At 70.9% G+C, this 57195-nt stretch carries 52 protein-coding genes and 3 tRNA genes (2 of these 55 only partly in view); 25 read left to right on the plus strand and 30 right to left on the minus strand.

The genetic code is table 11. The features are described from left to right. The 4 genes from ettA to ABD882_RS06870 form a co-directional block, all read right to left on the minus strand. Window positions 1-469, minus strand: partial view of an energy-dependent translational throttle protein EttA gene (gene ettA / locus ABD882_RS06855; protein ID WP_345185526.1) — the 5' end (the start) only. It extends 1211 nt beyond the left edge of the window; the window shows 469 of its 1680 coding nt (coding positions 1-469); it begins with the start codon at window positions 467-469; its stop codon lies off the left edge, out of view. Between the two features lie 98 nt (window positions 470-567). Next, entirely contained in the window at window positions 568-1098 is a 531-nt protein-coding gene (locus ABD882_RS06860; protein ID WP_345185862.1) for a DUF6993 domain-containing protein, read from the minus strand. A 38-nt stretch (window positions 1099-1136) separates the two neighbouring features. Next, the gene (locus ABD882_RS06865; protein ID WP_345185527.1) at window positions 1137-1637 is read right to left on the minus strand and encodes a single-stranded DNA-binding protein; all 501 of its coding nucleotides are present in this window, start codon (window positions 1635-1637) and stop codon (window positions 1137-1139) included. 133 nt (window positions 1638-1770) lie between these two features. Then, entirely contained in the window at window positions 1771-2397 is a 627-nt protein-coding gene (locus ABD882_RS06870; protein WP_345185530.1) for a LysE family transporter, read from the minus strand. An 83-nt stretch (window positions 2398-2480) separates the two neighbouring features. Between ABD882_RS06870 and ABD882_RS06875 the strand changes: the two genes are divergently transcribed. Together ABD882_RS06875 and ABD882_RS06880 are read left to right on the plus strand one after the other, a co-directional pair. Next, window positions 2481-2744 (plus strand): hypothetical protein, encoded by a 264-nt coding sequence (locus tag ABD882_RS06875; RefSeq protein ID WP_345185532.1) that lies wholly within the window; start codon window positions 2481-2483, stop codon window positions 2742-2744. 149 nt (window positions 2745-2893) lie between these two features. Next, the gene (locus tag ABD882_RS06880; protein WP_345185533.1) at window positions 2894-3592 is read left to right on the plus strand and encodes a phosphatase PAP2 family protein; all 699 of its coding nucleotides are present in this window, start codon (window positions 2894-2896) and stop codon (window positions 3590-3592) included. Window positions 3593-3602: 10 nt separating this feature from the next. On the opposite strand, the gene ABD882_RS06885 is transcribed toward ABD882_RS06880, so the two are convergent. Continuing rightward, window positions 3603-3674, minus strand: a tRNA-Arg gene (locus ABD882_RS06885). A gap of 58 nt (window positions 3675-3732) precedes the next feature. On the opposite strand from ABD882_RS06885, the gene orn reads away from it, so the two are divergent. From orn to ABD882_RS06915, 5 genes are all read left to right on the plus strand, one after another. Further along, a complete protein-coding gene (gene orn / locus ABD882_RS06890) occupies window positions 3733-4359 on the plus strand; it encodes an oligoribonuclease (RefSeq protein WP_345185534.1) in 627 nt (208 codons plus the stop codon). 36 nt (window positions 4360-4395) lie between these two features. Then, a tRNA-His gene (locus ABD882_RS06895) sits at window positions 4396-4471 on the plus strand. A gap of 83 nt (window positions 4472-4554) precedes the next feature. Then, entirely contained in the window at window positions 4555-5211 is a 657-nt protein-coding gene (locus ABD882_RS19095; RefSeq protein WP_425563338.1) for a GNAT family N-acetyltransferase, read from the plus strand. After that, a complete protein-coding gene (gene clpS / locus ABD882_RS06910) occupies window positions 5202-5519 on the plus strand; it encodes an ATP-dependent Clp protease adapter ClpS (RefSeq protein ID WP_425563341.1) in 318 nt (105 codons plus the stop codon). The genes ABD882_RS19095 and clpS overlap by 10 nt, the downstream gene beginning before the upstream one ends. Before the next feature lie 10 nt (window positions 5520-5529). Continuing rightward, window positions 5530-6009 (plus strand): DUF2017 family protein, encoded by a 480-nt coding sequence (locus ABD882_RS06915; protein ID WP_345185535.1) that lies wholly within the window; start codon window positions 5530-5532, stop codon window positions 6007-6009. A 31-nt stretch (window positions 6010-6040) separates the two neighbouring features. Here ABD882_RS06915 and ABD882_RS06920 read toward each other — a convergent pair whose 3' ends face one another. The 3 genes from ABD882_RS06920 to dinB are packed head-to-tail and all read right to left on the minus strand — an operon-like array spanning window position 6041 to window position 8245. Further along, entirely contained in the window at window positions 6041-6622 is a 582-nt protein-coding gene (locus ABD882_RS06920) for a nucleoside/nucleotide kinase family protein (protein ID WP_345185536.1), read from the minus strand. Next, window positions 6606-6938, minus strand: a complete 333-nt coding sequence (locus ABD882_RS06925; RefSeq protein WP_345185538.1) for a hypothetical protein — start codon at window positions 6936-6938, stop codon at window positions 6606-6608. Before ABD882_RS06925 ends, ABD882_RS06920 begins: the two co-directional genes overlap by 17 nt. Window positions 6939-6988: 50 nt before the next feature. Continuing rightward, on the minus strand, window positions 6989-8245 hold the full coding sequence (gene dinB, locus ABD882_RS06930; RefSeq protein ID WP_345185539.1) for a DNA polymerase IV: 1257 nt from the start codon (window positions 8243-8245) through the stop codon (window positions 6989-6991). A 127-nt stretch (window positions 8246-8372) separates the two neighbouring features. Between dinB and ABD882_RS06935 the strand changes: the two genes are divergently transcribed. Further along, window positions 8373-8747 carry an SPW repeat protein gene (locus ABD882_RS06935; protein ID WP_345185540.1) on the plus strand — a complete coding sequence of 125 codons (375 nt, stop codon included), beginning with the start codon at window positions 8373-8375 and terminating at the stop codon, window positions 8745-8747. Window positions 8748-8813: 66 nt separating this feature from the next. Next, a complete protein-coding gene (locus tag ABD882_RS06940; protein WP_345185541.1) occupies window positions 8814-9431 on the plus strand; it encodes a TetR/AcrR family transcriptional regulator in 618 nt (205 codons plus the stop codon). Window positions 9432-9458: 27 nt separating this feature from the next. Here the strand turns inward: ABD882_RS06940 and gatB are convergent, their stop codons facing one another. Genes gatB through ABD882_RS06965 form a run of 5 tightly spaced genes read right to left on the minus strand, consistent with a single transcriptional unit; the run spans window position 9459 to window position 14463 of the window. Then, window positions 9459-10988 carry an Asp-tRNA(Asn)/Glu-tRNA(Gln) amidotransferase subunit GatB gene (gatB, locus tag ABD882_RS06945; protein WP_345185542.1) on the minus strand — a complete coding sequence of 510 codons (1530 nt, stop codon included), beginning with the start codon at window positions 10986-10988 and terminating at the stop codon, window positions 9459-9461. Continuing rightward, entirely contained in the window at window positions 10988-12502 is a 1515-nt protein-coding gene (gene gatA / locus ABD882_RS06950) for an Asp-tRNA(Asn)/Glu-tRNA(Gln) amidotransferase subunit GatA (RefSeq protein ID WP_345185544.1), read from the minus strand. The genes gatB and gatA overlap by 1 nt, the downstream gene beginning before the upstream one ends. Continuing rightward, window positions 12499-12798: an Asp-tRNA(Asn)/Glu-tRNA(Gln) amidotransferase subunit GatC gene (gene gatC, locus ABD882_RS06955; RefSeq protein ID WP_345185545.1), complete on the minus strand. Its 300-nt coding sequence runs from the start codon at window positions 12796-12798 to the stop codon at window positions 12499-12501. The genes gatA and gatC overlap by 4 nt, the downstream gene beginning before the upstream one ends. A gap of 59 nt (window positions 12799-12857) precedes the next feature. Continuing rightward, window positions 12858-13658 (minus strand): cache domain-containing protein, encoded by an 801-nt coding sequence (locus tag ABD882_RS06960; protein ID WP_345185547.1) that lies wholly within the window; start codon window positions 13656-13658, stop codon window positions 12858-12860. A gap of 19 nt (window positions 13659-13677) precedes the next feature. Then, window positions 13678-14463, minus strand: coding sequence for a FadR/GntR family transcriptional regulator (locus ABD882_RS06965; RefSeq protein WP_345185548.1), 786 nt, complete (start codon window positions 14461-14463; stop codon window positions 13678-13680). A gap of 121 nt (window positions 14464-14584) precedes the next feature. Between ABD882_RS06965 and ABD882_RS06970 the strand changes: the two genes are divergently transcribed. The 6 genes from ABD882_RS06970 (at window position 14585) to ABD882_RS06995 (ending at window position 22396) form a co-directional block, all read left to right on the plus strand. Further along, window positions 14585-15667, plus strand: coding sequence for an ABC transporter ATP-binding protein (locus ABD882_RS06970; RefSeq protein WP_345185549.1), 1083 nt, complete (start codon window positions 14585-14587; stop codon window positions 15665-15667). Window positions 15668-15726: 59 nt separating this feature from the next. Further along, window positions 15727-16908, plus strand: a complete 1182-nt coding sequence (locus tag ABD882_RS06975) for an ABC transporter substrate-binding protein (protein WP_345185551.1) — start codon at window positions 15727-15729, stop codon at window positions 16906-16908. A 74-nt stretch (window positions 16909-16982) separates the two neighbouring features. Beyond that, window positions 16983-17909 (plus strand): ABC transporter permease, encoded by a 927-nt coding sequence (locus tag ABD882_RS06980; protein ID WP_345185552.1) that lies wholly within the window; start codon window positions 16983-16985, stop codon window positions 17907-17909. Between the two features lie 8 nt (window positions 17910-17917). Next, window positions 17918-18715: an ABC transporter permease gene (locus ABD882_RS06985; RefSeq protein WP_345185554.1), complete on the plus strand. Its 798-nt coding sequence runs from the start codon at window positions 17918-17920 to the stop codon at window positions 18713-18715. A 45-nt stretch (window positions 18716-18760) separates the two neighbouring features. Then, on the plus strand, window positions 18761-20461 hold the full coding sequence (locus ABD882_RS06990) for a long-chain-fatty-acid--CoA ligase (RefSeq protein ID WP_345185555.1): 1701 nt from the start codon (window positions 18761-18763) through the stop codon (window positions 20459-20461). 84 nt (window positions 20462-20545) lie between these two features. Continuing rightward, window positions 20546-22396, plus strand: coding sequence for a DEAD/DEAH box helicase (locus ABD882_RS06995; RefSeq protein ID WP_345185557.1), 1851 nt, complete (start codon window positions 20546-20548; stop codon window positions 22394-22396). Window positions 22397-22403: 7 nt separating this feature from the next. Here the strand turns inward: ABD882_RS06995 and ABD882_RS07000 are convergent, their stop codons facing one another. The 6 genes from ABD882_RS07000 to ABD882_RS07025 form a co-directional block, all read right to left on the minus strand. After that, window positions 22404-23156 (minus strand): ABC transporter permease, encoded by a 753-nt coding sequence (locus ABD882_RS07000; protein ID WP_345185866.1) that lies wholly within the window; start codon window positions 23154-23156, stop codon window positions 22404-22406. Window positions 23157-23356: 200 nt separating this feature from the next. Continuing rightward, complete coding sequence (gene ligA, locus ABD882_RS07005; protein ID WP_345185558.1) at window positions 23357-25675, minus strand: NAD-dependent DNA ligase LigA; 2319 nt, start codon at window positions 25673-25675, stop codon at window positions 23357-23359. A 50-nt stretch (window positions 25676-25725) separates the two neighbouring features. Then, complete coding sequence (locus ABD882_RS07010) at window positions 25726-26313, minus strand: hypothetical protein (RefSeq protein WP_345185560.1); 588 nt, start codon at window positions 26311-26313, stop codon at window positions 25726-25728. Further along, complete coding sequence (locus ABD882_RS07015) at window positions 26310-27335, minus strand: OmpA family protein (protein WP_345185561.1); 1026 nt, start codon at window positions 27333-27335, stop codon at window positions 26310-26312. Before ABD882_RS07015 ends, ABD882_RS07010 begins: the two co-directional genes overlap by 4 nt. Window positions 27336-27565: 230 nt before the next feature. Beyond that, window positions 27566-28663, minus strand: a complete 1098-nt coding sequence (gene mnmA, locus ABD882_RS07020) for a tRNA 2-thiouridine(34) synthase MnmA (protein WP_345185562.1) — start codon at window positions 28661-28663, stop codon at window positions 27566-27568. Window positions 28664-28717: 54 nt separating this feature from the next. Further along, complete coding sequence (locus tag ABD882_RS07025; protein ID WP_345185564.1) at window positions 28718-29893, minus strand: cysteine desulfurase family protein; 1176 nt, start codon at window positions 29891-29893, stop codon at window positions 28718-28720. 144 nt (window positions 29894-30037) lie between these two features. Here ABD882_RS07025 and glgX point away from each other — a divergent pair, with 144 nt between their 5' ends. The 6 genes from glgX to ABD882_RS07055 all read left to right on the plus strand — a co-directional run bounded on the left by glgX (window position 30038) and on the right by ABD882_RS07055 (window position 39531). Next, window positions 30038-32101: a glycogen debranching protein GlgX gene (glgX, locus tag ABD882_RS07030; RefSeq protein ID WP_345185867.1), complete on the plus strand. Its 2064-nt coding sequence runs from the start codon at window positions 30038-30040 to the stop codon at window positions 32099-32101. A 46-nt stretch (window positions 32102-32147) separates the two neighbouring features. Then, window positions 32148-34229 carry an alpha-1,4-glucan--maltose-1-phosphate maltosyltransferase gene (locus ABD882_RS07035; RefSeq protein WP_345185565.1) on the plus strand — a complete coding sequence of 694 codons (2082 nt, stop codon included), beginning with the start codon at window positions 32148-32150 and terminating at the stop codon, window positions 34227-34229. Continuing rightward, window positions 34226-36424 (plus strand): 1,4-alpha-glucan branching protein GlgB, encoded by a 2199-nt coding sequence (gene glgB / locus ABD882_RS07040; protein ID WP_345185567.1) that lies wholly within the window; start codon window positions 34226-34228, stop codon window positions 36422-36424. Before ABD882_RS07035 ends, glgB begins: the two co-directional genes overlap by 4 nt. A gap of 76 nt (window positions 36425-36500) precedes the next feature. After that, window positions 36501-37061, plus strand: coding sequence for an RNA polymerase sigma factor (locus ABD882_RS07045; protein ID WP_345185569.1), 561 nt, complete (start codon window positions 36501-36503; stop codon window positions 37059-37061). Then, the gene (locus ABD882_RS07050; protein WP_345185570.1) at window positions 37058-38149 is read left to right on the plus strand and encodes a DUF4349 domain-containing protein; all 1092 of its coding nucleotides are present in this window, start codon (window positions 37058-37060) and stop codon (window positions 38147-38149) included. The genes ABD882_RS07045 and ABD882_RS07050 overlap by 4 nt, the downstream gene beginning before the upstream one ends. A gap of 62 nt (window positions 38150-38211) precedes the next feature. Then, window positions 38212-39531, plus strand: a complete 1320-nt coding sequence (locus ABD882_RS07055) for an acyltransferase family protein (RefSeq protein ID WP_345185571.1) — start codon at window positions 38212-38214, stop codon at window positions 39529-39531. A 56-nt stretch (window positions 39532-39587) separates the two neighbouring features. Here ABD882_RS07055 and ABD882_RS07060 read toward each other — a convergent pair. Continuing rightward, a tRNA-Glu gene (locus tag ABD882_RS07060) sits at window positions 39588-39660 on the minus strand. A 127-nt stretch (window positions 39661-39787) separates the two neighbouring features. On the opposite strand from ABD882_RS07060, the gene ABD882_RS07065 reads away from it, so the two are divergent. Together ABD882_RS07065 and ABD882_RS07070 are read left to right on the plus strand one after the other, a co-directional pair. Continuing rightward, window positions 39788-40426, plus strand: coding sequence for an MBL fold metallo-hydrolase (locus ABD882_RS07065; protein WP_345185573.1), 639 nt, complete (start codon window positions 39788-39790; stop codon window positions 40424-40426). A 266-nt stretch (window positions 40427-40692) separates the two neighbouring features. After that, on the plus strand, window positions 40693-41328 hold the full coding sequence (locus ABD882_RS07070) for a phosphotransferase (protein WP_345185574.1): 636 nt from the start codon (window positions 40693-40695) through the stop codon (window positions 41326-41328). An 8-nt stretch (window positions 41329-41336) separates the two neighbouring features. Here ABD882_RS07070 and ABD882_RS07075 read toward each other — a convergent pair whose 3' ends face one another. Continuing rightward, window positions 41337-42482: a cation:proton antiporter gene (locus ABD882_RS07075; protein WP_345185577.1), complete on the minus strand. Its 1146-nt coding sequence runs from the start codon at window positions 42480-42482 to the stop codon at window positions 41337-41339. A gap of 9 nt (window positions 42483-42491) precedes the next feature. Next, on the minus strand, window positions 42492-44987 hold the full coding sequence (pepN, locus tag ABD882_RS07080; protein WP_345185578.1) for an aminopeptidase N: 2496 nt from the start codon (window positions 44985-44987) through the stop codon (window positions 42492-42494). Window positions 44988-45050: 63 nt separating this feature from the next. Between pepN and ABD882_RS07085 the strand changes: the two genes are divergently transcribed. After that, entirely contained in the window at window positions 45051-45581 is a 531-nt protein-coding gene (locus ABD882_RS07085) for a YbaK/EbsC family protein (RefSeq protein WP_345185580.1), read from the plus strand. A 58-nt stretch (window positions 45582-45639) separates the two neighbouring features. Then, window positions 45640-46794 (plus strand): acyltransferase family protein, encoded by a 1155-nt coding sequence (locus ABD882_RS07090; protein ID WP_345185581.1) that lies wholly within the window; start codon window positions 45640-45642, stop codon window positions 46792-46794. Between the two features lie 4 nt (window positions 46795-46798). On the opposite strand, the gene ABD882_RS07095 is transcribed toward ABD882_RS07090, so the two are convergent. The 8 genes from ABD882_RS07095 to ABD882_RS07130 all read right to left on the minus strand — a co-directional run. After that, window positions 46799-49225: an HAD-IC family P-type ATPase gene (locus tag ABD882_RS07095; RefSeq protein WP_345185582.1), complete on the minus strand. Its 2427-nt coding sequence runs from the start codon at window positions 49223-49225 to the stop codon at window positions 46799-46801. A 3-nt stretch (window positions 49226-49228) separates the two neighbouring features. Next, window positions 49229-50080 carry an SDR family NAD(P)-dependent oxidoreductase gene (locus tag ABD882_RS07100; RefSeq protein WP_345185584.1) on the minus strand — a complete coding sequence of 284 codons (852 nt, stop codon included), beginning with the start codon at window positions 50078-50080 and terminating at the stop codon, window positions 49229-49231. A 4-nt stretch (window positions 50081-50084) separates the two neighbouring features. After that, entirely contained in the window at window positions 50085-51371 is a 1287-nt protein-coding gene (locus ABD882_RS07105; RefSeq protein WP_345185585.1) for an MFS transporter, read from the minus strand. Beyond that, window positions 51368-51955 carry an ArsR/SmtB family transcription factor gene (locus tag ABD882_RS07110; protein WP_345185587.1) on the minus strand — a complete coding sequence of 196 codons (588 nt, stop codon included), beginning with the start codon at window positions 51953-51955 and terminating at the stop codon, window positions 51368-51370. The genes ABD882_RS07105 and ABD882_RS07110 overlap by 4 nt, the downstream gene beginning before the upstream one ends. A 96-nt stretch (window positions 51956-52051) precedes the next feature. Next, entirely contained in the window at window positions 52052-52756 is a 705-nt protein-coding gene (locus tag ABD882_RS07115; RefSeq protein ID WP_345185588.1) for an ABC transporter ATP-binding protein, read from the minus strand. Further along, window positions 52753-53688: an ABC transporter ATP-binding protein gene (locus tag ABD882_RS07120; RefSeq protein WP_345185590.1), complete on the minus strand. Its 936-nt coding sequence runs from the start codon at window positions 53686-53688 to the stop codon at window positions 52753-52755. The genes ABD882_RS07115 and ABD882_RS07120 overlap by 4 nt, the downstream gene beginning before the upstream one ends. A 33-nt stretch (window positions 53689-53721) precedes the next feature. Next, complete coding sequence (locus ABD882_RS07125) at window positions 53722-56409, minus strand: FtsX-like permease family protein (RefSeq protein ID WP_345185591.1); 2688 nt, start codon at window positions 56407-56409, stop codon at window positions 53722-53724. Continuing rightward, window positions 56406-57195, minus strand: the 3' end of a protein-coding gene (locus ABD882_RS07130; RefSeq protein ID WP_345185593.1) for a hypothetical protein. 1580 nt of this gene lie beyond the right edge of the window; the window shows 790 of its 2370 coding nt (coding positions 1581-2370); the start codon falls outside the window, past its right edge — the gene reads right to left on this strand; it ends in the stop codon at window positions 56406-56408. The genes ABD882_RS07125 and ABD882_RS07130 overlap by 4 nt, the downstream gene beginning before the upstream one ends.

The following is a 57195-nucleotide window of genomic DNA, read 5'->3' on the forward strand; positions in this document are numbered from 1 at the left end:
TGGCGTCGCCGGGAGGGGTCCGCAAGGCGTCCATCGCCTGCTCCAGCTGGGAGTCGAGGTCCCAGCCGTCTGCCGCGTCGATCTCCTCCTGCAGCACGCCCATCTCGGCCAGCAGCGCGTCGAAGTCGGCGTCCGGGTCGGCCATCAGCGCCGAGATCTCGTTGAAGCGGTCGAGCTTGGCCTTGATGGCCACGCCCTCCTCGATGTTCTCCAGCACGGTCTTGGACTCGTCCAGTTCCGGTTCCTGCATGAGGATGCCCACGCTGAATCCGGGGCTGAGCTTGGCCTCGCCGTTGGAGGGCGTGTCGAGGCCCGCCATGATCTTCAGGATCGTCGACTTTCCGGCGCCGTTCGGGCCGACCATGCCGATCTTCGCGCCGGGCAGGAAGGCCATCGTGACGTCATCGAGGATCAGCTTCTCGCCGACCGCCTTTCGGGCGCGGACCATGGAGTAGATGTATTCGGCCACGGGGGCGCTCCTTCTGTCGTGCAGGCGACGGTTGCGAAAGCAGTGGGTCGTCCTCGGCCTCGGGCCGCAGGATCGACTCTTCAGCCTACCTGCGCCCGCTACCCGCCGACGGGCGGGGTGTCGCCGATCAGGCACCGACCGCCGGCAAGCTGCGGCAGCACCGCCGTGACGGGATCACCCGTGGACGGCCCGACCTGCCCGACGAGGCACTCGGTCGCCCCCCAGCGCACCGAGAACTGGAAGCTCTCCGCCGGATTTCCGACCGTCGTGGTGTCGGCCGTCATCTGCATGTCGGCCCGCGCAAAGCCCCCGGCGCTCAGGGCGTCGATGTACGCGCGATCGGATCCGCGAGCGTCGGACGCCCAGACCCGGGCGACGATCGTCGTGAAGTACGGCAGGTTGTCCTTCGCGGATCCGGCCGGATTCAGGGCGGGCGCGGCCGTCTCCGGCGTGGCGCCCGGCCCGGCCGACGTGGATGCCGACGCAGCCGCGGCGGGGCCGGTGCTCGCCTGCGATGGGCCGACGGTGCACCCGCTCAGCACGAGCGCCGCGGAGCCGAGGGCGAGAGCCGCCAGCAGACGAGAACCGAGCAGGCGCGCGCCGTGAGAACGCCGCTTTCCCGTCCTCATTCCGCGCACCCCCCGAGTCTAGGGGCCGTGTGCCCAGGTCAGTACGGCGTCTCCGCCTCACTCGCCAGCGCCCAGCCGTCCGGGGCCGGCTGATCCGCTGCCCCCACGGGAACGGACTCGGATCCGGTCGGCTCCTGCGCCGTCGAGGCCCCGAATGACGACGGCTCCGGCACGGCCTGCCGCGACACCCGCTGGAAGGTGCTGCGGCCCCAGCGGAGATCCGCTCCGATGCTCTCAGCCTCGATCTCCACCGCCATGCCGCGCTTGCCTTCTTTGGACTCCCACTCCCGCAGCTTCAGCCGGCCGGTGACGATGACGCTGTCGCCCTTGCTCAGCGACGCCAGCGCGTTCTCGGCGAGCCATCGGTACGCGTGCACCGTGAACCAGTTGGTACCCGCATCGATCCAGCCTCCGGTCTTCGGGTCGGGCCGCCGGTTGTTCGACGCCAGCCGGAAGGTCAGCGTCTCGATGCCGGTCGGCGTACGTCCGGACTCGGGCGAAGACGCGATGTTCCCCACGACGGTGATGTTGTCGGCCATGATCTGCTCCTCTGCATTCGTCGGAGCCTGCGACGGCTCCGTTCCTGCTGAGAGCGTGGCGCAGTCGGCGGTGCCACGGAGCTCGTCTGCCGCACTCGGTGCAGAACGCCTCGGCGCACGAGATTGTGCGGGATCAATGCACGAACAGCAGCAGCACGGCCACGGCGATGAAGAGCGCGCCGAACACCAGGTTGAGGTTGCGCTGTCCGCTCCGGCTCGCGGTGAGGCGTCGGAACGTGCGGGCGGTGGCCGCGAACACGAACCACATGACGATGACGTCGATGACGATCACCGTCGAGATCAGCAGCAGATACTGCGGCCACGGATCCAGGTCGAGCCGGATGAACTGCGGCACGAACGCGAGGAAGAAGACGATCGCCTTCGGGTTCAGCAGATTCACCCAGAACCCGCGTCGCAGCATCGGCCAGCGCCCCTCCGCCGGGCGCAGGTCGTCGCCCTCCGTCACGGCGACGGGCACGCGGGCCACGATCAGCCGCACCCCGAGGAAGACGAGGTAGGCCGCACCGAGGTAGCGGATCGTCTCGAACAGCCACGGCACCCGGGCGACCAGCAGCCCGACACCTGCCGCGACGATCGCCACGTGCACGACGAGCGCCAGCTGCTGTCCGACGATCCCCCAGATCGAACGCCGCCATCCCTCGTTGAGCGAATTCGTCATCGTGTTGATGGCACCGGCGCCCGGCGTGAGGCTGATCACGAGGCACGCGACGACGAGGGAGAGCCAGACGGTCGCAGTCACCAGCACAGTGTAGGGACTTCGCGCGGCAGCTCGCAGCCGAATGTCGGTGGTCGTCCGTATGTTCGAAGGCAGAAGGAGGAACCATGACCATCCACATCTCCCCTGCACCCACGATCCGGTGGGCGGCGCCCGTGCTGCGCAGCCCTGCGGAGACCCTCCAGCCCGCCGGCGAGCGCCTCTGGCGAGTGGTCGACACCCGCGGCGCGATCCGCGGGCATCTGCGCGTCATGCCGCACGATCTGGGTCTGCGCTATCGCGCGGAGCGGCTGCATCTCGCATCCGGTGCGTTCCGGATCGTCGGCGAATTCTGGAGCCCCGACGACGCCGTCGCGGCACTCCGGCTGTGAGACGCCCGAGCTTCCGGTCCCGACACGACCCTTTCTTGGCGAATCCTTAGCCGTCTCGCGGGAACATGGACCTGGCGCGCCGCGGGACGTGGCGACGCCGCCTCCGGTGCCGCCACTGCGAGGAAGGCGACGGATGAGGATCCACTGATATGACCGAACTTCGACGCACGCGCGGCCGCGCGCTCACCGGCATCGACCACCAGACCCGGCGCCCGCTGATCGCCGTGATCGTCGCGGTGGTCGGCGCGATCGCCGTGGTCGTGCTCGGTTTCCTGATGAGATCCGGTCAGGCGGATCAGGGCGCCGTCGTCGCGCTCAACAAGCTGCACACCGGCGTGTGGGGCGCGTTCTCCAGCGCGGTCTACCGCGCGATCGAGCCGGTTCCCGCGGTCGCGATCACGCTGGTGATCGCCGCGATCGTCTGGGCCGTCTCGAAGTCGCTGCGCACGGCGATCCTGTTCGGGCTGACCGTCGCGCTCACCTGGCTACCGGTCGCCGCCGTGAAGATCCTGGTGGATCGCCCGCGCCCCGACGCGGCGCTGCTCAGCCATCCGTTCTCCCCCCTGCAGACCGACGGCTCGTTCCCCAGCGGCCACACGGCCTATGTCGTGGCGCTGGCGTTCGGCTTCTGGTTCCTGCTCCGCGACACCCGGTACGCATGGACGCCGATCGTGTTCGGCGTGATCGTCACCGCCGCCGTCGGACTGGCCGTGGTGAGTGATGGTCTGCACTTCCCGACCGATGTGCTGGGTTCCATCCTCTGGGCTCTGACCACAGCCGCCGCGGTGCGCTGGGTGATCGTGGATCTGGTCGCGGCGCGCGTCGCGCCGAAGCGCGCACGGCGCTGACGCTCGAAAGTGCCCCCGGCAGGATTCGAACCTGCGACCGGCGGATTAGAAGGCCGCTGCTCTTCCTCTGAGCTACGGAGGCGCACTGCGTCCAAGGATATCGCCCGCGGCGTGTCGGCACCCGTCATTAGGATGGCCCCATGGTTTCTTCGTCCGAGAACGATCGACTGGTGTGGATCGACTGCGAGATGACGGGGCTCGACCTCGGCGTCGATGAACTCGTCGAGATCGCGGTCGTGATCACCGATTTCGAACTGCGCCCCCTGGATCCCGGTTTCCAGGTGGTGATCCGTGCCAGCGATGCCGCACTCGCGCAGATGAACGACTTCGTCACGAACATGCACCGGACCTCCGGGCTGTACGAGGAGATCCCCGGAGGCGTGTCGTTGGAAGAGGCGCAGCAGCAGACGCTCGCCTACATCCGCCGATTCGTGCCGCAGGAGCGCAAGGCGCCGCTCGCCGGGAACACGATCGGAACCGACCGCATGTTCCTCGCGAAATACATGCCGGAGGTCGACAAGTATCTGCACTACCGCAACGTTGACGTCTCCAGCATCAAGGAGCTGTCGCGACGGTGGTACCCGCGCGTGTTCTTCCACGCACCGGGCAAAGACGGCGGGCATCGCGCCCTCGCGGACATCCTGGAATCGATCCGCGAACTCTGGTATTACCGTCGCGCGGTGTTCGTCGCGGAGCCCGGCCCGAGCAGCGAGGACGCGCAGTCGATCACCGACGCCGTCGTGTCGGAGTTCGCTCCCAACGTGTAATACACTTGTCAGGTTGCCCGCTCCGGTGGGCACATGGTGGGTATAGCTCAGTTGGTAGAGCGCTGGCTTGTGGTGCCGGATGTCGCGGGTTCGAGTCCCGTTACTCACCCCACCCCGAACGGGGCCCGGATCCTGAGATCCTGGCCCCGTTCCTCATTCCGCCGGGCGACCGCCGCCGCCGGATAGCATCGAGTCATGGCTTCCTTCGTGCGCACCGCGACCGATGCCGATCTCACCGTTCTCGCGCGCATCGAGGACGCGGCGGCTTCCGACCGTGCGGCGCAGGGCGGTTTCTTCCTTGTCGTCGCGGAGGATGAGGACACCGCGCCCGTGGGCTTCGTGCGCGTGCTCGAGGAGGAGGAGGGCGTCGCGCATGTGGAGCAGTTGTCCGTGCTTCCCGGGCACGCGGGTCGCGGACATGGGCGAGCGCTCGTCGACGCCGCGCTCGATGAGGCCACCGCACGGGGACTCCGTCTGCGCATTCCCACCGACCTGCCGATCGGGATGGCGATGGGCGCGGAGACGTTCGAGGAGCTCGTCTCGGACGAACTCGATCGGCTGCCGGACGACATGGTCGAAGGCCTCGAGAATCTCGTCTTCGTCGTCGAGGACCGCCCGGAGGACGGCTCGCTCGATCTGCTCGGCCTCTACGACGGCCTGGCGATCACCGAGCGCGGGAACTACGGCATGGGCGAACTGCCGGACCGGATCATCGTGTATCGCGAGCCGCATCTGGCGCAGTGCGATGACGAGCAGGAGCTGCGCGACGAGGTGCACACCACGCTCGTGCACGAGATCGCGCACTACTACGGACTCGACGATGCGCAGCTGCACGAGCTGGGCTGGGCGTGAGTGCCGCCGTGCTCGGCGCCCCGCTGCTCGCACCGGACGTCGACGAGCAGCTCGACCTGCAGGCAGCGCCCGCGGTGCCCTGGGAGCTCGTGGTCTGGGACGATCCGGTCAACCTGATGAGCTACGTGGTGCGGGTGTTCCGCACCTACTTCGGATACCCGAGGGACCGCGCCACGCGGCTCATGATGGCCGTGCACAACGAGGGCCACGCGGTCGTGGCGACCGGTCCGCGCGAGACCATGGAGGTGCACGCGCAGGCGATGCACGACTACGGGCTGTGGGCGACCGTGCGCCGGGCCGGCGAGTGAGAGCGCGCAGATGACGACCGGATCCGCGATTCCGATGCCGCTCGCCCTGATCGAGGTGCGGCAGCTCGTCGCCCTGATCGATCAGTTCCTCGAGCTGCTGCAGGACTCGGAGATCGGTCAGGACAGTGCTCTGGATCGTCTGACGCCGTCGGCGTATCCTGCGGATCCCGAAGCCTCCGCCGAGTTCGCGGAGGCGACCGCGGCGGACCTCCTCGATCGGCGCGCGGCCGACGCCCGGGTCATGCGCGCCGGCCTGCAGCCGTTCCTGGAAGGGCACGAGAACGAGCGACGGGACCTGCTGGTGCCCGCGTCCGAGATCGACGCCTGGATGCGCACGCTGACCGCGCTGCGGCTGATCCTCGCGACGCGGCTCGGTGTCGTGCGGGGAGACGAGCACGAGCCGGAGGATCCGCGCTTCGGCGTGTACGACTGGCTGGGGTATCGGCTCGACCTGCTCATCGAGACCGCCGACGCGCTGGACGGGCCGTAGGCACGACGGGCCGCTGTCCCGGCGAGGACGGCTACGGCACCGTCACGATCAGCGTCGCGAGCTCGATCGGCTTGTCTCGCCGGAGGTGACGCACCTCCTGCGCCGCCCACCGATCCCAGTGCGGCCGGAACAGTTCGCCGTCACGGTCCAGGGCCCGGCGCTTGCGACTCGGCTCCGGTGACTCCATCCACACCCGGACGTCGGCGATCCGCGCACCGCGAGGTGTGAGCACCCCGCAGCCCTCCAGGATCACCCCGCGGGACGGGTCCACGGCGTGGTTCTCGGCGTATTTCCCCGCCACCCAGTCGTAGCGCTGCCAGGTGCCGACCAGGTCGCGCCCGTGCGGACGCAGGATCTGGTCATAGGCGCGTTCGACGCCGTCATCCATGCCATCCCAGCCGGGATAGATCTCATCGAGCGCGATCAGCTGCGGCGCGGCCCGCAACGGCCATCGTTCGGCGAGCAGACGCGCGAGAGTGGACTTTCCGGCTCCGCTGCGACCGTCGATCAGGACGACCGGGTTCGATGCCTGCACGGCGCGGACAGCCGCCGCGACCCGCACGACCGCCTCTTCGAGCGCTCGCGCGAGCGGGTCATCACTTCTTGAGGGCACGGATGATGCGAGCGAGGGCGCGACCGGCGACCCAGACAAACGGGACGGCCACGGCCAGCAGCGAGACCAGGTTCGGCTCGAACCGGAGACCCTCCTCGCGGCGCACGTACACACCGAGCGGGATCGCGATTCCGCCGCCACCACCGCCCTCGCCCTCCGTGGCGCCCTCGGCTCCCCCGGATCCTCCGCCGAAACCGGAGAAGGTGAGGGCGACAGGCGTGAACTGCGCGCCGTCGACCTCCTGGGTCTCGCCGTAGGCGCTCTTGACACCGAAGGACGCGGAGTTCTTGCCCAGCTCGAGTGCGATGTGCGGCATGACTCCACGGTAGTCCACGTCGAGAGCCCCGGCCACCGAGCCGGGAGGAACTATCCCTCCAGCCCGTGCGCCTTCGGATGCGGTGCCGAACCCCGTCCGCGATCGGCGCCGAGATGGCGCGCGCGCGTGATCATTCCCGAGCCGAACCTCTCCTGGGCACTGTCGAGGGCGCCTTCCACCCGTCGCCAGTCGGCGTCGTCGTCCCACAGGCCGAGTGCTCCCCCGGCATCGGAGAGCCGTTCCGCGCGCACGCCCACCAGCCGCACCGGGTCCTTGCGGTCGATCCCGTCGAACAGGGTGCGGGCGACGTCTCCGATGCGCTGGCCGACCGAGGTCGGCTCCGGAAGGGTCTGCGAGCGGCTGACCGTGGTGAAGTCGGCGAAGCGGATCTTGATCGCGACAGTCATCGTCTCCCAGCCGGCCCGCCGGAGCCTGCCGGCCACGCGATCGGCGAGGCGCAGGATCTCGGAGCGCAGCGCCTCGGGATCGGAGATGTCGACGTCGAAGGTCTCCTCGTGCCCGACGCTCTTCTCCACCCTGCTGGTGTCGACACCGCGAGGATCCCGTCCCTCCGCGAGTTCGCGGAGCCGTACGGCGAGCGCGGGTCCGACGGCGCGTTCGAGGGCGGAGGCGGGAGTCGCCCGGATGTCGCGGATGAGCCGGATCCCGCGGGACTCCAGGGATTCGGCGGTCTTCGGCCCGACCCCCCACATCGCGCGCACCGGCTTGGCGGCGAGGAAGTCGAGCGTGTCCGCCTCGGCGACGATGAGCAGTCCGTCGGGCTTGGCCATGGTCGATGCCATCTTCGCGACGTGCTTGGTCGCGGCGATTCCGACGCTGCAGGTGATCCCGACCTCCCGCTGCACGCGCTCGCGGATCATCGCGCCGATCCGCCCCGGACTCCCCCACAGCCGGCGCACCCCGCGCACGTCGAGGAACGCCTCGTCGATCGAGAGCGGCTCGACGAGCGGCGTGACCTGCTCGAAGATCTCCATCACCTGCCGGGAGACGTCGCGGTACTTCGTGAAGTCCGGGGGCACGATGCGCGCGGTCGGGCACAGGCGGAGCGCCTGCGACACCGGCATCGCCGAGCGCACGCCGTAGCGTCGCGCCTCGTAGGACGCGCTGGAAACCACGGAGCGACCGTCCGGCGCGCCGATGATCAGCGGCAGCCCGCGCAGCGACGGATCGTGCAGCACCTCGACGGCCGCGTAGAACGCATCCATGTCGACGTGCAGGATCCCTGCGCCGCTGTCGTCGGCGCCATCGGCTGAGACGATCCGCCCCGATCCGTCGCCTCGTCCCATGCCTCCATTCTCGCGGAGGCCGCCGACATCGGATCCGGCGAATCCTGACCGGTCGGTCAATCAAGGGCGTAAAATCGGAGGCGACCCCCGATGCGGGAGCCTTCTGAGTGCAAGGAGGATGAGTTCGATGAAGAAGTGGACACGCTGGCAGGACTGGGTGGCCGTCGCCGCCGGTCTGGTCGCGGCCGTGGCGGGCATCATGATGACGCCCGGCATGGGCATGTCGATGATGATGATGATCGTGCTGGGCGTCCTGATGATCGCTGCCGGGGCGTGGAGCCTGGCAGCTCCCGGTCTCGTGTCGATGGAGTGGATCCTCGCCGCGATCGGCGCGCTGCTGTTCATCTCCCCGTGGATCGGCTCCTACGCCGGGGACGCGGGCCCCGCCTGGACCTCGTGGATCTGCGGAGCCGTCTGCGCGGTCGCGGGGCTCTGGGCGCTCGCGCCCGCCGAGAAGGCGCACCGTGCCTCGCACGGCGGCCCGACGGCGGCACATGCCTGATCAGCCCGATCGCAACGATGCGGGACGGTGGGCCACCACCGCCCCGCATCCCTCTGCGGAGGCGCGATGACCGAGAACACGGATCAGGCCCGCACGCGCACGCGGATCCTGGACGCGGCAGAGACCCTCTTCGCCCGTCTCGGCTTCGACGGCACCTCCACCGCGCGGATCGCGCACGCCGCCGCCGTGCCGAAGGGGCTGCTGTTCTACTACTTCCCCGCCAAGCCCGACATCCTGACGGCGCTGATCGACGAGCGGCTGGGAACAGATTCGCTCGATCCCGGGGCGCTCAGCGTACGCGGAGACCCGGTGCAGACCCTGATGAACGTGAGCGAACGGGTCCTCCGGGACCGGGCGACGTCGGGTGTGCTGCGCGAGATCATCTGGCACGAGTCGCACGTGCGCCCCGAAGCGGCCGCAGCCCTGTCGAGATACCGGCGGGCGCTGCACGACGCGGTGGAACGCACGCTGACCGCGTGCCTTCCTGCCGGCACGGATCGCAACGCGGTGCGGGCCGCCGCCGACGCGTGGTCGGCGACGATCACCGCACGCCCGCTCGCGCCCGGTGCGAATGAGCCCGCAGACGAACGCAGCATCCTGCACGAACCCGCGAGCCTGCGCGCGATCGCCCGGCTGCTGGGTGCAGGCCTGCAAGTGGCCGCACTCAGGGGCGCGACGCGCTGAGCGTCGCACCCCTGAGCGAGCGCGGTGTCACTGGGCGGCGCGCTCCAGGATGAGTTCGCGCACGCGGGCCGCGTCGGCCTGCCCCTTCATGGCCTTCATCACGGCGCCGATCACGGCGCCGGCGGCCTGCACCTTGCCGTCCTTGATCTTCGCCATCACGTCGGGCTGTGCCGCGAGTGCCTCGTCGATCGCCGCGATGAGCGCACCGTCGTCCGAGACGACCGCGAGACCGCGCGCGTCGACCACCTGCTGCGGCGTGCCCTCCCCCGCGATGACGCCTTCGAGCACCTGGCGGGCCAGCTTGTCGGTGAGTGTTCCGGCGTCGACGAGCAGCTGCAGGGCTGCGACGTTCTGCGGGCTGATCAGCTCGGCGGGCTCGCGCTCCTCGGCGTTCGCGATACGGCTGATCTCGCTCATCCACCACTTGCGCGCGGCGACCGGCGTCGCGCCCGCGGCGATGGTCGCCTCGACCTCGTCGAGCAGACCGGCGTTCACGACGCCCTGGAACTCGATGTCGGCGAAGCCCCAGTCGGACTTGAGCCGGCGACGACGCGCGACCGGCTGCTCGGGCAGCGCCGCACGCAGCTCCTCGACGAGCTCACGGGGCGGTCGCACGGGCAGCAGGTCGGGCTCCGGGAAGTAGCGGTAGTCGTCGGCATCCGACTTCGGACGACCCGGAGACGTGCTGCCGGTGTCCTCGTGCCAGTGCCGGGTCTCCTGCGTGATCGTGCCGCCGTCGGCGAGGATCGCGGCCTGGCGCTGGATCTCGTAGCGCACGGCGCGCTCGACCGAACGCATCGAGTTCACGTTCTTCGTCTCCGTGCGCGTGCCGAGCGGGGCGACGGACGCGCCATCCGCGGCGCGCGGACGCAGCGACACGTTCGCATCGCAGCGCAGGTTTCCGCGCTCCAGGCGCGCCTCCGAGATGCCGAGTCCGCGCACGATGTCACGGATCGTGGCGACGTACGCCTTCGCGATCTCCGGGGCCCGATGCTCTGCGCCGAAGATCGTCTTGGTGACGATCTCGACGAGTGGGACGCCGGCGCGGTTGTAGTCGACGAGCGAGTACTCCGCCCCCTGGATGCGTCCGGTGGCGCCGCCCATGTGCGTGAGCTTGCCCGCGTCCTCCTCCATGTGCGCGCGCTCGATCGGGATCGTCACGAGCGTGCCGTCCTCGAGTTCGACCTCGACGGATCCCTCGTACGCGATCGGCTCGTCGTACTGCGAGATCTGGTAGTTCTTGCCGAGATCGGGGTAGAAGTAGTTCTTCCGCGCGAACCGGCAGGACTCGGCGATCGAGCAGCCGAGCGCGAGGCCCAGGCTGATCGAGGAGCGGATCGCCGTCGCGTTCACGACGGGGAGCGATCCGGGAAGGCCCAGATCCACCGGGGCGATCAGCGTGTTCGGCGCGGCGTCGTGATGCTTCTCGTTCGCTGGGTTCGGCGCATCCGAGAACATCTTGGTCTCGGTGTTCAGCTCGACGTGCACCTCGAAGCCGAGCACCGGCTCGAACAGCTCGAGCGCCTTGTCATAGTCCATGAGCTTCACGGCGGACATCAGCGGGTTCCTCCCAGCAGCGGTGCGCGGTCGAGCAGCGGCCCGCCCCACGCGTCGACGAGCAGCGCCTCGAGTGCGGCGCCGACCCGGTACAGGCGGGCGTCCTCCCGGGCGGGGGCGAGGAACTGGATGCCCACGGGCAGTCCGTCCTCCGCTGCCAGCCCCGACGGGATCGAGATCCCCGGGACGCCGGCGAGGTTCGCCGGGATCGTGGTCAGGTCGTTCAGGTACATCTGCAGGGGATCGTCGATCTTCTCGCCGAGCTTGAACGCCGTCGTGGGTGCGGTCGGGGTCGCGATCACGTCGACCTGGGCGAACGCCGCGTCGAAGTCCTGCTGGATGAGCGTGCGGACCTTCTGCGCGCTGCCGTAGTAGGCGTCGTAGTAGCCGGCCGAGAGGGCGTAGGTGCCGAGGATGATGCGGCGTTTGACCTCGGGGCCGAAGCCGACCTCGCGGGTGAGCGACATGACGTCCTCGACCGTGCCACCGCCGTCGGGCGTGACGCGCAGACCGAACCGCACCGAGTCGAATTTGGCCAGGTTGCTCGAGGCCTCGGCGGGCAGGATCAGGTAGTAGGCGGCGACGCCGTATTCGAAGTGCGGGGCCGAGATCTCCACGAGCTCCGCCCCCTGCTCCTGCATCCGGGCGAGCGCGGCGTGGAACGAATCCGCCACCCCGGCCTGGAAGCCCGAATCGGGCAGTTCGCGGATCACGCCGACCTTGAGGCCCTTCAGCACCTGCCCGGTCGCGCCCTCGCGTGCCGCGGCGGCGAACGACGGCCAGGCGTCGGTGAGCGACGTGGAGTCCTTGGGGTCGTGTCCGCCGATCAGGTCGTGCAGCAGGCCCGCATCGAGCACCGTACGGGCGACCGGGCCGACCTGGTCCAGGCTCGAGGCCAGGGCGATCGCGCCGTACCGGCTCACCCCGCCGTAGGTGGGCTTGATGCCGACGGTGCCGGTGACGTGCGCGGGCTGGCGGATGGATCCGCCGGTGTCGGAGCCGAGCGCGAGCGGCGCCTCGAAGGCGGCGACGGCGGCCGCCGAGCCCCCGCCGGATCCGCCCGGGATCCGGTCCAGGTCCCACGGGTTGTGGGTCGGGCCGTAGGCGGAGTGCTCCGTGGAGGAACCCATCGCGAACTCGTCCATGTTGGTCTTGCCGATGCCGATGAGGCCCGCGGCGCGAGAGCGGCCGACGACGGTCGCGTCGAACGGCGAACGGTAGCCCTCGAGGATCCTCGAGCCGCTCGTGGACGGCTGGTCCGTGGTGACGAGCACGTCCTTGATCGCGAGCGGCACCCCGGCGAGATCGCCGAGGCTCTCGCCGGCCGCGCGGCGGCGGTCGATGTCGGCTGCGGCGTCGAGGGCGTGCTCGTTCACGTGCAGGAAGGCGTGCACTTCGCCGTCGACGGACGCGATCCGGTCGAGGTGGGCCTGCGTCGCCTCGACGCTCGACACCTCGCCGCTCGCGAGCTTGGCGCCGAGTTCGGCGGCGGTCCAGCGGATGATCTCGCTCACTGCTCCTCCCCCAGGATCGCGGTGACGCGGAAGCGGTCACCATCGGCGTCCGGCGCGTTCTGCAGCGCCTGCGCGGTGGTCAGCGTCTGCCCTGGAACGTCTTCCCGGAACACGTTGTGCAGCGGGATCGGGTGGCTGGTGGGCGCGACGGACGGCGTCGCAACCTCGGACACCTTCGCGATGTTGTCGACGATGGCGTCGAGCTGACCGGTCAGCTGCGTCACCTCGTCATCGGAGAGCTGGATGCGCGCGAGCACGCCGAGATGGCGCACGAGATCAGGGGTGATTTCAGACACCCGCCCAGTCTAGCCAGCGGGCGCGCATCGCCCGTCCGGGCCGGGACGAGCTGGTCCGCTCAGCCCTGGAACACCAGGATCAGCGAGGTGTCGCCGCACCGCGCCGCTCTCGTCTCCCCCACCGCCGCCGAGGCGGATCCCTGCTCCTGCAGCGCGGTGAGCGCGAGCTGCACATCGTCACCGCGCAACAGCGTCCCCGTCACCCGGTGCGAGTCGTTCGACGCGACCACGCGCCTGGAGTGGTTCACCACCGTGCAGGTCCCGGGGACATCCCGCAGGAGCGGCAGGATGGTGCGCTCCAACCGCGAGACATGCACGTCGATGCCGACCACGCCGACCATGCGCCCGTCATGCGCGACCGGCGCGGTGACCGTGATGGTGTAGTCGTCGGTGCACAGGTAGTCGACGTAGGGCCCCGTGACATGGCGCTGCCCGGTGCGCTCCGGCACCTTCCACCACTCCAGTTCCCGGTAGTCCCGGAACTGGTCCGAGTCCGGATCATCCACGGTGTCGAGGCGACGCACGCCGCCGCGGTCGCCGCGGTCCAGTCCGGAGATCTCGCGCAGCCACCAGGCCAGATGCCACGGCGCGTCGGCGAGGACGCCGGGGGTCGCGACGAATCCGGCACCGGTCATGAGGCCGCCGGGCTCCTCGAGCGCGGGCAGGGCGAGCGCCGCCATGAACGGGTCCAGCACCGCGGCGGACGCGGCCCGTCCGTGTGCGGCGAAGCGTCCGAACTGCTCCTGGACTGCGCTGCGCCAGCTGTCCACCCGGGCGAAGACGGGCGCGAACGTGCCCTCGATGCGTTCAGCGATGCGTTCAGCGATGCGTTCATCATGCTCGGCCACGGTGCCGTTCATCTCGCGCTCCTCATGTCGGTCAGGGCAGCGACGGCACGGTCTGCACCGCCGATTCCGCCGCCACCTCCAGTCGTGTCTTCTCGTCCAGCAACCACTCCACGCCGTCGGCGATGCGGAGCACCGCGATACGGCGCGCCGCCGCGATGTCGGCGTCCCGGATCGCGTCGATCTCTGCGCGACGCGCCTCGGCGCTGCGGATCCGCTGATCCTCTGCACGCATCCCCATCCAGATCAGCGAGCCGATCTCGGCCTGCAGCCGCAGCTCCTCGCGCACCAGCCGCGGCGACTGGCTGAGCGCCGCGACCTCGAGCTGGAAGCGGGCGACCGCCCGGCGCGCCCCGCCCTCGGTCGACAGGTCGGCCTGATCCTCGAGCTCGCGCAGTCCCTGCACGTCTTCTTCACCCGCACGGTCGGCAGCGAGCTCGGCGGCCATGCCCGCGATCGCGGAGTAGTGCGTGGATGCGTCGCGCAGCTCCACGCTGCTGATCGAGCGGATGCGCTCGTTCGTGAACCGCAGCGCGGTCTCGGGATCGAAGGTGACGAAGCTTCCGCCGTCACGCCCCCGGCGGGTCTGGATCAGCCCGGCATCGCGCAGCGCCTCCAGCGCCTCCCGCGCGGTGACCACGGCGACGCCGAGACGGCGCCCGAGCTGGGACTCGCTGGGCAGCCGCTCCCCGTCGTGCAGCACGCCGGAGGTGATCGCATCCTGCAGTCGGCGCTCCACCAGCTCGGCCCGGCCGAGGTCGGAAAGCGGCGCGAACACGGCCGAACGCGCGGGGTCCGCGCCTGCCGTCACCTGCGCCACGTCGCGCTCCTCTCGAGTCGTGACATGACGGTAGCACGCAACGCTTGACAAATTCCTCTGTTCCCATATGATTCCAAACATCTACTAACAGAGGATTAGTCCTCGCATCGAAGGAGATGTGATGGCCGACAAGCCCGTCGCGATCAGACTCACTGGACTCACCCGTACATTCGGATCCGTCACCGCCGTCGACCACGTCGATCTCGAGATCGCCGAAGGGGAGTTCTTCTCCATGCTCGGCCCGTCCGGATCCGGCAAGACCACGGTGCTGCGCCTGATCGCCGGCTTCGAGCAGCCGACATCGGGGACGGTCAGCCTGTTCGGTGAGGACGTGACCCGGAAGGCGCCGTTCGACCGCCCGGTCAACACCGTCTTCCAGGACTACGCGCTGTTCCCGCACATGACGGTGCTGGACAACGTCGCATACGGACTGCGCGTGCGCGGGATCGCCAGGAAGGAGCGCCGCGAGCGTGCGATGAAAGCCCTTGCGAGCGTCCGCCTCGACCATCTCGCCGACCGCCGGCCCACGCAGCTCTCGGGCGGACAGCGCCAGCGCGTGGCCCTCGCGAGAGCCACGGTCGTCGAACCGAAGGTGCTGCTGCTGGACGAGCCGCTCGGCGCCCTGGATCTGAAGCTGCGCGAGCAGATGCAGGTGGAGCTGAAACAGATCCAGCGCGAGCTCGGCATCACCTTCATCTTCGTCACGCACGACCAGGAGGAGGCGCTGACGCTGTCGGATCGGATCGCGGTGTTCAGCGCGGGGCGGATCGAGCAGCTGGGCACCCCGTTCGAGCTGTACGAGAGGCCCGTGTCCCGGTTCGTGGCCGACTTCGTGGGCACCTCGAACCTCTTCGACGACATCGCCAGCGAACTCGTCCTGGGACGCACCGGCCACCACTCGCTGCGCCCCGAGAAGCTCGTCGTCTCGCCGAGGCCGTCCACCGAACCGGGATTCCGGTCCGCCCCCGGGGTCGTCGCCGAGGCGATCTACCTCGGATCCGGCGTGCGGCTCGTCATCGACCTCGACCGGGGACCGCGCATCACGGCCCTGGAGCAGAGCGTCGGCGGGCACGCGCACGGCGATCACGGCGATCGGGTGTTCGTCTCGTGGCGGGACGCGGATGTCGTCCCTCTCGGCGACGCGCCCATCGGCCCGCAGAACGACACGCCCTCGAAGACCATCCGCACGGTCGTCGCCCGCTGAGCGGCGATCGTCCTCCCACCCACACCGCACGTCCTCGCATCAGAACGAAGGAGTATCCCATGCGACGCAACACCCTCAAGGCCCTCGCGGCGATCGGCCTCTCGGCCGCCGTGGTCGCCGCGCTCACCGGATGCGGCACCGCCGGGTCCGGTGGATCCGGCGGATCCAGCAGCGGGCCGCTGCAGAAGCTCGGCACCATGGAGGGGACGGTCTCGATCCTCGCCTGGCCCGGCTATGTGGAGAACGGATCCAACGACCCGAAGGTCGACTGGGTGTCCGCCTTCACCAAGGAGACCGGCTGCAAGGTCGAAGCGAAGACGTTCGGCACCTCGGACGAAGCGCTCAACCTGATGAAGACCGGCGGATACGACGTGATCTCCGCGTCGGGTGACGCGTCGCTGCGGCTCATCGCCTCCGGCGACGTCACCGAGGTCAACACCTCGCTGCTGAAGAACTACGACGGCATCTACACCTTCCTCAAGGATCGCGCGTGGAACACCGTCGACGGCAAGCACTACGGCGTCCCGCACGGCTACGGCGCCAACCTGCTCATGTACAACACCGAGGCGTTCCCGACCGCGCCGACCTCCTGGGACGTCGTGTTCGACAAGGCCTCCGAGCACGCTGGCAAGGTGACCGCCTACGACTCGCCGATCTACATCGCCGACGCCGCGGTCTATCTGATGGCGCACAAGCCGGAGCTGAAGATCACCAACCCGTACTCGCTCGACCAGAAGCAGTTCGACGCCGCGGTGTCCCTGCTGAAGGATCAGCGCAAGAACGTCAGCGAGTACTGGGGCGACTATCTCAAGGAGGTGCAGTCATTCCAGTCCGGCGACAGCGTGGTCGGCACCACCTGGCAGGTGATCCAGAACACCCTCGCCGGCGAGGGCGGCAAGACCGACGTCGTGCTCCCCAGCGAGGGCGCGACCGGGTGGAGCGACACGTGGATGATCTCGTCCGCCTCGAAGCACCCGAACTGCTCCTACGCATGGCTGGACTACATCTCCAGCCCGAAGGCGAACGCGCAGGCGACGGAGTTCTTCGGCGAAGCGCCGTCCAGCGCCGAGGCCTGCAACTACCGCACCGACTGCGGGTCCTACCACGCCGGCGACGCCGACTACGCGAGCAAGATCTGGTACTGGACCACGCCGATCGCCAAGTGCCTGGACGGGCGCACCAACGTGAAGTGCGTCGACTACTCCGCCTGGACCACCGCCTGGCAACAGGTTCGGAACTGACCGTCTCCTGACCCGCTCCGGTCGCCGGGGCGCACCGCCCCGGCGACCGGCACCAGGATTCGAAAGGACCCCTCATGACCACCATCGCTCCGTCGAAGCCCCCGACGCACGCGCCGATCCCGTCCCCGCGCCGCACCCCGGCGCGCAGCGGATCCGCGTATCTCTCCGCCCACCCGCGGGCCCGACTCGCCCTGCTGCTGTCGGCGCCGCTGTTCTGGCTCGGCGCCGTGTACGTCGTCGCGCTCGTGCTCCTGCTCGTCGCGGCGTTCTGGACCACCGACACCTACACCGGGCAGATCCGTACCGACTTCACGCTCGACAACGTGATCACGGTCGTCACCGACGCCTTCTACCAGGGCATCACCCTGCGCACGGTCGGCGTCGCCCTCGCCGTCACGGCGATCGATGTGGCCCTCGCGCTGCCGATCGCGTACTTCATGGCGATGGTCGCCTCCCCCGCGGTGCAGCGTGCACTCGTCGTGCTCGTGCTCACCCCGCTGTGGGCCTCGTATCTGGTGAAGGCGTTCGCCTGGCGCTCGGTGCTCTCCAGCGACGGGATCCTGGAGTGGCTGCTGCGCCCGCTCGGCGGGCACACCCCCGGCTATGGCATCCCGGCGACGATCATCACGCTGTCCTACCTCTGGCTTCCGTACGTGATCCTGCCGATCTACGCCGGGCTGGAGCGCGTGCCGAGCTCGCTGCTGGAGGCGTCCGGCGATCTCGGCGGACGCAGCTGGACCACGCTGCGCCTGGTGGTCTGGCCGCTCGCCCTGCCCGCCATCATCGCCGGCACGATCTTCAGCTTCTCGCTGTCGCTCGGCGACTACATCACCATCGGGATCGTCGGCGGCGGCAGCCAGATGCTCGGCACGCTCGTCTACCAGGACATCGGCGCGGCGAACAACCTCCCGCTCGCCTCCGCGATCGCCCTGATCCCGATCGTCATCATCTTCGGCTACCTGTTCCTCGTGCGCCGCACAGGTGCCCTGGACAACCTGTAGGAGGCCTCATGCGCATCTCTCTCGGAACCCGCGTCGTACTCGGCATCATCACGGCCGTGATCCTCGTGATCGTGTACGTGCCGCTGCTGGTCGTGCTGATCAACTCGTTCTCCACCTCGGCATCGCTCACCTGGCCGCCGCCGGGCTTCACCCTGGAGTGGTGGGGCAGGGCGTTCCGCAGCGATGGCGCGCTCGAGGCCGTGGGGACGAGCGCTCTGGTCGCCGTGATCTCCTCAGTCCTCGCGCTCATCCTCGGCACGATGCTGTCGTTCGCGCTGCAGCGGTTCTCGTTCTTCGGCCGCAACACCGTGAACCTGCTCGTGATCCTGCCGATCGCTCTTCCCGGCATCATCACCGGCATCGCGCTGAACAACCTGTTCCGCACGATCATGGGCGTTCCGCTGTCGATCTGGACGGTGATCGTCGCGCACACCACGTTCTGCATCGTCACCGTGTTCAACAACGCGGTCGCCCGGCTGCGGCGCATGGGCACGTCCTTCGAGGAGGCATCGGCGGACCTCGGAGCGGGGATCTGGACGACGTTCCGCCTGGTGACATTCCCGCAGCTGCGCTCGGCGCTGCTGGCAGGCGGTCTCCTCGCCTTCGCGCTCTCCTTCGACGAGATCGTAGTGACCACCTTCACCGCCGGGTCGGGGGTGAAGACGCTGCCGATGTTCATCATCGACAACGTCGCACGGCCCAACCAGGCGCCGATCGTCTCGGTGATCGCGATCGTGCTGGTGGTCGTCTCGATCGCCCCGATCGCGCTCGCGCAGAAGTTCTCCGGCAGCGAGCAGCGCCGCTGAGTCCGGGTCCCGGCGCCGGGAGGCGTCGGGACATAGGCTGAGCCCGTGACGACGTTCGTTCCTCCCCGCCCCTGGACCGCCAGCTACGCCGACGGCGTTCCGGAGGATCTCCCCGAGGTCTCCGGATCCCTGGTCGACATCGTCGAGGCCTCGGCCCGCGACGACCCGGATGCGCCTGCGCTGCAGTTCTTCGGCCGCACCACCTCGTACCGCGAGCTGCAGTCCGCCATCGAGCGGGCCGCGGCCGGGCTCGCCGCGCTCGGCGTGCGCGCAGGGGATCCCGTCGCGATCGTGCTGCCGAACTGCCCGCAGCACATCGTCGCGTTCTACGCCGTGCTGCGCCTGGGCGCCGTGGTCGTCGAGCACAACCCGCTGTACACGCCGCGCGAGCTGCGCAAGCAGTTCGAGGACCACGGCGCGAAGCACGCCATCGTGTGGAACAAGGTCGTCGCCAGCGTGCAGGCGTTCCCTGCCGATCTCGCCGTGACGAGCCTCATCTCCGTGGACGTCACCAAGGCGATGCCCGCCCTGACCCGGTTCGCGCTGCGTCTCCCGGTCGCGAAGGCGCGCGAATCGCGAGAGGCGCTCACGACGAGAGTGCGCGGCACCGTGACCTGGGAGTCGGTGGTGGGCTACGCCCCGCTGCCGGCCTCGCACCCGCGTCCGGCGACCGACGACCTCGCGATCATCCAGTACACGTCGGGCACCACCGGCACCCCCAAGGGCGCCTCGCTCAGCCACCGCAACCTGCTCGCCAACGCGGCGCAGGCGCAGGCCTGGGTGCCATCGATCACGCGCGGCGACGGCTGCGTCGTGTACGCGGTGCTGCCGATGTTCCACGCCTACGGACTCACCCTCTGCCTCACCTTCGCGATGTCGATGGGCGCGCGGCTGGTGCTGTTCCCGAAGTTCGATCCGGATCTGGTGCTCGAGGTCACGAAGAAGCACCCGGCGACCTTCCTGCCGCTGGTGCCGCCGATCGCCGACCGGCTGCTGTCCGCGGCGACCGCGAAGGGCGTGTCGCTCGCAGGCACCGAGATCGCGATCTCCGGGGCGATGGCGCTCCCCCACGAACTCGTCGTGCCGTTCGAGGCGGCGACGGGCGGGTACCTCGTCGAGGGGTACGGGCTGAGCGAGTGCTCCCCCGTGCTGATGGCCAATCCGGTCGCAGGCAATCGCGTGCCGGGCACCGTCGGACTGCCGCTGCCCGGCACCGAGTGCCGCGTCGTGGATCCTGACGAACCGACGAAGGACGTCGATCCCGGGGAGCGAGGCGAACTGGTCGTGCGCGGACCGCAGGTGTTCTCCGGCTACTACGGCAAGCCGGAGGAGACCGAGGCGGTGTTCGTGGACGGCTGGTTCCGCACCGGCGACATCGTCACGATCGATGAGAGCGGGTTCATCCGGATCGTCGACCGGATCAAGGAGCTCATCATCACCGGCGGGTTCAACGTCGCCCCCACCGAGGTCGAGGGCGCCCTGCGCCAGCATCCGGACGTGCTCGACGCCGCGGTCGTGGGCCTGCCCAGCGAGCATTCCGGCGAGGAGGTCGTCGCCGCGATCGTCGTCGACGGCGGGAGAGATGTCGACGTCGAGGCGATCCGCGAGTTCGCCCGCGGGATCCTCACGCCGTACAAGGTGCCGCGGCGGATCTTCGTCGTCGACGAGCTGCCGACCTCGCTGATCGGCAAGGTGCTGCGCCGCCAGGTCAGGGAGCGGCTGCTGGCGCTGACGAGCGGCAGCTGAACGGGGTCCGGTCCGGTCGATTCCTCCCCGTTTCTCCGGGCTTTCCCGCAGACTCCGCGGGGCCCGAGGCGCTACGGTTGGGAAGTGACCGATGACGCCGTGACGCCTGCAGACGCCCCCGAAGACCTCCCCACCCCCGGATTCGAGGAACTCGGCATCACGGGTCCCGTGCTCGCGGCGATCAAGGCCCTCGGCTACGAGACGCCGTCGGCGATCCAGCGCGAGACCATCCCGCTGCTGCTCGGCGGCCGTGACGTGCTCGGCACGGCGCAGACCGGAACCGGCAAGACCGCGGCGTTCGCCCTGCCGATCCTGGAGAACCTGGATCTGCAGCAGCGCAAGCCGCAGGCGCTCGTACTGGCGCCGACCCGCGAACTGGCGCTGCAGGTCGCCGAGGCGTTCGAGTCCTATGCCGCGCAGATCCCCGGCGTGCACCTGCTGCCCGTCTATGGCGGCCAGGGCTACGGCGTGCAGCTGTCCGCGCTGCGCCGCGGCGTGCACATCGTCGTCGGCACGCCCGGCCGCATCATGGACCACCTGGCGAAGGGCACGCTCGACCTGTCCGAGCTGAAGAACCTCGTGCTCGATGAGGCCGACGAGATGCTCAAGATGGGCTTCGCGGAAGACGTCGAGCAGATCCTCGCGCAGACCCCCGAAACCAAGCAGGTCGCCCTGTTCTCGGCGACCATGCCCGCCACGATCCGCCGACTCGCACAGCAGTACCTGCACGACCCCGCGGAGATCTCGGTCAAGGGCAAGACGACCACTGCGGCGAACATCACGCAGCGCTATCTCGTCGTCTCGTACGCGCAGAAGGTGGACGCGCTCACCCGGATCCTCGAGGTGGAGAACTTCGAGGGCATGATCGTCTTCGTCCGCACGAAGAACGAGACCGAGACGCTCGCCGAGAAGCTGCGCGCCCGCGGCTACTCCGCCGCCGCGATCAACGGCGACATCGCCCAGCCCATGCGCGAGCGCACCGTCGGACAGTTGAAGGACGGCAAGCTCGACATCCTGGTCGCGACCGATGTGGCCGCCCGCGGCCTCGACGTCGAGCGGATCAGCCACGTCGTCAACTTCGATATCCCGACCGACACCGAGTCGTACGTGCACCGCATCGGCCGCACCGGCCGCGCCGGCCGCTCGGGCGACGCGATCAGCTTCATCACGCCGCGCGAGCGCTACCTGCTCAAGCACATCGAGCGCGCCACCCGTCAGCAGCCCGCGCAGATGCAGCTGCCCACGATGCAGGACGTCAACAGCACCCGCCTCGCCCGCTTCGACGACGCCATCACCGCGGCGCTCGAGGAGACCGGCCGCATCGAGGGCTTCCGCGACATCATCGCCCACTACGTGCGCAACCACGACGTGCCCGAGGGTGACGTCGCCGCCGCTCTCGCCATCGTCGCGCAGGGCGAGACCCCGCTGCTGCTGGACCCCGAGAACGATCCCCTTTCCGCGGCGGTCGCCGCCGACAACCGCCCCGGCCGCACGGACCGCGCAGAGCGCTCCGGCGAACGCTCCGGCGGGCGCGATCGGGACGAGCGCGGCCCGCGGCCCGAGCGGCGCAGCCGCGGCGACTACACGCCGTACCGCATCGAGGTCGGCCGCCGGCACCGCGTCGAGCCGCGCCAGATCGTCGGCGCCCTCGCCAACGAGGGCGGACTCGGCCGTGACGACTTCGGCGTGATCACGATCCGTCCGGACTTCTCCATCGTCGAGCTGCCGTCGAACCTGGACCCGTCGGTGCTGGATCGCCTCAGCAGCACTCGCATCTCCGGTCGGCTCATCGAGATCCAGCGCGACCGCGGCCGCGCCGGTGGCGGCCCGCGCCGCGATGACCGTTCCCGCGATGACCGTCCCCGTGACGACCGTCCGCGCACGGAGCGCAACTTCGACGACCGTCCGCCGCGTAAGCCCCGCCACAAGGACTGAGCAGAGTTCAGGCGGCGAGCACCGGCTTGGTGCGGACCGGGCCGAGCCAGGTCGCGATCATCACGGCAGTGATCGCGCCTGCGGCCATGATCGCGGCGAGCACGACGATCTGGAAGCGCCCGGCTTCGAGAGGTGAGAGCCCGCCGAAGATCGCGCCGACGAAGGCTCCGGGAAGCACCACGAGCCCGGTCGTCTTCGTCTGGTCGGTCGACGGGATCAGAGCTTCGCGCACCGCGCGGCGCGCCAGGTCGAGCGTCGAGCGCCGGGATGTGGCGCCCAGCGCGAGCCAGCCTTCGACCTCTTCCCAGCGATCGACGACCGATGCGGTGAACCGGCGCCCCGCGAGGGTAGCGATGCTCATCGAGTTGCCGATGAGGATCGCGCCGATCGCGAGCAGATAGCGCGGCGTCGGCTGCAGCGCTCCGGTCGCGAACACGGTGCCGATCGAGGCGATCGCGCCGGCGCCGATCGAGGTCGCCATGATCAGCACGGTGTGCGCGCCACCGCCGGTGCGTCGCACGGCGACGCCGGTGGCGATCCCGAACATGATCAGCAGCGCGACCCCGATCCACAGCGGATGCGTGACGATGCCGGTCAGGATGACGCTGATGACGGCGAGCTGCAGCGCGCCGCGGAGGATCGCGAGCGCCGGCGTCCAGCGGCCCGGCACCCGGAACGCGATCAGCGCGGCCGTCGCGATCGCCGCGAGCACGAGCACGCCGATGATCGTGGGAACCAGGTCGATCCCGCCGACGATCATGAGCACCTCCCCGGGTACTTTACGTCCTCGGCAGGTCGGATCAGAACGGCGGCGGATCCGTGGTGCGGAACCCGGTCGGACTCGTGACCTCGACCGACCGATCCGGCCGGCTGCGATAGATCATCCGGGTGCGATGGCTGCGCACGTGATCGTCTGCCGCCGAGCGGGCGCAGGTTCCCGAATCGACCGCATCCAGACGCTCATCTGTCGAGGGCGTCGGGGCCCTCCGTGACGAGGATATGGAACTGCGCGGCGTCGAGGATCCTCACACCGAGCTCCTCGGCTTTGGCGAGCTTGGATCCGGCTCCCGGGCCCGCCGCGACGAAATCGGTCTTCTTCGAGACGCTCGATGCGGCCTTGCCCCCGGCCTGGATGATGGCCTCCTGCGCGCCGTCGCGGGTGTACCCGTCGAGCGACCCGGTCGCCACGACGGTGAGGCCCTCGAGCACTCCACCCGCGGCGCTCGCGGCACCCGGCCCCGGGTGCCCTGGCGTCGTCCACTGCACGCCGGCGTCGGCCCAGCGCTGCACGATGTCCTGATGCCAGTCGACGTCGAACCAGTCGAGCAGCGACTCCGCGATGATCCCGCCGACGCCCTCCACCGCGGCGAGCTCTTCGACGGTGGCCGCCCGGATCGCGTCCAGGGATCCGAACCAGCCGGCGAGCGCGCGCGCTGCGACGGGACCGACGTGCCGGATGTTCAGCGCCACGAGCAGGCGCCACAGCTCCTTGGTCTTCGCCTTCTCCAGCTCGGCGAGCAGCTTGACGGCCTGCGACGACGGCTGCGCGGCGTTGATCCCGTCCTTCTTCTCCGCCGCCGTCGGGTTGCGCCGGAACGGGGAGCGGGTCTTCACGATCCCGTCGTCGTCCTCCTTGGGCAGACCCGTCTCCGCATCGCGCACGACCACCTCGATCGGCACCAGCTGATCCAGCGTGAGCGTGAACAGCCCCGCCTCGGTCTCCAGCGGCGGCACGGCCGGGTGGCTGGGCTGGGTGAGCGCCGCAGCAGTCACCTCACCGAGCGCCTCCACGTCCAGCGCGCCGCGCGAGCCGATGTGCTCCACGCGTCCGCGCACCTGCGCCGGGCAGGATCGGGTGTTCGGGCAGCGCAGGTCGATGTCACCCTCCTTGGCGGGGGCGAGGATCGAGCCGCATTCCGGGCAGCGCTCCGGCATGACGAACTCGCGTTCGGTGCCGTCGCGACGCTCGACCACGGGGCCGAGCACTTCCGGGATCACGTCACCCGCCTTGCGCAGCACGACCGTGTCGCCGATGAGCACGCCCTTGGCCTTCACGACGTCCTTGTTGTGCAGGGTCGCCTGCCGCACGACGGATCCGGCGACCTGCGCAGGCGCCATCACGGCGAACGGCGTGGCGCGGCCGGTGCGGCCGACGGACACGACGATGTCGAGGAGCGTGGTCTGCACCTCTTCCGGCGGGTACTTGTACGCGATCGCCCAGCGCGGCGCGCGGCTGGTGGCGCCGAGCTCGGCGTGCAGGTCGAGCTCGTCGACCTTGACGACGATCCCGTCGAGTTCGTGCTCGATGTCGTGCCGATGCTCGCCGAAATACGCGACGAACTCGGCGACCTCGTCGATCGTGGCGCACACCTTCGTGTGCGGGCTGGTGGGCAGCCCCCAGGTGGAGAGCAGCCCGTAGACCTCGCTCTGCGCGGCGACAGGCGGATCCGGCCAGGCGCCGATGCCGTGCACGTACAACGCGAGGGAGTCGACGCGCAGCAGGCCCGCCTCGAGCTCCATGCCGCCCTTCTTGTCGAGCTGCTGCCGCAGGCCGCCGCTCGCGGCGTTGCGCGGGTTGGCGAACGACGGGAAACGCCGCGCCGCGGCCGTGCGAGCCTTCTCCTCGTCGAACGGCTTCTTGGCTCCGCCGCGCCCCTCCCACCGCTCCCGTGCCTCGGCGTAGGCGCGATCGCGGAAGGCCGCCTGCGCCGCATTCAGCCGCTCGAACGCGGCGACGGGGATGAAGACCTCGCCGCGCACCTCGACGATCGCCGGATGACCGGATCCGCTCAGCCGCGGCGGGATCCCGGCGACGCGCAGCGCGTTCTCCGTCACGATCTCGCCGACGCGCCCGTCGCCGCGGGTCGCGGCCGAGGTGAGCACGCCGTTCTCGAAGCGCAGGTTGATCGCGAGCCCGTCGATCTTGAGCTCGGTGAGCCACGCGACGTCGCGACCGGCCGCGGCACGGGTCTTCGCCGCCCACTCGCGCAGCTCGTCGATCGAGAACACGTTGTCGAGGCTGAGCATGCGCTCGGCGTGCTCGATGGTCGCCAGCCCCGTCGCCTCGGCCGCACCGACCATCTGCGTCGGCGAATCCTGCCCCTGCAGTTCGGGGTGCAGGCGCTCGAGCTCCTCCAGCCGGTGCATCCAGTCGTCATACGTGGCGTCGTCGACGAGCGAGGTGTCGCGGCCGTAGTACGCGTCCTTGGCGTCCAGGATGCGGGTGGTCAGCTCCTCGGCCTCGATGCGGGCGGCTTCCAGCGAGTTGTTCTCCGGCACCACTGAAGTCTACGAGCGGGGTACGACATCGACCGGATGCCATGCATTCGTCACCGTGTGACGGGAACGCCCTTCATCACGTCGAATCCGGGAAACGACACGTCGACCGTCTTCGTCCCCGCGGGCAGCGCCGGCATCAGCGCATTCAGCTGCAGCCCTGTGCCGTCGGACGCCGAAGGGATCGTCGCGCACAGGCAGGACGTCGGCTGCGACGGATCATTCTGGTAGCGGAACGTGTACGGCCGCAGCGTCGTCGCCCCGCCGTCGACGACGAGTGCCACATTGCGCGTGTCCAGGTGCGGCGCCACGGCGAACTGGAACGTGGAGACCTTCTCCTGCGCGCCGGACACCGTCGACAGCCGCCAGGTGAGCAGCGTCGAATCCGCCAGGGAGCGCACCGACTCCACGTCGATGCGCACCTTCACGGGTGCGCCGTTGACGCTGAGCGCGCCGTCGGCCTGCGCGATCGACGCGGTGGAGAGCTCGGTGTCGGCGATCTTCTTCGCGACGTCCGCGGCCCTGAGCGTCCGTGTCGCCGCGGTCGAATGGACGGGCGCCGGCGTGCCCGTGCACCCGGCCAGCAGCGCGCCGCCGACGACGAGCGCCGCTGCGGCCAGGATCCGGGACCCGCGCATCACTTCGCCCCCTTCGTGGCATAGGAGATGCTCACCCTGCGATTGAGGGCCCTGCCCTCATTCGTCGCGTTGTCGGCGACCGGATCCTGCTCGCCCTTGCCCGCGGTGGTGAAGGTGACCGCAGGGTTCTTCACCAGCGGCTGGAGCGCGGCGAGCACGGCCTGCGCGCGCTGCTCCGAGAGCACGACGTTGTCGGCGTCGGTGCCGACCGCATCGGTGTACCCGGTGATGCTGACCGGTCCGGACGCGTTCTTGTCGATGTCCGCCGCCACGCGGGTCAGGACCGCGCCGGCCTGCGCGGTGAGGTCGGACTTCGCGAACTCGAACAGCACGTCGGCGTTCAGCGCCACCGTGGTCGATGAGGCGTCGACGGAGGATGCGGCCTGCTTGTCCGCGACGTTCTCGGCGAGATCGAGGGTGACGACGGCGGGATCCGCTGCGGCGATGTCCGCCGCCCGGGGCAGGACCGGCCAGGATCCGAGCGGCACAGGATGCGCGCCCGAGCCGCCCATCGGCAGGGTCCGGGCGATCGGCACGTCCGGGATGATCACGTTCGCCCCGACCTGCACGCTGACGTGTGTGAGGGACGACGGCAGTGCGGGCATCACCGCGTATCCGACCACGGGGTCGGTGCCGCGGGCCGGCGTCTGAAGGTCGGCGGGGATGCCGCACAGGCACGTCCCGCCGTTCTCGAGCGGCATGTAGAACTTCTGTCCAGTGGCGTCGATCAGGCCGATCTCGGCGGCCTGCCCGGGACGGTACGGGGTGCCGAGGTGTTCTTTGAAGGTCTGCAGCCAGCCGTTCGCACCGGGCTCGGCGTCGGTGAGTGCATAGAAGAGCACCGTGGCGCCGCTGACCCTGGCGACGGTGAGAACCGAGAACTTGGCCGTCGCGATGTCGATCCCGACCACCCGGTACGCGACCGTCGCCTGGTAGGGCATGCCCGGATCGGGGCTCGGCGAGCCTGCGGCCGCCGCACCTGCGGGCGCCGCGATCGCGATCGCCGCGGACGCGGCGAGCACCATTCCCACTCGGCGGGATGTCGAATCCGCACTCCTGCTTCTCGGCGCCGTTCGGCCCATGAGCTCCCCCTCGTCGACGTGCACTCACCATCGTCATCGCCGCGTCAGACCCTGTCGATGGGCAGCTCTCCCCATTGCGCTGAGCCGAGCCCCCGGTCATCACGGTCGCTCGGTGAAGCTCTCCGCCGTCGGAGCGGCGGACCGCGTGGCGGTCCGCGGGCAGGAGAACGGCGTCAGACGCCGACGGGGACGGCCGAGATCGTGCGATCGATCGTGAACTGGCCGAGCACCCGTGTCCCCACGTAGAGCACGGCGCTCTGGCCGGGCGCGACGCCGTCGAGCGACTGCTCCGGCACGACGCGGACGCCGTCCGGCGACACGAACGCCCGGGCAGGCACCGGGTCCGCATGGGCGCGGATCTGCACTTCGCAGGCGAACTCGTCCTCGCTCGGCGCGGCGCCCGCCCAGGAACGCCGCTCCCCCGAGATCTCGGCGATCGCGAGCGCTTCCTTCGGTCCGACCACGACCGTGTTCGACACCGGCCGCACCTCGAGCACGAAGCGCGGCTTGCCGTCCGGCGCGGGCACGCCGAGGCGGAGCCCGCGGCGTTGACCGACAGTGAACGCGTGCGCGCCGTCGTGCGTGCCGACGACCTCGCCGTGCCGGTCCAGGATCTCGCCCTGCGCGGATCCGACCTTCTCGGCCAGCCAGCCGCGGGTGTCGCCGTCCGGGATGAAGCAGATGTCGTGGCTGTCCGGCTTCTGCGCGACGCTGAGCCCGCGCTCGGCAGCCTCGGCTCGCACGATCGCCTTGGACGGCGTGGAACCCAGCGGGAAGTACGTGTGCGCGAGCTGCTGGGCGTTCAGCACGCCGAGCACATACGACTGGTCCTTCGCAGCGTCCGAGGCGCGGTGCAGCTCGAGCCCGTCCGTACCGTCGACGAGAGTGGCGTAGTGCCCGGTGCAGACAGCGTCGAAGCCGAGCTCGATCGCCCGCTCGAGGAGCGCGGCGAACTTGATCTTCTCGTTGCAGCGCAGACACGGGTTCGGGGTGCGACCGGCGCGGTACTCCGACACGAAGTCCTCGATGACGTCCTCGCGGAAGCGCTCCGAGAAGTCCCACACGTAGAACGGGATCCCGAGGAGGTCGGCAGCCCGCCGGGCGTCCATCGCGTCCTCGATCGTGCAGCAGCCGCGGCTGCCGGTGCGCAGGGTTCCGCCGGCACGCGAGAGCGCGAGGTGCACGCCGACCACCTCGTGGCCGGCCTCGACCGCACGCGCCGCAGCCACGGCGGAGTCCACTCCCCCGCTCATCGCCGCCAGCACACGCATGGCTCCAGTGTACGAGGGGCTGGCTGGACGCGGGCGGGGCGCGCTTCGAGAGCCTCAGCGACCGGAGCTCGATGCGCGGCGGTAGGCGTCGCCGATCACGGCGAGGAGAGCGTCGACGTCGGCAGCGGTGGTCGTCCGGCCGAGCGTGAACCGGATGACGCTGCGCGCCTCGGCCTCGGTTCGGCCGAGCGCGCGCACGACGTGCGAGGGCTCAGCGATGCCCGCCTGGCACGCGGATCCGGCCGCCGCGGAGATCCCGGCCTGATCGAGCAGGAACAGCAGGCTCTCGCTCGGCGCGCCGGGGAACAGCAGGTGGGCGTTGCCGGGCAGGCGACCGGAGGGATCCGGGTCCCCGAGCAGCACCGCCTCGGGAACCTGCCCGCGCACCCCCTCGACCAGCGCGTCGCGCAGTACGCCCAGCCGCACCGCCTCGGCGTCGCGCTCTGCCTGCGCCTGCTCCGCGGCCAGGGCGAAGGCGGCCGCGCCCGCGACGTCCTGCGTTCCGGAGCGCAGCCCGCGCTGCTGCCCGCCGCCGTGCAGCAGCGGAGCCAGCCGGGCGGTGCGTGCGATGACGAGAGCGCCCGTGCCGACCGGTGCGCCGATCTTGTGCCCCGCGACGCTCAGCGCGACCAGGCCGATCCCGGCCCCGGCACCTGCACGCAGCGCGGAGAACGACAGCGGTACGTGCCCGAAGGCGGCGACCGCGTCGAGGTGCAGGGGCACGGCGGCGGACGCCGCGGACGCCGCGAGTGCCGCTGCGTCATTGATCGTGCCGACCTCGTTGTTCGCCACCAGCGCCGTGGCGAGTGCGACGCGGCCGTCCTGGGTGAGCGCCTCCGCGAATCCGGGCGCCGGGATCCGCCCCACGTCGTCAAGCACGACCGGGCGCACGTGCGCGCCGTCCGCGGCGAGCGCGGCCACCGTGTCCAGGGTCGCGTGATGCTCTCCGTCGGGCAGCACGATGGTGTCCGCGCCCTGTGCACGCGAGCGCCACAGTCCCTGGATCGCGAGGTTGACCGACTCCGTGCCACCCGAGGTGAAGACCACTTCGATCGGATCGCAGCCGAGAACCGCCGCGAGCCGCTCTCGCGACTCCTCCAGGATCCGCCGCGCGCGCTGGCCCGCGCCGTGCGTCGAGGAGGCGTTGCCTGTCTCCCCCGCCACGCGCGCCCACTCCGCTGCGGCCTCGGGGCGCAGGTCCGTCGTCGACGCGTGATCCAGGTAGTGCACCCTTCCACTCTCCCACCCCGCGCGCGTCGTGGCCGCGCGATGGCACCGGGTGGCGCGGAACACGGGACTCAGTTGCACCTCCTCGGCCTCCTCGCGCGTATTCTGTCCCTCATGTGTCCGCACGCAACCGACGCCGCGACCCCGATGACCGGTGACAGCTGCTCGCTCTGCAGCCCCGCTCTGGACGACCTCGGGATCCGCCTGAACGACGGCCGCGCCACCCTGCGCGTCTGGTCGTCGGACGCGTCCTCCGTCGAACTCGTCATCTTCGACGAGACCGACCTCGACTGGGAGACCGCGCAGCTGGAGCTCGAGCAGCGCGCCGACGGCGTCTGGGAGATCACGACCGATCTGCTCCAGCCCGGTACCCGGTACGCCCTGCGTGCGGACGGCCCGCACAACGCGGGCAGCACCTTCAACCCCGAGACGCTGCTGCTCGACCCCTATGCGCGGGGTCTCGCCCAGGGCGATGGGTACGAGGAATGGCGTTCGGTCGTCATCGAGGACGGCTTCGACTGGGGCGGCATCGCCAAGCCGCGCACGCCGATGGACCGCACGGTCATCTACGAGGGGCACGTGAAGGGCCTCACGAAGCGTCATCCCGACGTGCCGCCCAAGCTGCACGGCACCTACGCGGGCCTCGCGCATCCGGCGATGATCGAGCACTTCCACCGGCTCGGCGTCACCGCTGTCGAGCTGCTTCCCGTGCACGCCTTCGCCTCGGAACCGCGCCTGCTGGAACGCGGCCTGACGAACTACTGGGGCTACAACACCCTCAACTTCTTCACCCCGCATGCGGCCTACGCGACCGAGGACGCGCGCAAGGCGGGCCCCGAGGCGGTGCTGGCCGAGTTCAAAGGGATGGTGAAGCTGCTGCATCAGGCGGGCCTCGAGGTCATCCTCGACGTCGTGTACAACCACACGAACGAGGAGGGCATCGGCGGACCGCGCACGAGTCTGCGCGGCATCGACAACGCGCGCTATTACCGGCAGCAGCCCGACGGCGCGTACATCGACACGACCGGCTGCGGCAACACCCTGAACACCGCGACGGACGCCGCCGCGCGCCTCGTGCTCGACTCACTGCGGTACTGGGCGAACGAGATGCAGATCGACGGCTTCCGCTTCGATCTCGCGACCGCCCTGGGCCGGGACGCGTCCAACGCCTACACGCCGGATCACCCGCTGCTGCAGGCGATCCGCACGGATCCGGCACTCGAAGGGACCAAGCTGATCGCCGAACCGTGGGACGTGGGCCTCGGCGGCTGGCAGACCGGCAACTTCCCCAGCGGCTGGAGCGAGTGGAACGATCGCTACCGGGATCGCGTGCGCAACTTCTGGCTCAGCGACATCGACTACGCGCGCCGCGCGTCGGCCCCCACCGGGATCGGCGGCTTCGCGAACCGGCTGGCCGGATCCGCGAACACCTACAGCGACGAGCGCGGCCCGCTCGCGAGCGTCAACTTCGTCACCTCGCACGACGGGTTCACCCTGCACGATCTCGTCGCTTACGACGTCAAGCACAACGAGGCGAACGGCGAGGACAATCGCGACGGCGCGGATCTGAACCGCTCCTTCAACCACGGCGCGGAGGGCCCGACGGATGATCCCGCCATCCTCACGGCGCGACGCAAGGCCATGCGCAACCTGCTCGGGACCCTGCTGCTCTCCGCGGGCGTGCCGATGCTGACGGCCGGTGACGAGGTGGGCCGCACCCAGCGCGGCAACAACAACGCGTACTGCCAGGATTCCGCGCTGAGCTGGCTCTCCTGGGATCACGAGCCGTGGCAGCAGGATCTGCTCGCGCACGCCTCGCTGCTCACGCGCCTGCGCGCGGAGAACCCGGCGCTGCGTCCGGTGAAGTTCGCACGGCTCGGGGAGCACATCCCCAACGCGTCCGTCATGGACTGGTTCGACCAGACCGGCGACACGATGGACGCCGAGCAGTGGAACGACCCCCGCAACCGCACCCTGCAGTACGTGGCCGCGTCCACGCCGGACACGGAGTCCTTCAACCGGGTGCTGCTCATGGTGCACGGCACGGAGGCCCCGATCGACGTGCGACTGCCGGAAGTCGAGGGCGTCACCCGCTATGTATCGCTGTGGTCGAGCGCCGACGAACGCCCCAGCGACGTGGAGACCGTGCACCAGCCGGGCGACGTGATCGCCCTTCCCGGCACGTCGATGAGGCTGTTCCGGGCCGAGTGACGCGCGGGTTGCCGCGCGAGACGCCGCGGCGCGGTAGGTTCGGGGTGTGTCCGATCGATCTGCCACCCCGTCCGGGTCCGTCGCTCTGCGCAGCACCGCGCAGATCCCCGCACGAGCCCTGCCTGCGACCGACGCCGCCGACGCGCAGACGACCCGCATCCCGCTTGCGGATCCGTCTCCCGCGGCCCCCGAGGGCTTCCACCCGAAGGCGTTCGCGGGCGAGGTGATCCCGTTCCGGGTGGTCGCGTTCCGGGAAGGGCACGACCTCATCGGCGTGCACCTGAGACTGCGCACGCCGCAGAGAGAAGAGAGCCTGCACCGGCTCACCCCGCTGCAGGACGGCACCGACCGCTGGCAGGTCGACGTCGCCCTCGACGTGCCGCACGCCTGGACCTTCCGCTTCGAGGCCTTCGCCGACGAGTTCGCCACCTGGGCGCATGCGGCCGAGCTGAAGATCGCGGCCGGCGTCGACGTCGAGGTGATGCGCGCACTCGGCGCCGACCTGCTGAGCCGCGCCGCCGCCGACAAGTCCCGGCCGAAGCCCGAGCGCAAGCGACTCGCTGCGATCGCGGAGACGCTCGCCGACCCCGCGGGCACCGCGGAGGACGCGATCGCCGTCGCGACCGACCCGGCGCTCGCCGCCCTCCTGCAGGACCGCCCGATCACGGCCCTGGACTCGTCCACGCCGTGGCAGACGGTCCTCGTCGAACGCACCCTCGCCGGTGCCGCCGCCTGGTACGAATTCTTCCCGCGCTCGGAGGGCGCCGTGCGAAACGCCGACGGCACGATCGCGAGCGGCACGTTCGCGACCGCGACCGAGCGCCTCCCGGGCGTGGCGGCCATGGGCTTCGACGTGCTCTACCTGCCGCCGATCCACCCGATCGGGCGCCTCAACCGCAAGGGCCCGAACAACACGCTCGTCGCCGGCCCCTCCGACCCCGGCTCGCCGTGGGCGGTGGGCGCTGCGGAGGGCGGTCACGATGCGGTGCACCCCGACCTCGGGACGCTCGCCGACTTCCGCGCGTTCGTGAAGAAGGCCAACGCGATCGGCCTGGAGGTCGCGCTCGATCTGGCCCTGCAGGCCGCCCCGGATCACCCCTGGGTCACCGCGCACCCGGAATGGTTCACCGAGCTGCCGGACGGCACGATCGCGTACGCGGAGAACCCGCCGAAGAAGTATCAGGACATCTACCCGCTCAACTTCGATCGCGACCCGGTGGGGCTGTACACCGAGGTGCTGCGGGTCGTGGAGCACTGGATCTCCCAGGGCGTGCAGATCTTCCGCGTCGACAACCCGCACACCAAGCCGCTGCGATTCTGGGAGTGGCTGATCCGCACCGTGAACACGAAGCACCCCGACGTGGTGTTCCTCGCCGAGGCGTTCACCCGGCCCGCCCCGATGCGGGGGCTCGCCGCGGTCGGGTTCCAGCAGAGCTACAGCTACTTCACGTGGCGCAACACGAAGGCCGAACTCGAGGAGTTCCTGCTGTCGGTGTCGCACGAGACCGCCGACTACATGCGGCCGAACCTGTTCGTGAACACTCCGGACATCCTGACCGAGTACCTGCAGTTCGGCGGCAGAGCCGCGTACAAGATCCGGGCCGCGATCGCCGCCACCGGTGCGCCGCTGTACGGGGTCTATGCAGGCTATGAGCTCTTCGAGAACGTCGCCCGGCCCGGGTCCGAGGAGAACATCGACAACGAGAAGTACGAGTACAAGCTCCGCGACTGGGGGCTCGCCGAGGCCGAAGGCCGGTCGCTGGCGCCCTACCTCACGCGACTCAACGAGATCCGTCGCGCGCACCCGGCCCTCCGCCAGCTGCGCAACCTTCAGGTGCACTGGAGCGACGACGACGCGATCCTGGTGTTCTCCAAGCACCTGGACGCGCCCTTCACCGGCACGGACTCCGGCGACACGATCATCGTGATCGCCAACGTCGACCCGCATTCGGTGCGGCAGACGACCGTGCATCTCGACACCCTCGCCTGGGGTGTCGAGCCTGGGACGGCGTACGAGGTCGAGGACCTCGTCACCGGATCCGTCTGGACCTGGACGGATCACAATTTCGTGCGCCTGGACTCGTTCACCGAGCCGGTGCACATCCTCCATGTGAAGGGGCAGCGATGATCACCACCGCGATCGACTCCGCTGTGCTCGAGGCAGTGGCCTCGGGTTCCTACCACGACCCGCATTCCGTGCTGGGCGCGCATCCGCAGCCGGCGACGGCCGGAAGACCCTCGACGATCGTCCGCGCACTGCGGCCGCTCGCCAAGAGCGTCTCGGTGCTGCTCGACGGCGGGATCGACGTGCCGCTCACGCACGTCGCGGAGGGTGTCTGGGAGGGGGAGGTGACGGGCCCGCTGGGCGCGTACCGCCTCGAGGCGACGTACGAGGACGCCCCCGACTGGGTCTCCGCCGACGCGTACCGGCACGCACCCACCATCGGCGAGCTGGACCTGCACCTGATCCGCGAGGGCCGGCACGAGCGGCTCTGGGAGGCGCTGGGTGCGCATCCCCGCTTCATCGACGGCGACCGCGGCACGGCGTTCGCCGTGTGGGCCCCGCACGCACAGGCGGTGCGCGTGGTCGGAGATCACAACGGCTGGGACGGCCGGCTCGACGCCATGCGGTCGATGGGCTCCAGCGGGGTCTGGGAGCTGTTCCTGCCGGGCGTCGACGTCGGTGCGCACTACAAGTACGAGATCCTCACCCCGCACGGGGACTGGATCCTGAAGGCCGATCCGATGGCGCAGCTCGCCGAGGTGCCGCCCGCGACGGCGTCGATCGTCACCCGCTCGGAGTACGCCTGGAGCGACGGCGCCTGGATGACGCGGCGCGCGGCCACCCACGCGGTGGCCCAGCCGATGAGCGTGTACGAGGTGCATCTGGGCTCCTGGCGTCCAGGGCTGGGGTACCGGGAGATCGCGGACGAGCTGATCGAGCACGTCACGGCGACCGGATTCACGCACGTGGAGTTCATGCCGGTCGCCGAGCACCCGTTCGGCGGCTCCTGGGGCTACCAGGTCAGCGGCTACTACGCCGCCACGCACCGCTACGGCGAGCCGGACGATCTGCGTCATCTCATCGACCGGCTGCACCAGGCCGGCATCGGCGTGATCATCGACTGGGTGCCGGGGCACTTCCCGAAGGACTCGTTCGCGCTCGCCCGCTTCGACGGCGAGGCCGTGTACGAGCATCCGGATCCGCGCCGCGGCGAGCACCGCGACTGGGGCACGCTGATCTTCGACTACGGCCGCAACGAAGTGCGCAACTTCCTCGTCGCGAACGCGCTGTACTGGCTGGACGAGTTCCACGCCGATGGCCTGCGCGTCGACGCGGTCGCCTCGATGCTGTATCTGGACTACTCCCGCGAAGACGGCGAGTGGGAGCCGAACGTGCACGGCGGACGGGAGAACCTCGAGGCGATCCGGTTCCTGCAGGAGGTCAACGCGACCGCGTACCGCAGGCACCCCGGCATCGTGATGATCGCGGAGGAGTCGACCAGCTTCCCCGGCGTGACCGCCCCCACCGAGCACGGCGGACTCGGCTTCGGGTTCAAGTGGAACATGGGCTGGATGAACGACTCCCTGGTCTACATCGAGCGCGACCCGCTGTACCGCTCGCATCATCAGGGCGAGATGACGTTCTCGTTCGTGTACGCGTTCGGCGAGAACTACATCCTGCCGATCAGCCACGACGAGGTCGTGCACGGCAAGGGCAGCCTGCTGTCGAAGATGCCGGGCGATCACACCGCGAAGCTCGCGAACGTGCGCGCGTACCTCGGCTACATGTGGGGGCACCCGGGCAAGAACCTGCTGTTCATGGGGCAGGAGTTCGGCCAGCTCTCGGAGTGGTCGGTGGACCGCGGCCTGGACTGGTGGCTGCTCGACCAGCCTTCGCATCAGCAGCTGCAGGAGTTCGTGGGGGCGATGAACCGCACCTATCGCGCGAACGCGCCGCTGTGGGAACGGGACCACGACAGCTCCTCGTTCACCCGGATCGGCGCGCCGGACTGGGATCCGAACATCGTCGCCTTCGTGCGCCGCGACGCGCACGGCGGGCACCTCGCCGTGATCAGCAACTTCTCCGGCGCCACCCGGCACGGCGTGCGTCTGGACCTGCCGCTGGCCGGCGGCTGGACCGAGGTGCTGAACACCGACGCCGGCGAGTTCGGCGGGCACGGAGAGGGCAACCTCGGCCTGGTGTACGCCGCGGATGTCGAGAACGGATCGCCGCAGGCGTCCCTGACCATCCCTGCGCTGTCGACGATCTGGCTGCGTCATCAGCGCGATCCGCACGTCCCGATCGTCAGCAAGGGATGAGCGGGGCCGAACCGCTCTGAGACGATCCCGGCAGTGCCGACACTCCTAGGGTGAGAGACACCGAACGGAGCCCTCCATGGCACAGACCGCAGACGACACGGCGCTCGTCGCGCGCGCGGCGTCGGGGAGCGAGCACGCTTTCCGCACGCTGTACCGCGCATACGCGCGCCCTGTCTACTGGATCGCGTACGGCATCCTCGGAGACGCCCCGGATGCGGAGGATGTGACGCAGGAGACGTTCGTCGTGGCCTGGCGGAAGCTGCCCGCACTGGAGCTCGCCGGGGATTCGCTGCTGCCGTGGCTTGCGACGATCTGCCGGTTCCAGGCGGCCAACCGCCTGCGCCGGCGGCAGCGCGACCGCGCGCACATCGCAGGGGACGCGGACGAGCGGATCCCTGCGCTGATCGACGTGGAGCAGCAGGTCATCGCCGCGGAGCTCGCCGACCGGATCGTGCAGGAGCTCGGCGGGATGAGCCCGCTGGACCGCGAGATCTTCCGGCTGTGCGCGACCGAGGGCTACGACTACCAGGCCGCGGCGACCGAGCTCGGCGTGGCGCACGGCGTGGTCCGCAACCGTCTCTCCCGCGTACGCACCCGTCTGCGCGGCGCTGTGACCGGAACGGAAACCGCCTCATGATCACCACCCCCGAACTCCCGGAGCTCTCCGACGAGGCCGTGGCCCGCATCGAGCAGGACGTGTTCGCCGAGATCGCCGAGGAACGATCCGGCGTCCGCTCGCGCACGGCGTCCCGGCGCCGCTCCCGGCGCCGCGGGTGGCTGACCGCCGGCGGGATCGCGGCCGCCTTCGTCGTGGGTGTGCTGATCACCCCGTCCGTGTTGTCTCTGACGACCGCCGCGTCGTCGGGGTCCTCCGTGTCGGCCGTTCCCGCACCGGCCGGCGTCACGAGCCCCGAGCTGAAGTCCCTCGCCGACGGCGGCGCGAAGAACTCCGCGACAACGGGCGGATCCGCGTCGTCCGCGACCTCCACCCCGCGTGACATCGTGCGCACCGGCTCCGCGACCGTGCAGGTCCACGACGTGCGCGCCGCGGCGGATGCGCTCCGCGCGCTTGCCGAGAAGCACGGCGGATTCGTCGAGAGCGAGCAGCTCGGATCGTCCGGGGTCCCCTCGTCCACCGGCGGGATCGTGCCGCTGCCGCAGGGCGACGGCTGGGTGACGCTGCGGGTGCCCGCGGCGGACCTCACAGCCGTCATGGATGCGCTGCGCGATCAGGGCACGGTGCTGTCCACCTCGATCGGACAGGACGACGTGACCGCGACGACCACCGATCTGCGCGCCCAGGTGGCGTCGCTGACGGCATCGGTCGATCGCCTCACGCAGCTGATGTCGCAGGCGTCGTCGGTGGCGGATCTGCTGACCGCGGAGACCGCGCTCACCGACCGGCAGGCGCAGCTGCAGTCGGCCCAGCAGCAGCTGAAGAGCCTGGAATCGCAGGTCGAGATGTCGTCGGTGCAGGTCACTCTGGTGCGCGAGGCCGCGGCTGCCGCGGATCCCGCCGGCTTCGGGGACGGGGTCGCCGCCGGCTGGCACGGGCTCATCGTCTCGCTGAACGCGCTCGTGATCGCGCTCGGCTTCCTGCTCCCCTGGCTCGCCGTCGCCCTCGTGGTCGTGCTGATCGTCTGGGGGATCGTGCGGATCCGCCGCGCCGGACGTGCGCGCCGGTCGGCCGGGAACACCGCCTCGGCACCGACACCCCAGGACTGATCAGGGTCGCCGGACGCCGCGGATGCCCCGCGCGACATGATGGCACCGCTATGGTCTTCGCCATGAGCAACGTCGCCGCCACGCCTGCGCGCGTCGTGCCCGCGGGGCGCGACCTCACCCTGGACCTGACTCGTGTCGCGTGCGTGGTTCTGGTCGTGTTCGTGCACATCCTGTTCACCGGTGTCGGCCGACGGCCCGACGGCAGCCTGCTGATCGAGCGCACGGTCGAGGGGCAGAGCTGGTTCGACGCGGCGAGCTGGATCCTCAACATCATGCCGCTGTTCTTCGTCGTTGGCGGGTTCGCGGCGCGGGCGGGCTGGCGATCCGCCGAGCGGCGGGGCGACGACGCCGCGGGGTTCGTCCGGCTGCGGCTCGCGCGCCTGGCCCGCCCCGCGGTCGCCGTGTTCATGTTCTTCACGATCGCCCTCGGCGCCGTACGCCTGCTGGGGTTCGACCCGGCACTGGTCGACACCATCGCGATCGGTGTCGGTTCGCCGCTCTGGTTCCTCGCCGCGTACCTGATCGTGCAGGCGCTCGCGCCCTGGATGATCGGACTGCATGCCCGCTTCGGCATACGAGTGCCGCTGGTGCTGCTGGGCGGGGCGCTCGCGACGGATGCGCTGCGCTTCCTCGTCGCCGGCGGCCTGCTCGGCCTGGGGCACGTCCCCGCGACCGGATACGGGATCGGCAGCGAGCTGTTCGGGATCCCGAACGTCGCTTTCGTCTGGCTGTTCGCCCAGCAGGCCGGATTCTTCCTGTTCGACGGCTGGTTCGCACGTCGGCGGGCGTGGCAGCTGCTCGGGCTCATCGCACTCGGGTACCTGGCGATCTGGGGGCTCGTCTCGCTCGGCGGCTACTCCTGGAACATGCTCAGCAACCAATGGCCGCCGACGGCGCCGCTCGCGCTCCTCGCCGTGGTGCAGGCCGCGGCGCTGACGCTGCTGCATCGCCCGCTCACCGCGCTGATGCGCACCCGCGTCGCGCAGGGCGCCGTGCTGCTGATCGGATCCCGCCTGATGACGGTGTACCTGTGGCACCTGCCGATGATCATGGTGCTGATCGGCGTGCAGCTGCTGCTCCCCGTGCCGATGCCCGCCCCGGGCAGCCCGCTGTGGTGGTGGACCCGCCTTCCGTTCCTGCTCGTGGTGCTCGCGGCGGTGTGGGTGCTGTCGCTGTGGCTTGTCCGCTACGAGCAGGCGCCGTACCTGGGCGCCCGGCCCCGCACCGGAGCGACGGCGGTCGCCGTGGCGGTCTTCGTGCTGCCGATCCTGGCGATCACCGCCTACGGCCTCGACCTGCCCCTCGCGGCCGCCGCTCTCGTCGCGTCGGTGCTCTCGCTGTATCTGGTCGGCGCGTATCGTCGTGCGCCCCGGACCGGCTGAACAGCACCCGGGTACGACGAAAGCCCCCGGGAAACCGAGGGCTTTCGCGTGTTGTGTGACCCCAGCGGGATTCGAACCCGCGTTACCGCCGTGAGAGGGCAGCGTACTAGGCCGCTATACGATGGGGCCGTCTTGGCGATGCTTTCGCGCCGCGACAACCGTTCAATTATGGCATGAGGCCGGGCACGCGCCAAATCGGGGCGAGCCCGCCGAAACTCCCGGGTGTGTCACGCCCGCGCAGGATTACGCTCGTGACATGCGCATCACCAAGCATGAGCACGCGGCCCTTCGCGTGGACGACCACGGCCAGACCCTTCTCATCGATCCGGGCAGCTTCACGCTTCCCCTGGACGGACTCGCCCACCTGGTCGGGGTCGTGATCACGCACGAGCACGCCGATCATTGGACGCCGGAGCACCTGGATCGGATCCTCCGCGATGCCCCCGGAACGCCGATCTTCGCGCCGTCGGGAGTCGCGCGCGCGGCGGCCGGCTACGAGATCACGGTCGTCGCACCGGGCGACACGGTCGCCGTCGGCGACTTCACGCTGCGTTTCTTCGGCGGCGTCCACGCCGAGATCCATTCCTCGCTCCCGCTCGTCGACAACGTGGGCGTCCTCGTGGACGACGAGCTGTACTACCCCGGCGACTCCTACGCCGTGCCGGAACGCGTCACCGTGGGCACGCTCGCCGCCCCGCTGGGCGCCCCCTGGCTCAAGATCGGCGAAGCCATGGACTACGTGCTCGCCGTGAAGCCGCGCCGCGCCTTCGGCACGCACGACATGACCCTCTCCGTGATCGGATCGACGATGCACCGCGCACGGCTGCAGTGGGCTGCCGAGCAGAACGGCGGAGAGTTCTTCACCCTGGCGCCGGGCGACTCGATCGAGGTCTGAGGTGGCGGACTCCCCCGCCGCCGAGATCCGGATCGACGAGATCCTGGTCCGGACCCTCTTGCGGGAGCAGGCGCCCGACCTGGCGGAGGAGCCGTTGACGCTCGTCGCGGAGGGCTGGGACAACGCGATCTGGCGTCTCGGTGACGAACTCGCCGTGCGGCTGCCCCGCCGTCGGGCCGCCGCCGCGCTCATCCGGCACGAGCAGCAGCACCTTCCGGCGATGGGTGCGCGCCTGGCCGCGCAGGGGGGTCCGAACACCGGCGCCGGTGTTCGAGGGGCTCCCCGGCGCCGGATTCGAGTGGGGCTGGTCGGTCGTGCCGTGGATCGAGGGCCGTGCGGCGCTGGCGCAGCCGCGCGCGGAGCGGACTCTCTGGGGCGCGCGGCTGGCCGCGGGGCTACGTGCTCTGCACGTCCCCGCGACCGGGCCCTTCCCCGTCAATCCCGTGCGCGGCGTACCGCTGACCGCCCGTGACGACGACCTGGTCGCGGCCGCCGGGCGGCTGGCGGTGCACAGCCCGGCGCTCGCCGACGCCCTGGGCGCGCTCTGGAGTGAAGGGGTCGCCGCCCCGGCGCACACCGGCCCGCCGCGGTGGCTGCACGGCGACCTGCACCCGGGCAACCTCATCGTGCACGACGGCGGGCTGGCCGCGATCGTCGACTTCGGCGACACCACAGCAGGAGATCCGGCCTACGACCTCGGCGCCGCGTGGATCGTGTTCGACGAGGCCGGACGCGACGCCTTCCGCGCGGTACTCGCCGACGCCCATGATGACGCGGCGTGGGTGCGCGCGCGGGCATGGGCCGCGGCGATGGCGATCATCCTGCTCACGCGCAGCGACGACCGGCCGGAATACGCCGCGCTCGGGGCCGAGATCGCCGCCGAGACGCTCGGAGACCGCTGAGCGCTGACTCAGCGGGCGGTGGCGGCCGGCGCAGCGGGCCGCCGGGCCACGATCGCCACGGCGACCGAAGAGGCGACGACCGCCACGATCGCGCCGAGCAGGATCGCCGCGCCCTCGCCCGGCAGCAGCGCCTTGGTCTCGACGCCGAGGGCGACCGCAGCGACCGGAACGCCGAGCTGTCCCGCGGATGCCACCGCCTGCGCCCACGGCAGCCGGACGAGGCGCCCGGCGAGGTGCGCGATCACGGCCGCGGCGCCGAGCGCGAGGCCGAGCAGGATCATCTGCGGGTGGGATCCGAGATCGCGCAGGTTGATCGAGGCGCCGAGCCACACGAAGAAGAGCGGACCGAAGAAGCCCTCCGTCATTCCGAACAGCTGCCGCGCGAGCCGTCGCGGCTGCCCGACCGCGGAGAGCACGAGCCCGAGCGTGAAGCCGGCCATCATCACGGACACATGCGTGAACTGGGCGATCCCGGCCAGGCCGAACAGCGCGAGCAGGCTGAACCGCAGCTCGAGCGCGAACTGCCGCGACTCCGAGATCTGGTGCATGCGGTGCCAGCGCCGTTCGCCGATCCGGCGCAGCACGATCACGAGCACGACGCCGACCGCGGCGATGCCCACGCCGCCCAGCGCGACCAGCGGTACCCGCTGCGGCTGCAGCACGAGCGGCAGGGCGACGATGCATGACACGTCGGCGATCGCGATCTGCGCGATGAGCTGGGCCGCGGAGTCGGCCGAGATGCTCAGCGACTGCAGCATCGGCAGCACCAGCGCGGCCGACGACGACGCGATCAGCACCGCGTAGACGGCACCGTGCGCGTTGCCGAACAGCAGGGCCGTGCCGACGCCGAGCGCGACGGCGACGACGGCGACCAGCACGGCGCCGAGCGCCCCGCGTCCGACGGCCGCGCGCACGACCCGATCCCGCACGGGGACGTGCGATCCGATCACGAGCATGATGAGGCCGAATCCGAGCTGCGCGAGCAGGGTGAACGTCGGCTCGGTCGCGTTCACCCAGCCGAACCCGGTCGCGCCGATGACGAGACCGGCGATCAACTCCCCCGCGATCACCGGGATCCGCCAGGCACGACGGGCCGAGAGCAGCGGGCCGGCGAGGCCCACCAGCACCAGCAGCGCCAGCGTCGCGAACGTCATGCCGCCACTCTAGGACCGCTGCGCGGCACGGACCCGGATCGCACGCTGCTGATGATCGCGCTGCTCGCCGATGAGCCGGCGCAGGGCCGCGGGGGCGTCGGGGTTGTCGGCGAGCCAGGCGTCCACGAGCCGGGTCGTCTCGGCGTCGGGGTAGAGGCCGCGCACGAGGCGGCTCGCGATCTCGATGGAGCGCTCGGCCCAGGCCGCGCCGATCCGCTCGAAGTACTCGGCGTCGAAGTCTGAGATCAGATCACGGCGGCCACCCGCGCCGAACCCGGCGATCGTCGCATCGAGATGATCGTTGGTGAGGGAGAGATCGGTCCAAGCCCCGCGCCACGCCGCCGCGCGCACCTCGGCGGTGGGCGTCGAGGCCGCGGCCGCCAGGGCGGCCGTCCTGCCGCTCGCGGTGTGATCGCGCAGCTGCTCCTCGGTGATCTCCTCGGCGCCGGCATGCCCGGTCGTCACGAGCGCGGTCAGCAGTGCCCAGCGCAGGTCGGGATCCAACGGCAGTCCTGCCGGCGCGACGCCCGTGAGCAGGGCCGCCGCCTCCGCATGGCGCACGTCGTCGAAGCCGGCCGCGGCGGCGAACGCGCGGGCCCAGATGAGCTGGGAATCGCTGTGCGGCTCGGCCTTCTCGAGGGCAGACCAGGTCGCCTCCGCCCACGCGGTGCGCGCGAGCGCGCGCTCGGCGTCCGGCAGGTAATGGCCGATCGCGAACGGCGCGTTCAGCAGCACCCCGCCGAGCAGCGCGGCGTCGGTCTCGGCCGGGGCGTGCGCGGCGACCACACGGAGATAACGCGCCACGGACAGCTCCCCGTCGCGCGTGGCGTTCCACAGCGCCGACCAGACCAGGGCCCGCGCCAGCGGATCCGCCAGACTCGACAGCGCCAGCTCCACCGCCTGCAGCGAGCGATCGTCCAGGCGCACCTTGGCGTAGGTGAGATCGCCGTCGTTGAGCAGGGTGAGGTCGGCGTCGGGCAGGGTGACGGTCGTGCGCTCATCGACGATGTCGAGCGCGATCCGCTCGCGCAGCGCGAGCTGTCCGGACCGCAGGTCGTACAGCCCGATCTGCAGGCGATGCGGGCGCGGATCCGTCTGGCGCAGGACGGCGCCGTCCGCACCGCGCTCCAGGCTCAGGGTGCTCATCCCGGTGGTCTGCAGCCAGGCCTGCGCCCAGCCGCGCAGGTCCCGTCCGGAGGCGGCCGAGAGCTCTGTGAGCAGGTCCTCCAGCGTGGTGTTCCCGTAGGCATGCTTCGTGAAATACGCGCGGGCGCCTGCGAAGAAGGCCTCCTCGCCGACGAAGGCCACCAGCTGCTTGAGCACCGCGGCGCCCTTGGCGTAGGTGATGCCGTCGAAGTTCAGCTTCGCGGCCTCGAGATCGGGGATATCGGCGACGATCGGGTGGGTGCTCGGCAGCTGATCCTGCGTGTAGGCCCAGGCCTTGCGCCGGTTCGCGAACGACACCCAGGCCTCGGTGAACTCGGTCGCCGCCGCGGAAGCGTGCGCGCCCATGTAGTCCGCGAAGGACTCCTTCAGCCACAGGTCGTCCCACCAGGTCATCGTGACCAGGTCGCCGAACCACATGTGCGCCATCTCGTGCAGGATCGTGTTCGCCCGCGCCTGCCGCTGCGCCCGCGTCGCCGCACCGCGGAACAGATATGACTCCGTGAACGTCACCAGCCCGGGATTCTCCATCGCGCCGATGTTGTACTCCGGGACGAAGATCTGGTCGTACTTGCCCCACGGGTAAGGGAAGGCGAACGCGTCGGCGAAGAAGTCCAGGCCCTGCGCCGTGATACGCAGGATCTCGTCGGCGTCGAAGTGCGCGGCCATCGACGCGCGGCAGAACGCGGCGAGCGGCACGCGCTGCTCGCCCCGGGTCCATTCCGCCTCGGCCCGCACGTACGGGCCCGCCGCGACGCACACGAGATAGCTGGACAGCGGCAGCGTGGGAGCGAACTGCACCGTCTGCAGCTCAGCGCCGTCGCGGTCTTCGGTGCGGCGGGAGACGGCGGACTGGTTGGAGCGCACCTCCCAGCCGGCGGGTGCGGTCACGACCACGGTGATCGCGGCTTTCATGTCGGGCTGCTCGAAGCACGCCATGAAGCGGCGCGCATCGGCCGGCTCGTCGTGCGTGTACAGGTAGGTCTTCCCGTCGACGGGATCCAGGAACCGGTGCAGCCCCTCGCCCGAGCGGCTGTAGGCGCCGGTGGCGCGGATCTCGACGGTGTTGTGCGCCGTGAGCCCGCGCAGCGCGATCCGCGCCCCGTCGTACCGGACCTCCTGCGGCTGCCCGTTCACCATGACGCTCTGCACGCCCTCTCCGAGAAAGTCCACCCAGGTCGCATCCGTCGTGGCGTCGAACTCGAGCGTCGAGGAGGTGGGGAAGCCGGTCTGTCCCTGATCGACAGCTCCGCTGAGGTCGAGTTCGAGGCGGATCCGGTGCAGATCGATCGACGCGGATCGCGCGGCGGTCTCGGTGCGGGTGAGGTTCGCGGTGCTCATGGATCCATCGTTTCACGACCTGCCGCCGGGCCCTTCGCGGGGCTGTCGTGCCAGCATGGTGGCATGACCGAGCAGACCTCAGCCGCCCCGCACTCCGAGCCCCTGCCCGAATCCCCGGGACAGCTTCCCGAACGCAGCAGGATCGTGCAGGAGCACGTGCACGCCGCGGGCATCTCCTCCCTGGTCCGGGAGCTGCCCGATTCCGCCCGCACGGCCGTCGAGGCCGCCGCGGCCCTGGACTGCGAGGTGGGGGCGATCGGCAGCAGCCTGCTCTTCCTCGCCGACGGGGAGCCGCTGCTGGTGATGACCAGCGGCCGCCATCGCGTGGACGTCGCGGTGCTCGCCGATTCTGTCGGCGCCGCATCGATCACGATGGCTCCGGCGGCGCTGGTCCGCGAGGTCACCGGGCAGGCGATCGGCGGCGTCGCCCCGGTGGGGCATCCGGCGCCCGTGCGGACCGTCGTGGATGCGGCGCTGCGCGACTACGGCGTGCTGTGGACGGCGGGAGGAACCCCGCACACCGTGATGCCGATGACGTTCGACGAGCTCGTGGCCCTCACCGGCGGCGCGGTCGTCGCGGTGGCCGCGGACTGAGCCGGCACCGAGACGCGATCCAGGAGGCGTCCAGACTCGGTCCCTACCGTGGAAAGGGATGTCACGAAACGGTAACAGGATCAGTTCGCTCGACGGACTCCGCGGACTCGCCGCGGGGATCGTCCTGCTCCATCACGTCTCGCTGATCGCGCAGCCCTGGATCGACCCGGCCGGCTGGGCGCTGCTCACGCAGTCGCCGGTGAAGCTCCTGCTCGCCGGATCCGAGGCCGTCATGGTGTTCTTCGTGCTCTCCGGCCTGGTGGTGGCGCTGCCCGCCCGGCAGGCGGGGTTCTCCTGGGCGCGGTACTACCCGGCCCGCGTGTTCCGGCTGTACGTGCCGGTGATCGCGGCGCTGGGGGCTGCGGCGCTGCTGGTCGTGGCGATCCCCCGCGATCCGTCGACGATGCCCGAGGGATCCTGGATGCAGGACGCGCAGGCCACGTCCGTGTCGGCCGGCGAGGTGCTCACGCAGATGACGCTGTTGCGCCCCGCCTACCCGATCGACAACGTGCTGTGGTCGCTGCGCTGGGAGCTGTTCTTCTCCCTGCTGCTGCCGGTGTTCCTGTGGGTCGCCCTGCGGGTACGCCGATTCGCGGTGCCCGTCGCGGTGCTGACCGTCGCTCTGATCTTCCTCGGTCGCACGACCGGCGATGCGGCGCTCGCCTACCTGCCGGTGTTCCTGCTCGGCACCCTGATCGCCGTCCGCCTCGCCGATCTGCGCGTCCGGGCGGAGCGACCGCGCGTGCGTCGCGCGCTGCCCTGGCTGGCGGTCCTCGCGGGCGGGATGCTCATCGCGAGCTGGCTGGCGCGGCCGCTGACCGCGGGGACGGTCGCGGCCGACCTGCTGTGGGCGATCGCCGCCGCCGGCGCCGCCCTGCTCGTCGTGCTCGCGGTCGTCTGGCCCAGGGCACGACGCGCGCTCGACACGCGTACGATGCAGTGGCTGGGGCGGATCTCGTTCAGCCTGTACCTCGTGCACGCCCCGATCCTCGCCTCGCTCTGCTATCTGCTCGGCGCCGAGCAGTGGTGGCTCGCCTGCCTGATCGGGGTGCCGCTGAGCCTCGGAATCGCCGCCGTGTTCCACACGCTGGTGGAGCAGCCGGCGCAGGTGCTCGCCCGGCGTGCGGGCGGGATCGGCGCGGCCCTCGCCGACCGGATCGAGGTGCGTGCGATCCGCGCCGCCCGTCGCCGCGCGCTGGCCCGGGCGTCGTGACGTCTCAGCCGTGCGACGTGACGGCCCGGCGGTGCCGCCGCGCCACGGCGCCATAGATCGCCCGCAGAAGCGCCCGGGACAGGAACCGCACGACGATCCCCGCGGCACCGAACGCACAGCCGATCAGCACCGCGCGCGGATCGTGCAGATCCACATCGAACACGAGCGATCCCACCGGGAGCAGGATCACCGTGAGCATTCCGCCGATCATCGCGGCCACCAGCACGACCTTCCAGAGCCGGTACGGACGTGCCACCGTGATCAGGACGAAGAACGCCACGATGATCAGCGCCAGGAAGGCCGTGGACGAGGTCGGCACGCGCTCAGCGTGCGTCGTGCCCAGCACCGCCCGGGCCGTGAGATAGGCGCCGTAGGAGGCGAGCGCGGCACCGATCCCGCCGGGAACCGCGGCATCGAGCACCCGGCGCACGAAGCCGTCCTGCGCCCGCGCGGTGTTCGGCGCCAGGGCGAGGAAGAACGCGGGGATCCCGATCGTGAACCAGGCGATCAGGGTGACATGCCGGGGTAGGAACGGGAACGGCACCGCCGTGACCGCGACGAGCAGCGCGAGCAGGATCGAGTACAGCGTCTTGGTGAGGAAGAGGGTCGCGACCCGCTCGATGTTGCCGATCACCCGGCGTCCCTCGGCGACCACGTGCGGGAGCGTCGCGAAGGAGTTGTCCAGCAGCACGATGCGCGACACCGCGCGGGCCGCCGGCGATCCGGATCCCATCGCGACGCCGACGTCGGAGTCCTTCAGCGCGAGCACGTCGTTCACGCCGTCGCCGGTCATCGCGACCACGCGCCCGTCGCTCTGCAGGGCGTGCACCATCGCGCGCTTCTGGGTCGGGGTGACCCGACCGAATGCGGTGCGGTCGCGGACCTGATCGCCGAAGTGCGCCGAGTCGGGGTCGAGGGTTCGGGCGTCGACCGCATCCCGGCCGTTCGGCACCCCGACCTCGGCGGCGATCGCGCCGACGGCGGCGGCGTTGTCGCCCGAGATGACTTTGATCCCTACGCCCTGCGCGGCGAAGTACGCGATCGCGCCGGATGCCTCGGCTCGCAGGCGCTGATCCAGGATCACGAGGGCGACGGCGGCGAGCCCGTCCGGCAGACCGTCGCCGGGAGCGTCCGGATCGGGCAGCACCGCGTCGGTGCGCGCGAGCGCCAGCACCCGCAGCCCCTCGGAGGCGAGGGCGTCGGAACGGGTGCGGGCCGCGTCGCCCTCGGGGAGCAGCACATCGGGTGCGCCGAGCACCCAGGTGCCCGCGTCGCGGGTCTGCGCGGCCGCCCACTTGCGCGCCGAGGAGAACGCGATCGAGAGCTGCACGGGCGGGGCCGGTGTGTCGCCGACGTGCTCCAGGATCGCCGCCATGCTGCTGTTGGGCTTCCCCTCGACCCGCCCGATCGCGGCCAGGGCACCCTCGACATCGGCCCCGGCCGCGCCGCCGAGCAGGTCGACAGAGCTCACGCGCATGCCGTCCTCGGTGAGCGTGCCGGTTTTGTCGGTGCAGACCACGTCGACCCGGGCGAGCTGTTCGATCGCCGGGAGATCCTGGACGAGGCAGTTGCGCCGCCCCAGCCGGACCACGCCGACCGCCATCGCGACGCTCGTCATCAGCACCAGGCCCTCCGGCACCATCGGCACGAGCGCGGCCACGAGGCCGCTCACCGCCTTGCGCCAGTCCTCGGCACGGCCCCAGATCTGGTTCACGATCGTGAGCACCGCCACGGGGATCAACGCCCAGGTGACGTACTTCAGGATCGTGTCGATCCCCGCGCGCAGCTCGGACGGCGGCTTGCGGAACTGCGACGCCTCCTTCGCGAGCTTGGCGGCGTAGGCGTGCTCGCCCACCGCGGTGGCGCGGAACGCGGCGGATCCCGCGGCGACGAAGCTGCCCGACTTGAGCTCGTAGCCGGCGTCAGCGAGCACCGGCTCCGACTCGCCGGTGAGCAGCGACTCGTCGACCTCGAATCCGATCGCGTCGAGGATGACGCCGTCCACCGGCACCTGGTCCCCCGCCGCGATGAGGACGACGTCGTCCATCACGACCTGATCGACGTCGATCTCCGTGACGCCCTCCGCGCGCTGGACCCGGGCGGGGGCCTTGCTGAGCAGGGCGAGCCGGTCGAGAGTGCGTTTCGCCCGGATCTCCTGCACCATGCCGACGACGCTGTTGACCACGATCAGCAGGCCGAACAGTCCGTCGATGAAGGAGCCGGTGCCGAGGATGAGCAGGAGCAGCACGAGGTAGATCGCGTTGACGCGCGTGAACGCGTTGGCGCGGAAGATCTCGCCGAAGCTGCGGCTGGTGTGCGACTCGATCGCATTGCTCGCGCCGCGCTCGATCCGCTCGACCACCTGGGCCGACGTCAGCGGCGCACGTGCCGTCCCGGCGGGACCGTCGGGCGGCAGCAGGACCGCGACCATGCGTCAGGCCGGCCGATCCGTCGCGATCCACCCCGCGGTGAAGGAGCGGACGCGGGATCCGTCCGTGTCGGCGAGCGACATCCCTGCGAACGCGGTCGCGGCGTCGGAGCTCTGCCACCGGAACCGGAACTCCTCGGCGAGCGCCGCGGCCGCGATCGCCGCGCCGGCGTCGGCCGCCGACTGCGCGTTCGCGAAGGCCCCCGCAGTGCGGGACAGGTACGCGTCGAAGAGCGGCCCGTAGGCGCCGACATCCGCGGGACGCACCGCGTTCTGCACGAAGTCGCTCGCCACGGCGGCCGGCTCGATGACGCCGACATGCACGCCGAAGCGCTCGGCGACGCCCGCAAGGGACTGCATGAACCCCTCGACAGCGAACTTCGCCCCGCAGTACGCATCGGCGAACGGCTGCCCGACCGTGCCCCCCACGCTCGTGACGGTGAGGATGTGCCCGTGGCCGCGCTCGCGCATGCCCGGCAGCACCAGCTTGGTCAGGTGCACCGGAGCGAGGTAGTTCACGGCCAGCTGCGCCTCGATCTGCTCCATCGTGAGCTGCTCGGCGGTGCCGACCCCACCCTGACCGGCGTTGTTCACGAGAACGTCGATACGGCCGTGGTCGGCGATGATCTCGGAGACCGCACGGCGCGCCGCCTCGCGCTCGACGACGTCGAGAGCGCGGATCTCCAGCTCCACCCCGGTGGCGTCCGCGGCCGCGCGCAGGCGGTCGGATCGGGAGGTGTCGCGCATGGTCGCCACGACCTGCACGCCCCGGCGTGCGAGCTGGACCGCGGCATGCATCCCCATGCCGGACGAGGTCCCTGTGACGAGGGCGATCTCGGTGCGCGCGTTTTCCGTCATGCGCTCACCTTAACAGCGTGCGATCGGGCGCGGCGGAGAGACCTCTCCCCGACCGCTCCTGGCGGAGGGCGGGCAGATAGCAGGCGGCGCCGAGGATGCTGAAGGCTCCCGCGACCACCGTCGCGGCGGCGGCCGAGGTCACTCCGGCGAACGCGGTCAGCACCAGCAGTCCCACGCTGTACGCGCCCCCGGAGACCATCGAGTTCAGCGAGAGCACGGTCGCCCGCGTGGAGCGGTCGGCCTCGCGGTGCAGCAGGGCGGAGTGCATCGGGCCGGCTGCCCCGTGCGCGAGATAGGTGAGTCCATAGCCGATCAGGATCCCGACGACGCCGGAGGCCAGCCCCATCAGGACCACGAACGCCCCGTTCAGGATCCTGCCGATGATCGCGGTCCACGCGACGCCGATCACACCGCTGGCGCGCGCGGCGATCACGGAGCCGAGAGCGAAGAGCCCCCAGGCGGCCGCGGATGCCGGCCCGAACACCGCGGCCGCCGCCGCCTCCCCGCCGAGGATCCCCTCGAGCTGCAGCGGGGTCAGGGTCTCGAAGCCGATCATCGCGACGGACCAGAACACCTCGACGAGCACGAGCCCGGCGAGCACCCGCGAGTGCACGGCCCGGCTCAGCCCGTCGACGATCGTGCGGGGCGTGGACCGCACCGCCGCGGTCATCGCCGCGAACGGACGTGGCCGCACGACGCCCGACGGTCGCTCCTCGCGCACCAGGACCACCACGAGCACCGTGTAGACCGCGTACAGCACGATCGACACCAGCAGCGGCAGCGCGAGCGCCGATGCTCCGGCCAGCGGATGCCAGGCCACGAGCACGCCGCCGAGCAGCGCGCCGGCCGCGATCGCGACGCCGAGCACCGTGCCCGCCCGGGCCAGCGGTCGAGCGACCTCCGCCTCAGGGTCGTGCTCGTGCACGGCATCCACGAACCACGCCTCGAGCGCTCCGGAGTCGAGCACCCGGAACACGCCCTGCAGCAGCAGGGACACCGCGAAGAGGGCATACGAGTCTGCGACGAGGAACAGCACGCCCGCGGCGACGGCGAGCACCCCGGAGGCCGCGAGCACCGGTCGCCGGCCCAGCGTGTCCGCGAGTGCGCCCGTGGGCAGCTCCAGCGCGAGCGCGACGAATCCCTGGATCGCGAGGATGGATCCGATCTCCGCGATCGACAGCCCGCGCTCGAGCGGCAGCAGCACGGTGAGCCCGAGCATCACCCCGACCGGGAACCAGCGCAGGCCGGTGAGCAGCAGCAGGCGCCGCTGCGCCGCGTCGGACGGGCTCATCCCGCGCCCGGCGGTGCGAGATCGACGGGTGCGCTCTGCACCACGATGTGGATGCGGCGCGCCGCGGCCTCCCCGTCGCCGAGACCGCGGTAGCGCGCGACGAGCGCGTCGAGCTCGGCGTCGAAGGCGGCGAGCTGATCCGGGGTGACCGTGAGCAGGAAGTCGTCGAGCCCGAGGCGGTCGACCCACTCCGCCGGCCAATCCGCCTCCGCATCCAGCCATTGCTCGGCGCGCGCGGCGAACTGGCGCACGTAATCTCGGCGCAGCCAGCCGAGCGCGGTCCTGGCGTCCTCGTCGTCGGCGAAGTCGGAATTGACCCAGGAATGCGAGTCGGTGCTGGCGCGCCAGACCCGGCGTCTGCCCGCTCCGTCGCCGGTGTCGGCCACCAGGCCGACGTCTTCCAGGGCGCGCAGGTGGTAGCTGGTCGCGCCGGTGTTCGTGCTCAGCGCCACCGCGAGCTCCGTCGCCGTGGCGGGGCCGTGCAGACGCAGCGCGCCGAGGATCCGGGAGCGCAGCGGATGCGCGAGCACGCGCACCGCCCACTCGTCGAGGCGCATGCCGACAGGGTTCTCCGGGGTCTCCATGTCCCCCACTCTGGCATGCACGGTATCGATGCACAATACTTCTGCACAATACTTCTGCACAGTATTTCTGCACGGATGCCGTGTCCGATCCGACCCTCAGCGCCCTCCGGTCTTCGCCACGCGTGCGCGCGGCCCGAGCTCGTGCAGCACCCCGTCGTGCAGCTCCAGCACGCGGTCGGCGCGGGTGAGCATGGCCGGATCGTGTGTGGCGACGATCGCCGCGGTGCCGCGCTCGTGCACGAGCGCCGCGATGAGGTCCATGATCTGCGCGCCGGTCTCGCTGTCGAGCTGCGCGGTGGGCTCGTCGGCGATCAGCACGGCGGGATCCATCACCAGCGCGCGGGCGATGCCCACCCGCTGCTGCTGTCCCCCGGAGAGCTCCGACGGACGCTGTCGGGCGTGTTCGGCCAGCCCGACGGCCTGCATCGCCCGGCGCACCCGCGCCTCCCGTTCGGCGACAGGCGTGCGCCGGATGCGCAGCGGCACCTCCACGTTCTCCGCGGCCGACAGCACCGGCAGCAGGCCCGAGGTCTGGAAGATCGACGCGATCCGATGTCCGAGGACGTCGCTCACCTCCCCGGTGGCCAGGTCCCGCTCATCGAGCAGCACGCGCCCCGCGGTCGGCCGGTCCAGACCGCCGAGCATCGTGAGCAGCGTCGTCTTGCCGGATCCGGATCTCCCGGTGATCACCACCAGCTCCCCGGCGGAGACGGCGAGATCGACCTCGCGGACCGCCGTCACATCGGCGGCCGGAGACCGGAACACCCGTGTCACCCCCTCGGCGCGCAGCACGACGGTCATGCGGCTCCTCCCTCCGTTGCCGGATCCGGGGCCGGTCTCGCCTGCGGGGCGGGATCCGCGATCGGCGCGCCGGGCGCGACGCGCACGTGGTCCGGTTCGAGCGTCAGCCGCACCCGGTCGCGCAGGTCGAGCGCATGGACGAACTCGCCCGGAAGCTGCATCCGCCCTGCCCGGTCCAGCACCGCGAACTCCTGCGCGACACGCACGGCCCGGCCGTCCTCGTCGGTGCTCGTGCTGCGCAGCGTCTCGGTCGAGGTGCGGCCGTCCCTGATCCGGACCGTGCGGTCGACGTGCTCCGAGACCGTCGCATCGTGGGTGACGATGAGCGTCGTGACGTCATGCTCGGTGTTCACGACCTGCATCGCGGCGAGCACGTCCGCGCTGGTGCGCTCGTCCAGCTCCCCGGTGGGCTCGTCCGCGAGCAGCACGCGCGGCGCGTTCGCCAGGGCGACGGCGATCGCCACCCGCTGCTTCTGCCCGCCGCTCAGCCGCGCCGGCCGCTGCTCGGCGACGTCGGCCACGTCGAGCAGCTCCAGCAGCTCCTGCGCCCTCGCCGCGCGGGCCGCGCGCGGCACCACCCCGGCGACGCCGTGCGCCATCGCGATGTTCTCCCGCGCGCTCAGGTACGGCAGCAGGTTGCGCCCCGACTGCTGCCACACGAACCCCACGCTGCTGCGCCGGTAGCGCAGCCGTTCCGCGCTCTTCATCGTCACGAGATCGTGCCCCGCGACGCGCGCGCTGCCGGCCGTCGGAGCGTCGAGCCCGGCGAGGATCCCGAGCAGGGTCGACTTGCCGGATCCGGAGGCACCCACCAGCGCCACCATCTCGCCGGATCGCACGCGCAGATCCAGTCCCTGCAGCGCCTGCACCTCGATGCCCTTGGCGGTGAAGATCCGCACCAGACCCTCGCAGCGGATGTCGGCCTCGCTCATGATGCCCTCCTGGTTCGCCACATGCTCGTCCTGTCAGTCCTCGTCATCGGCCACTCTGATCGCCTCGGCGCTGCGCAGCCGCGCGGCCGCGGCCGTCGCCAGCAGCACGGCGGCCCCGGTCACCACGATGAAGCCGCCGACCACGGCGGCGGTGCCCCAGCCCGCGAGCACGAGTTCCGGGGCGGTGTCGCCGCCCGTGAACCCGCGCAGGTCGAGTCCGCCGACCACGAGCCTGGCCGTCGCCGTCCCGGTCAGCAGGCCGATCGGCACCGACACCAGCAGCGCCGGACCCACCTCCCAGGCGACCAGCGGCAGCTCTCCGCGTCGGGGATAGCCGACCGCACGCAGGAGCGCCAGCAGCCGCGCGCGCGCCGCGGATCCGAGCGCAAGGGTCTGCACGACCGCCCACGCGAGCAGCAGCGCAACGATCCCGACCGCCGCGATCAGCGCAGCGTGCAGTGCGGCCGTCGCCGGGTCGGAGCCGGCCGCCGCGATGATCTGCGCGGCGGTGCGCGCCGTCGCCGCCTGCCCCAGCGCCGCCGTGACGGCCTTCGCCACCGCGCGGGCGTCGTGACCCGGGGCGACGGACACGAACGCCTGCGAGACCGTCGGCGCGTCGAGGCCGATCCGGTGCAGGTTCGCCGTGTCGATGATCACCCATTTCTGCACCGTGCCGGAGCCGGTGCCGAACGGCACCGGCTGTGCGGTGCGGGCGACGATGCGCACCGGGTGATCGTTCACCGTGAGCGCGTCGCCGAACTGCGCGACGAGCTGTTCCGAGGCCACCACCGGGATCGGGCCGCCTTGCGTCGAGGCCAGGGCCGACGGCAGCGGCAGCGCGGGATCGAAGCCCTGCTGCACGCGCAGGAACTCGGCGCGGTCGACCGCGTAGATGCGCACCCTGTCCTGTCCGCTGCCCGGCCCGACCATCCCGATCGCGTTCGCGTCGAGTGTCGCGAGCGCTGCGACGCCCGGCACGGCGCGCGCCCCGGCGATCTGCTCCGCGTCCGCGTATGGCACCGTCACCGCGATGTCGGCCCCGGTGCTCTCGCTGGCGTGACGGGAGATGCCCTCGGTCACGGTCGCCGCGAAGGCGACCGAGAACACGGCGACCGCGATCCCGATGACCGCGGCCAGGGCGGGCGCCGTGCGCAGCGCCTCATCGCGCAGGGCTCTGGCGGGTCCGAGCAGTCCGATCAGTCCCGTGCGCCGGGCGGCCGTTCGATGCAGCGCCGCCAGCACGGGCGGCAGCACGCGCAGCACCAGCACGGTACCCGCGGCTCCGATCAGCAGCGGCACTGCGAGGAGCACGGGATCGACGGTGAGCGCGCCGCCGCCGCGGGTCAGCAGGATCCCGGCGCACGCCGCCGCAAGCCCCACCACGACCGCTTCCACCAGGATCCGCTGCCAGCGCGCGCCGGTGCGCGCCCCGTCGGAGCGCCGTTCGATCCGGCGCAGATCGCCGAGCAACGTCGCCGGCACCGCGCACACCACGACCAGCACCAGCAGGGCCGGGATCACCAGGGTCAGCCCGTCCGCGGCGTGCGGTACGAGCAGGAGGCCGGCCCCCACCCCGAGCACGGCGCCGAGGACTCCGAGCAGCAGGCTCTCGCCGCTCAGCAGCGCGAGCAGCGCGCCCTGTGATGCTCCGCGGGCGCGCATGAGCCGTGCCGCCCGCCGGCGCCGCGAGGCCAGCTGACGACTCGACAGGGTCAGCACCACGGCGGCCACCGCGAGCGGGCAGACGGCGGCGACGGCGACGATCGCGAGGAGCGTGCGCCCGCGCGCGACGCCCTGGTCCATCGCGTCGGCCGCAGGAGTCGAGTAGAGCAGGCCCTGATCGTAGAGATCGGCGCTGCCCACGCCGATGTGCACCGCGGTGGCCATCATCAGCCGGAGCTGGCGGGCGACGACGTCCGCATCCCCCGCATCGATCGCGCCACCATCCAACGGGATCCACGAGTACGTCACCGCCTGCTGCGCCAGTTCGCCCAGCAGCGGCGCCTCATCCGGATTCATGAACGCGACGCCCTGATAGATCCGGTCTCCGAGGGGCGTGAGCTCGATCAGCGGCTCCAGGGAGCCGTTCAGCATCCGCCAGTCCTGGGCGTTGCTGCCGTCAGACGCGATGACCCCGGTGAGCGTGAGCGTCAGCGCGCGACTTCGGCGGGTCTCGCCGACCCGCCAGTCCAGAGTCTCGGCGACCTTGTCCGTGAGGACGACGCCGATCCCCTGCGTCGGATCGGAGGTCGCGGGGTACGAGCCGCGCAGCAGCGTGCTCCGCGACGCGAGACCCGGATCCATCACCACCTGCACCTTGTTCAACGGGGTCTTCCGGTCGCCGGTGAACGGTGCCGGCGCGAAGGATCCGTACACCCTCGGCGTCCCGAGCACATCGCGCAGCGGCTCGGGCCGGGCGGCACGGGCTGCTGCGGCCGCCGCGAGCGGCGCCGCCCAGGCGTCGGCTCTCGGTCCCGGTTCGTCGCCGAGGGCCGCGAGGCCCGGCATCACCGCCGTGAGCGGAAGGGCGATCTCGGGGATCTCCCGCAGCTGATGCTGCACGGTCGCGGTCCGCGCCTGGTCGATGAGCGGGGGCACGAGCGTGCCGACGAGCGCCGTCGCCGCGATCGCGAAGACCAGGAACGCCGACAGCAGCGGGGCGTCGAACAGCGTGCGCACGACGACCGTCGCCATCCGAGGATGCCGTGCCGCGCGGGTCATGATCCGCTCCCCCACATCACGGGCAGCACGACCGCGGTCACGACGAGTCCCGCCGCCACGCCGCCGAGGATGGCGACGAACGCGATGCCGACGATCTCGCCCGCGCGCCCCGCGCTCTGGCGCGACGGGCGCAGACCGAGCGAGCGGAGCACCGTGCGCTCGTCAGCGCCCCGCGCCCGATCGGAGGCGGTGGCTGCGAGGAATCCGAGCACCCCGAGCAGCGCTGCGGCGACCGCGCCGACGGCGAGCAGGATCGACGTCGTGCCCGTGATCGGAACATCGCTGACGGCGGCCGGAGTGAGGATCCGCACCGGATCCGTCGCTCGGGACCGGATCGTCGCGGCGACCGCCGCCGGATCCGTCGTGGCGATCCACAGTTCGTCGGCGCTGACCGCGGCCTGCGTGTCTGCTTCCATCGCAGACATCACGCCCGCACGATCGGCGAGCACGCCGGGCGCGGATCCGATCCCGGGGATGTCGGCGAGGATCGCGACGATCCGCACCGTGAGCCGCGCCCCGTCGGGCTGCACGGTCGCCGTGAACCCGGTTCCTGTGGTGGCGCCCAGCCGCTGCGCGAACGACGAGGTGACCGCAACCGGCAGCGCAGCGCCGGAGCGCGCCACGACCACGCTGCGCACGCCCGCGGGCACGGGCAGCGCCGCGACATCGGCCGCGACGAGATCGACCGTGTCCGCGCCGACGATGAGGCCGCGGTGCAGGACCTCGGTCGCGCCCGTCACCGACGGCAGCGCGGCCGTGTCTGCCACCGAAGGGAGCGCGGCGCGG

The sequence above is a fragment of the Microbacterium panaciterrae genome (assembly GCF_039541635.1).
In the GTDB taxonomy this organism is placed as follows: Bacteria; Actinomycetota; Actinomycetes; order Actinomycetales; family Microbacteriaceae; genus Microbacterium; species Microbacterium panaciterrae.

Coding starts and splice junctions, on each gene's coding strand:
- glgB (WP_345185567.1), top strand. CDS start 34,226: ATGATCACCACCGCGATCGACTCCGCTGTGCTCGAGGCAGTGGCCTCG.
- mnmA (WP_345185562.1), bottom strand. CDS start 28,663: ATGCGTGTGCTGGCGGCGATGAGCGGGGGAGTGGACTCCGCCGTGGCT.
- ABD882_RS07065 (WP_345185573.1), top strand. CDS start 39,788: ATGCGCATCACCAAGCATGAGCACGCGGCCCTTCGCGTGGACGACCAC.
- glgX (WP_345185867.1), top strand. CDS start 30,038: ATGACCGGTGACAGCTGCTCGCTCTGCAGCCCCGCTCTGGACGACCTC.
- ABD882_RS06935 (WP_345185540.1), top strand. CDS start 8,373: ATGAAGAAGTGGACACGCTGGCAGGACTGGGTGGCCGTCGCCGCCGGT.
- ABD882_RS07000 (WP_345185866.1), bottom strand. CDS start 23,156: ATGATCGTCGGCGGGATCGACCTGGTTCCCACGATCATCGGCGTGCTC.
- ABD882_RS07110 (WP_345185587.1), bottom strand. CDS start 51,955: ATGGAGACCCCGGAGAACCCTGTCGGCATGCGCCTCGACGAGTGGGCG.
- ABD882_RS07095 (WP_345185582.1), bottom strand. CDS start 49,225: ATGGTCGCGGTCCTGCTGCCGCCCGACGGTCCCGCCGGGACGGCACGT.
- ABD882_RS07090 (WP_345185581.1), top strand. CDS start 45,640: ATGTCACGAAACGGTAACAGGATCAGTTCGCTCGACGGACTCCGCGGA.
- ABD882_RS07075 (WP_345185577.1), bottom strand. CDS start 42,482: ATGACGTTCGCGACGCTGGCGCTGCTGGTGCTGGTGGGCCTCGCCGGC.
- ABD882_RS07100 (WP_345185584.1), bottom strand. CDS start 50,080: ATGACGGAAAACGCGCGCACCGAGATCGCCCTCGTCACAGGGACCTCG.
- ABD882_RS06975 (WP_345185551.1), top strand. CDS start 15,727: ATGCGACGCAACACCCTCAAGGCCCTCGCGGCGATCGGCCTCTCGGCC.
- ABD882_RS07050 (WP_345185570.1), top strand. CDS start 37,058: ATGATCACCACCCCCGAACTCCCGGAGCTCTCCGACGAGGCCGTGGCC.
- ABD882_RS07055 (WP_345185571.1), top strand. CDS start 38,212: ATGAGCAACGTCGCCGCCACGCCTGCGCGCGTCGTGCCCGCGGGGCGC.
- ABD882_RS19095 (WP_425563338.1), top strand. CDS start 4,555: ATGGCTTCCTTCGTGCGCACCGCGACCGATGCCGATCTCACCGTTCTC.
- ABD882_RS07045 (WP_345185569.1), top strand. CDS start 36,501: ATGGCACAGACCGCAGACGACACGGCGCTCGTCGCGCGCGCGGCGTCG.
- ABD882_RS06860 (WP_345185862.1), bottom strand. CDS start 1,098: ATGAGGACGGGAAAGCGGCGTTCTCACGGCGCGCGCCTGCTCGGTTCT.
- ABD882_RS07115 (WP_345185588.1), bottom strand. CDS start 52,756: ATGACCGTCGTGCTGCGCGCCGAGGGGGTGACACGGGTGTTCCGGTCT.
- dinB (WP_345185539.1), bottom strand. CDS start 8,245: ATGGGACGAGGCGACGGATCGGGGCGGATCGTCTCAGCCGATGGCGCC.
- ABD882_RS06925 (WP_345185538.1), bottom strand. CDS start 6,938: ATGCCGCACATCGCACTCGAGCTGGGCAAGAACTCCGCGTCCTTCGGT.
- ABD882_RS06875 (WP_345185532.1), top strand. CDS start 2,481: ATGACCATCCACATCTCCCCTGCACCCACGATCCGGTGGGCGGCGCCC.
- ABD882_RS06915 (WP_345185535.1), top strand. CDS start 5,530: ATGACGACCGGATCCGCGATTCCGATGCCGCTCGCCCTGATCGAGGTG.
- ABD882_RS07015 (WP_345185561.1), bottom strand. CDS start 27,335: ATGGTGCTCGCCGCGTCCGCGGCGATCGCGATCGCGGCGCCCGCAGGT.
- ABD882_RS06960 (WP_345185547.1), bottom strand. CDS start 13,658: ATGAACGGCACCGTGGCCGAGCATGATGAACGCATCGCTGAACGCATC.
- ABD882_RS07085 (WP_345185580.1), top strand. CDS start 45,051: ATGACCGAGCAGACCTCAGCCGCCCCGCACTCCGAGCCCCTGCCCGAA.
- ABD882_RS07105 (WP_345185585.1), bottom strand. CDS start 51,371: ATGAGCCCGTCCGACGCGGCGCAGCGGCGCCTGCTGCTGCTCACCGGC.
- orn (WP_345185534.1), top strand. CDS start 3,733: ATGGTTTCTTCGTCCGAGAACGATCGACTGGTGTGGATCGACTGCGAG.
- pepN (WP_345185578.1), bottom strand. CDS start 44,987: ATGAGCACCGCGAACCTCACCCGCACCGAGACCGCCGCGCGATCCGCG.
- ABD882_RS06985 (WP_345185554.1), top strand. CDS start 17,918: ATGCGCATCTCTCTCGGAACCCGCGTCGTACTCGGCATCATCACGGCC.
- ABD882_RS06880 (WP_345185533.1), top strand. CDS start 2,894: ATGACCGAACTTCGACGCACGCGCGGCCGCGCGCTCACCGGCATCGAC.
- ABD882_RS06970 (WP_345185549.1), top strand. CDS start 14,585: ATGGCCGACAAGCCCGTCGCGATCAGACTCACTGGACTCACCCGTACA.
- ABD882_RS06865 (WP_345185527.1), bottom strand. CDS start 1,637: ATGGCCGACAACATCACCGTCGTGGGGAACATCGCGTCTTCGCCCGAG.
- gatB (WP_345185542.1), bottom strand. CDS start 10,988: ATGTCCGCCGTGAAGCTCATGGACTATGACAAGGCGCTCGAGCTGTTC.
- ABD882_RS06940 (WP_345185541.1), top strand. CDS start 8,814: ATGACCGAGAACACGGATCAGGCCCGCACGCGCACGCGGATCCTGGAC.
- ABD882_RS07120 (WP_345185590.1), bottom strand. CDS start 53,688: ATGAGCGAGGCCGACATCCGCTGCGAGGGTCTGGTGCGGATCTTCACC.
- ABD882_RS06980 (WP_345185552.1), top strand. CDS start 16,983: ATGACCACCATCGCTCCGTCGAAGCCCCCGACGCACGCGCCGATCCCG.
- ABD882_RS07125 (WP_345185591.1), bottom strand. CDS start 56,409: ATGACCCGCGCGGCACGGCATCCTCGGATGGCGACGGTCGTCGTGCGC.